Source organism: Flavobacterium psychroterrae (assembly GCF_018380615.1).
Lineage (GTDB): Bacteria > Bacteroidota > Bacteroidia > Flavobacteriales > Flavobacteriaceae > Flavobacterium > Flavobacterium psychroterrae.
The window spans coordinates 1-57,671 of the sequence record NZ_JAGYVZ010000024.1 but is presented as its reverse complement, the minus strand read 5'-3'; the positions used below and the strand labels follow the sequence as shown (position 1 = coordinate 57,671).

Below are 57,671 nucleotides of genomic sequence, written 5' to 3'. Positions count from 1 at the left end.
TAGTGTCTAACTTTTTGGGGGCAGTTCAGATTTTTAAATCTTTCGGGTTTTTTGTTTTTATTTTTTTGTTTCAGGTTTCATGTTTATTTTGTTTCAGGTTTTGGCTGAGCATAATTTTACCGCAAAGTTCGTGGAGTTTTTTTTATAAGTTTGCAGTTTTAAGTTCGCAAAGCTTTGTGTGTTTTGCGGTTAATTACACGTTCATTAACTTGAAACCTGAAACAAAAAAACTAAAACCTGAAACTAACTTTCTTATTCAGGAAAATTTGGTGTAAGCCTTTATTAATTTCTCATCGTATTTGTTTGCCTTGTATCCTGCACCATTATATCTCAAAGCAAAATCTGCCCATCTTTTATTTTTTAAATAACCAATCAGGTTATTTTTTTCTAAAAACAGACCGAAAGCTTTTAGATGTTCGCCTTCGTTCAAATACATTTTTTCTACAAACTCATCTATAGTTTCATAACCAATTGTGAGCGCGTTAAAACCCATTATTTGATATAAACCCCAGGACGCAGCACATTTTGCAGCATCGCTAATTTTTTTGTCAGCACTTAATGATATTGCTTTTTCTAATCGTGCATATTCTGCCGTTCCTCCTAAATAGTAGGATCTTGTGTATTTCTTAAATAAAATATCCTGACTATTATTGCTGTAATCGTTGGGATCGATATTTCGTTTTTCGAGTTCTCTCCAAAAAATATGACCTTCAAACAAAATTTTCGGCCTTCCGTCGACCAGAAAACCCTTTCCTCCGCTTTCCACTTCATTAACGGCTTTAATGACCGCCAATTCCAGATTGTGTTCATTTGCAAAGTCAATTAAATTTTGTTCAGAAAGTAATTTGCTGTTGGACGAAAATCCTCCTTTGCTTTTTTCCATCAATAGCGACCAGGTTTTTAAACCCACAATGCCATCCACAACTAAATTATTTGTGAGTTGAAAATTCTTTACGGCTTTATCTGTTTCAGCATCAAAATAATCAGAAACAATGACGCCGTATTTCAGTTCTTCCAGAAGTTCATTTAAGTAATAAACTTCAGTTGATTTTGTGCCTAATTTTATCGTTCTCATGACTTTTTATTTATGATTATTTTTGATGATGTCAGAAAGTTAAATACATCGTTTCTGGAACTTATCAAATTGTCATTTTTATCAAAATAATTGACCTTATAAGCTATCAGAGTATTGTTGTTAAGACTGTTTTTTATAATAAAATTGAACAGAATTGGTGTTGCAAATTCAGCTTTTAAACGTTCAATTGTAAATTTACTTCCCGTTTCCTGAACCGTCAGTTCAATCGTTATTTTGCTTGTTGCCGCGCTTTGGCTTTTAATTTCTACCTGAATATATCTGTTATAGCTTGTTGATTGCGAAACAACCTGATTAAATTCTGAACTAATATTTTCGATATTTTCGAAGTCAAAAAACACCTTTTTTAAAGCTTCGGAATTCGTTGGATTAACAGCCGTAAAGTCCAGAAATTTAGAATCATTGCTAATTAATTCCGGATAGTTTTTAAAGAAAGTACTATTTAAATAAGTGGCATTTTGATTGTAAACCAATAAAATAGAATTGAGTTTGCAATTTGAAATCGACTGATTGTTGATTTTTATTTTCTTGGCTTCATTATCAATTATAGCTTCGACAATTTCGCCAATTGTGTTTTCGATATTGAGTTCGATAACACTTGTGTCTTTTATTTCCTTATGCTTAAAATTGATGTTCGCATATTGTGTAATTGTATTATTTAATGCGTTTATCATAATACTTGCTTCAGATAAATCGTCGGTGGAAAGATTGAACAGAAAATGTTTGCCATCTGTAGCAATATCAGATTTCTGCAAAAAATAATTCCCGCTCACTTCATATTCTGCAGCAATATCATTAGGAAATAAAAATTGAACTTTATCAAAATAATCCATATTATCGCCATCAATAAAATTATTATTCAGCAATGCGATTTTTAATTTGGCAAGATCAAAATCAGAAAGATTGGGACCAATGGCAAACTGAAAACTAATTTTCGAAATTTCTTCAGATGTACTTGTTCCATCTTCATAGGCATGAAAAATGGTCGAAATACAGGGTTTCATAGTATTTAAATCTTTTGAAAGGTTATAAATCTTTGAAATCAATAGAAATGTATTGGGCTGAACCATAGATTTATAAATTGAAAGTTTATCAAAATTAAATCCCGAAACAAATATTTGCCTGAACTGTGAAAAGTCTTCGTTTAAATTGAAAGGATTGTTTATAAATCCGCCATCTATCGTTTTATACAAACTTGATACAGCATTTACAGAAAGCGGAAAATTTAAGGTTTTATTGATTTTTAGCAAAAAAGTACTTTTTACAAATTCTTCCTGATCTCCTGCTTTTATATTATTTTCTTTCTGAATATCAGCGATAACTCGTCCTGGCGTCGCAGTATTTATTGTTGCTGATTTCACCATTAACGGACGATTTATGAGTGTTAGTTTAGGTTCTAACAATGATCTGGTTGAAACTAAATCTTTTTTAGTGATGTTTTGACTTCTTAAAACCGTAAAATCTCTTGCAAACAAAAAGTTCCGTTTTACTTTTGAATATCCTTTAAAATCAAAGAATAAATCAACATTACATTTCATATCACTAATGTTTGAAACAAGATTCATAAAGGCAATTTTTACGGCTTCGTCAATCAAATCAAACTGAATTTCCTGTGTTGTTGCATTTACAATTCCGTTGATTTTAACGATATCATGATTCACTTTTAAATTTAAAATCGCTTCTCTCAGGTTTAGAACAATGCTTTTTTGGTTTGCTTGTAATGGTTTAGTTTTGATACTGTATTTTAAAGTCACTTTTCCCGCTAATCCGCTTTTATTCCCTGATTTATCAAGTACATTTTCATAATAAAATAGAGTTCCGTTATTGGGTTCTGCTTCTATTTGAGGAAAAAACAATGTGATTTCATTCTTAAAGTAATCCTTGAAGGAATCATTCTCTGTAATCGCATTATCTCCTTCAATTAAAGGAAAGTAACTTTCAAATATTGGAAATCCAATTATAACAGGAATTGGTTTTATATCTATTGAATGAATTATAGGATGTTCTATAACTGTAAATTGTGGTTCTCTTTTGATTGTTGCAGTCGTAAACGAACTGCTGGGTTTTGATGGTTCAAGATTGAACCTGTTGATGGGAACTAATTTAGTTCCTTCAAGCTTAAAAGTATTTAAATCTGGCATGATTGGTCGGTTTTAGGATTAATGATTAGAAAACAAAAGGGACAAAAAATGTCCCCTTTATCTATCAAAAAAATTATTCTGAAAATGCAGCTCGGATTTTTTCGATATCAGCATTTTGCGCTGCGGTTCCTGTTGGAATTTCAAATAAAACATCACCTTCTAAATAATCAATTTTTTGATAATCTGTAGAGATAGAAACCTTTTTAGCTTTTTTACCAATTTTACCGTTACAAGTATATTTTACTTTGTATTCTGTTGGTTTAATTGTATAATCTAATTCATACCAGGATCTGTACGGAATCGCATCTTCAAAATTATCAGCTGTAAATTTGAATTTTTTCGAAGACATTTTATCCACTTTTAGTGTGACTTCAAGCGTATCACATTCATAAAGTTCTTCGGTCGATAATGTATAATTGATCATATTCATCACCGGAAGCGGCACGAATATTTTTGTTCCTTCAAACTCAAATTCCCTAACGCTGTCTTTCAATTTGATACGTTTGTCTTTTTCATACATAACTTCCTGACGTACTTTTATTTTAGTTGAACCGTTATGTTTTACAAAATCAAAAACAAATGCGTTTTTCTCTCTCGATTTATCGTTCCAGGTTGCGGGGAAAATAGCATCAATTTCTTTTCCGGATTTGCTGGTATTTTTCACATACGGAGTTCCCTCGGGCGCAATCATTCTTCCGGAGCTTTTCCAAACGATTTTTCCTTTAGAATCAGGATAACCAACTTCTATAGAAACCTGACTTACAGGACTATCATTGACAATATCACTATCTTTATCCAGTTTGATTAATCCGCCGTTTAGAGATGCAATGACCTGAACTTTTTGAAAATCTTCGTCAAGCGGCACTTCTACAATATATTTCTTCAGGTCTTCTTTTGCTGCCGGACCTGTTTTTAATGTCAATGGAGTTAAGTTTCCGCTAATTTTTGAATCTAAAACTTCAATGGCTGAGAATTTTATTTCATCCGTAAATTGAACTTGTCTGATTTGTGTTCCGGATTTCAAGCTTACTCCCACGCTTCCAATTCCGAAAAGGATTCTAAAAAATCCTCCAGGTTTTTCAGGCGTTGCTGCCGGAGTAAATTGTTTTTCGGGTGCATCGAATATTTGCTTTTGAACCATTTGAAAAGCAAAATCTCTTTGTTTTGTCAAAAGAGCTTCTTCTACTTTTTTTCTTTCGTCATTAGTGAATTGATTATCCGTAATAACCTCACTTATGATTCCACCCGTTGTCAGAATCTTTTCATATTCATGTTCCCAGTTTACATCTACAAAAGACCAGCTTACGTTTGCTTTTGCCGAAAAATAAGTGTGTACTTTTTTTACATCAATAGTAGTTTTAATTGTTGTAGTAGGCATATAACCTTTATATTTCAGGTTATTTTCAATGACAAGATTGTTAGTTCCTGCTTCTAAAGCATTTTTTACTAACGAAGCACTATTACGCCCCATTAAGATCGAAAATGCATTATCACCAAGTCCAAAAGTACTTCCTGCACCTTCTCCCTGAATATTAAAAGTCCATGGGTTTGCTCCGCCAAAGGGATTATTAGGTGATTTTTCGCCTACAACGTGCATCGCAATCTTGTTTTCGGTCAACTGAATAGGTCTTACATTGGTTTCATTAAAATCTCTGTCAACACCTTTTAAAAAAGAGAATAATCCAAATAGTTTTGACTGTCTTTGATTATTATAGTTCGTATGAAGCGTCGTTTTTAATTTATCAATGGCTTTTTTTAATAAGGCTTCGGGCAAATCAATTGTGCTTGTTAATGTGGTGTAGGCTCCGGCTTCTTCTTCAAGTCCTTCGGCACCAATTACAGTTGATGAATCAGCTTCTCCTTTAAAAACCTGCATCGAAAATTTGAATCTTCCATCCGGATGTTTTGAAAGTCTTGGATATTTTGGATAATAATAAAATTGCATTGGCAAACCAGCATCTCTTAATAACATATTATTAGGATCTGGTGAAAAAAGTACTGCAAAATCTGCTCCGTCTTCTTTTTCTAAAAGAATTTCTACTGTTCCGGCTCCTGCATGAGGATAACCTAGTGGGGTTGGTTGTGACATAATTTAAAAAATTTTAGTTATTACTTATTAATGTTAGTGCTCATTTTTATCGCCATACAAATGCCTAAAATGAACGATGTAAAATTCATTTTTTATAAAATACTATGAAACAGCACTTTAACCCTATTTTTTGAATAAATTTACCCTGTGAAAAAAGGGTATATTTCCCCTTGTCAACTTTGTAGCTTTAAAATAATTTTGACCCTGAGTTTTATTAAAACTTTATAAGACAATAAATTAACCTTTAACCATTACATTTAAATTTTAAGATTATGAAAACAGAACCAGGAAGACCGACTCAGTTAATTACAAAAAAATTCGGTCAGGAATTACATTCGAACTTTATGAGGTACAGAGCCAGCATAATTGCGAGATATATTAAAAAAGAAGATTCAAATGCTGTTTGGTTTTCTATAGAAGAACTGGAAAATTATATCCATTACATCAAGACCAAAGGAGAAAAAACAGGTTATACTGTAAACGGAATCCGATTTTATTTTGGAGTTTATCCTGAAGACAGAAAATATGAAGATAAAGCAGGTTTAATGACTTTGTTTTTAACAGCAACAGGTAAAAGAAAAAGAATCAGTACAACAGGCATTCAGACTTTTGCACTTGTACGCGAAAAAGAAGATGCAGATATAACAACTATTGAACCAATGAATTACGGCAGTATTGGAAGACCGCCTTCATTAACATATTAAAAAATTATGTTTGAATTTTTACGATTTTATATTGTCTATTTAGCTTTATTTTCCGGAAGTATCGGATTGATTTCACTCCACAAACTTCCCGGTAAAAAGGCTAAATTGTTAGTTGCTTTAATATGGTTTTCGGCTTTGGTAGAAGTAATTGGCTATCATTTTACTGAATGGACGGGCGTGCTCAATTATTATGTATTCAATTTTTACATGTTATTTAGTTTCTGCGCCTACATTCTTCTTTTAAAGAGCCTTTTACTCAAAATCAATCATAAAACAATTGCATCTTTAAGTTTGATATTATTTATATTTTCATTTTTTCTGAATATCCTGTATTTCATTGATGATGTAAATCATTCCTTTATTTATAGTTTTGCTATTGGAGTTCTGATAGTTATGATATTATCTTGCTTATATTTGATAGAAATTTTTAACTCAGACAAAATATTAAATTTTAAAAAATCAGTATTTTTTTGGTACATCTTAGGCATCTTAGTCTTTCATGTGCCTTTTTTACCTTTTATGCTGGCTTTAAAATGGTTCCTGATCAAACATGATGAATCCATATTTAGTTTAGTATTGTTTATTTTGAATTTTCTAACGCATAGTTGTTTTATTATTGGATTTTTATGGAGCGAAAAGAGGTACAACTATTAGTCATTTCATTAGGTATTGTATTTTTTACTTTACTGGTTATTCTGCTTGTGATTTTCTTTTATTTCTTAAAGAAGAAGAATACTTATTTGGTCGAAAAAATGGAATCTGAACTCTATTTTCAATCAGAATTAGTTAAAACCCGAATTGAAATTAAGGATCAGACGTTAAGCGAAATCAGTAAGGAATTGCACGATAATATTGGCCAAATTGTGTCTGTAGGTATTATGCAGCTTAATATGTACATCAATAGCGGAGAGCCGGTTCATGAAACTGAATTGACTGACCTGAAACAAATCCTGTCTAAATCATTAGATGAAATCAGAATTTTATCCCGAATCATCAACAAAGACAACTTACTGGAAACTAATTTCATAGAAGCAATAAAACAAGATTTAGAGCGAATAAAAAAGCTTAAAAATATTCAATATAATTATAACTTTACAGGAGAAATTCCTCACATCAATCAAGAACATGATTTATTTATTTACAGGATTTTTCAGGAAACATTGCACAATAGCCTGAAACATTCTCACAGTGATTTATTTGAAGTAAACATCACCACAACAGAGAATGTTTTTTTATTAAAATTCAAAGATTTTGGAATTGGATATGATCCGCTTACTATAAATTCCGGAATTGGATTAAACAACATGAAGTTAAGAGCTAAATTAATTGGTGCCACATTAATTATGCAATCAGACCCGGCAGGAACAACTGTAACCTTAAAATATCCTTTAACAAAACCCAATGAAACCTAAAAACAAAATTATTATTGTAGATGATCATTTGCTTTTTTCGCAATCATTGCAGCTTTTGATCAATAGTTTTAAAGATTTTGAAGTAATTAATCGCTTTGAAAATGGAAAAGTATTTATTTCATACTTACAGGAAAATATCGACGCTGATGTTGATTTAATTTTACTTGATGTAAATATGCCTGTTTTAGATGGTGTAAGTACCATGAAATGGATTAAGGAAAACAGACCGGAACTTAAAGTTATCGCACTATCTGTAAATGATGATGAAGAAATTATTATAAAAATGCTAACTAACGGTGCCAAAGGTTATTTATTGAAAGATACATCACCGGAAATATTTAAGGACGGAATGATTTCGGTTATTGAAAAAGGTTTTTATTTTACTGAATTAGTTTCAGGAATGCTCGTAAAAAAAGCCAATAACGAATCTACAAAAATTAATTTAAAGGATAAGGAAATCATTTTTATAAAACACGCCTGTACCGAAAAAACGTACAAGGAAATCGCCTCAGAAATGTGTCTAAGCCCAAAAACAATCGACGGTTACAGGGAATGTTTGTTTGATAAATTAGAAATCAAAACCAGAATAGGTTTGGTTTTATATGCTATTAAAAACAAAATTGTCTTAGTTTAAATTCACTAAGACAATTTTGACTGTTTTACTTTAAATTACAGGCTTAATGAAATTTAATCAATAAGTGATTGCTGCAAATATTGGATGCTCATTAATTTTTTGTCTTCCGTTAAGAAAAGTCAATTCCATTAAAAAATTGCATTGTACAATTTCTCCACCTAATTTCTCTACTAATTCACAAACTGCTTTAGCGGTTCCTCCGGTCGCTAAAACATCATCGTGGATCAAAACCCTGTCCCCTTTTTTTATTGCATCTGTGTGCATCTCTAAAGTATCTGTACCATATTCTAACTCATACGAAGCCGAAATAATTTCATAAGGAAGCTTTTTTGGTTTTCTTACCGGAACAAATCCCGCATTTAATTCCTGTGCCAATAATATCCCGAAGAAAAAACCGCGGCTTTCCGCTCCTACCACCTTATCTATTTTTTGTCCTTTTAATGAATCTACTAAAATTGACAGACATTTTTTTGTTGCAATTGGATCATTTAATAGCGGAGTGATATCTTTAAACAAAATTCCTTCTTTAGGAAAACCCTGAATATCACGTACATAATTTTCAATCTTCATTTTTTTTTAATTTTATGTTATTTTATGCTTGTATATCTCACATTTCTTTCTATCTTTGCACCCGCAATAAGCGCTCAACAAAGCTACGAAAAATTAGCTGAATTGAAAACAAAAGGCCTCGTGGCGCAACTGAATAGCGCACTTGATTACGGCTCAAGAGGTTACTGGTTTGAATCCAGTCGAGGTCACTACTCGGGACAAAAGAAAAATATCATCTTTTGTCCCGTTTTTTTTTGCCCGTAATCTGTTGTTTACCAGATAGATACAGTTAACCATTTCATTGACTCGGGCGGTGCGGATTTTCTGTTCTTGAAATGTGAAATTTTCGGGAAAAATTAAACCAATTAATTCTCTTGAATCAGCTAAAGTCCCGCCATCAAAGGCTTCACCTAGCTTTAAAAGGTTTTCCAATCCAGTCGTCGTTAAATGCTCTATACTAGCCTTGTCGTCCTCTACATTTCCAATGCCTTTTTCCAACTTACTGATAATTGCATTGTATTCAATTTTCATAAGATTGTAATCTTCAGCATCGATTTTCTCGGTAGCTAATAAATTTCTGGCCACAGATAATTTCTTTTCATAAACTGCAATCTGCTCAAGGGACTTCTTTTTTTCTCCTGCTATTACTCCAGTATGCTCTCTATAACCTTCAAGCAGAACCGCGGTATATAGCTTCTTAACTTCCTCTAAAGGTTTAAATTTATTTAAATGTTCTTTAAAAATCTTGTTAGCTATTTCAGAATTCACTCTCCATTTACATACTTTATCACAGTGATAATAGTAGTAATATTTATTCCTTCCTTTACATTTACTTCCTGTTAACTTCTGACCGCACTTTGGACAAAGAAAAAAACCTCGCAAAGGAAAATTCTCAATAGTTTTAATTTTTGGCCGATAGGTTCTTGCTTTACTATCAAGAACGTCTTGAACCCGATAAAATAATCCTTCACTGATAATTGGCTCATGCTGTCCATTGACCCGGGCTAATTGGACATTCATTCGGAGGCTATGAGGCTGCCTTTATAATTACACAGACAAATTTATTTAAAACCGCCATCGCTGGTAGCAGCATAACGGATCTGACAAGTTTTTTTCTGACTGTCAACCAAAACACCGGAAAACCCTATATGTGGCGGTTTCAAAACCAACAGTGGTGGATGGGAAAAACTCCATTTGAAGCACCTGAATTTTTCCATAATAATTCTCCGGTACACAATGCACAAACAGTAAATACACCTTTGCTGTTATGGTCCGGAAAAGCAGATAAGCAGATTGATGTGCGTCAGAGCCTGGAGTATTATTTGGCACTGCGACGATTGGGAAAGAAAAATATCCTGTTGCTCTATCCAAACGAAGGACATGTTTTTACTGATAAGGAGAATCAGATTGATCTGTCGCTTCGGCTAAAGCAATGGTTTAATTACTATCTAAAGAAAGACACCTCTGCGCAGTGGATTAGTGCGGGTCTACAATAATAGGCTCAAATTAAAAAATACAATGCAGTTCGGTTGGAACTGCATTGTACCTTTGTTGCATTCATTTGTTGAATACATCAATTTTGTTTGTACAGCGTAACATTACAATTGCCCTGAGCGTTTACATCAAAGGCTTGCTGCCCAGAAGCACTATGGAGACAAATAGTACCACTAGTGTCATTACAAGGAACTTCTACCGGCTCGCATTCATCATCCTCATTTAGAATATAGGCAGGTCTGAATGAACTGCTGTTGGAGACACTCTGCATTGAAGTTGTTACAAAAGCTCCCGAGATTCCCAAGGCAATAACTGCAGCGGGAACCATGTTTTTCAAAAATGAATTTTTCATAATAATAAATATTAAATTAAAAATCTGACCTACTTTTTTTTACAGGTATTCAGTCTATTTTCCTGATATCGGCCGATATATTTTCTGCTGTCATAAGTTGTTATCTATAACACCGTTTATTTCTCTTTTATAATATCGCGCAACTTATAAACAACAAGTTCATTCTCCATTAATGCATACAGGTGCTCATCGGTGACAAAGAGTGACAAAAGCTTTTTATTCTCAATTTTATCAACCGAAAAACTCATTAAATAAGCATTTTTATTTAAGTCGTACACATCAATAATAAATGCGCGTTTCCATAGCTTTTCATCTTCAAACTGGCCTTGTGTTTTGGAATTAACAAAAAGGAGATTTCCTGATATCGCTGCATGTGCGTTCACAATTAGTGGTGGTGCTGACATCTTTCTTATTGTGCTGTTTTTAAGATAAGCTACCTTTATCTTTGCCCTTGTAATAGTATCAATAGTATGTCCGCGGTAATCTAGAGCGACATTGGTCCCAGCCACAATAAACTCATTGCGGTAATAATAAACATAGACCATTTTTTTCAGCTTATTACTGAATAGCAACATTCCGTCTGTATCAAATATACCGTCTATCTGTACCTGCAGGAGTTTTGAATTATATCGGGTGGCAGTGGATTTGTTTGCCCTATAAACACCAAGTGTATGCGAACCATCTTTGCCGTTACCAGCCCGGATCATCACAGTGGTGCTGTCAATGGGTTCCGCTAAAGTAAAGTAAGGAAGTTCCTTAAGTTCTTTGCTAATTTTCCAATCCATAGTTTTCCCGCTGAATATAGCTGGAACAGTACCGTCCATTAAATAAAAATCAGGGGCGCTTATCTTAATTTTGACCATCGTAAAACGAAGCTTCTTTGAATCAAAAACTATCTTTATGATCTTTCTGTCCTGCAATCTGGAATCCATAGATAAAATTTTAAGCGGGGTGGTATAATTACCAAGGTAAATTCTGTTGTTGCTGAAGCCCGCAAAATAGTAGGAATTAAATTTTAAATCCATACTCCTTTCAAACATAACCGGATGCTGGGGAAACCTTCTTATGAAAGGGTTTTTATTATGCATACTGTCTTCAGAGATAAGAAATAATACGATAATAACTACAGTGCTTAACAAAACATCTAGCAGCATAGCTTTACCTGTAAGTGCCGGGGTCAAATTTACTGCGGAAATCGTACCTGTGTGGCTTCTTAGTATAACGGCAATACAGGCAAGCATAATAAATATTAGATTAAATGCAAGGTGCACATTCCAGCTCATTTTCTCTAAAACACCCCCGCATGAACAGGGAACAAAATCACTAAAATGCAGTATTATAAAAATATAAACACTAAACATCGTCATCAGACTTAAGGCTGTAAAAAGACCCAGAGTGCGCAGTTTTGGCAGTACAAGAAATACAGCGGTCAGCAGTTCTGTAAAAGGCACCAGCCAGGAAACCCAAACAGCAAAAACACTCAAAAGGGGAGACTGCCCTAGCTGAACTTGAAAATTTTCAAAATCCAACAGCTTGCTCACAGCGGCATAAACAAAAAGAAGTATATAGAGAAGACAGATAACCTCTACTAAGTATTTTTTAAATCCCTTATTTGTATTGAGTATCATAACTAGTCGATTTGAATTCAACAATGTAAAATTGTGAATTTCAAACTTATAACACTTGTACTATTGGGAGCAAAAATTAATTATGAAGGATTAAAGTGATTGAATGGCAAAAAACCACCAGCTTTACCTCTGCCGAGTTCTTTAGGAGAAAATCCAAACTGCTTCTTGAATGATTTAGAAAAATTAGGATAGCTGTTAAAACCGTTCATAAACGAAATATTTTTCAAAGGAATATCGGTCTGCTCTATCATAAGGTAGGCCCTTTTAAGTCGCTGTTCGGTATAAAACTTGTAGACACTTGTATGGAAAAAATACCTGAATCCGTCTTTGAGTTTAAAATCATTTGTCCCAAAAAGTCTAGCAATTTCCTTTATTGAAGGCAAAGGCTCCGCCAAATTCGCTAGTACGTAATCGTAAACTCGCTGCATCAGGCGCGCATCGGTTTTCTTAAAATTATGCTGCTTTTGTTCTTTTGTTTCGTATGATTCCGGAACAGCGTCATCAAGCTGGAGAAAGGGAGCTATGAAACTAAGTACTGTAAACTTACCTTCAGACAATCTTGATACCGAGCATTCGGCACTGACTATCAGCTTTTTATATGTTATGAAATTTAGCGTAATGATTTCACCTGACAAAAGAAGCTCCTCCAGCGCTTTTTTCTCCAGATCAGACATTTCCGTGAAGTCGTCCAGCAGAAATTCCTGTATTGGCTTGCTGAGCATCTCTATTGAATCATAACCCAAAATTTTCAAAGCCCCTTGATTCACATCCTTTATAGAATGATTTTCATCTAAGATAAAAGTTGCAGGTGTCACCATCCTGTGAGTAATATATGGATTGACAAAACCTGAATGAAAAGCGGACTCTTTAAGTTCTTCCGCTACCATGTTGACAAGGACGACCAATGTTTCAATTTCGTCGTCATAACTACTTAAAGGGATCTGGTTATTGAAATTGCCCCGTGCCATTTCAAATAACATCTTGTGCATCGATACCATCCGCTGGCGGTTGTGAGGGCTTTTCATTTGTGTTAATATTTAATACTTGTATCTATCTGTCTAAGAGTGGTCCTAAACGAAATCCGTTAGATAATCCAATGCCTCTTGCTCCACGGTAAAAATTCGCGTAGGCACAGACGGCTTGCTAATTTCAAGATAGAAAGTGCTCATAGTCATGGAAACATTTTCACTACCAATGAGAGCGACTGCTTTTGCAAGCAGTGATCCAGATTTTGCGAGATAGTCTCGGGCTGCTTTGTCAATTGAGGCAATTCCCCTGGTATCACAAAAAACAGGAAGATTTCTTTCATTTTGAAATGCAATCCTGTCTGCAACCACGCGCATAGCGACTTGCAAATCTATTGCAGTATTCGGTTTATATTCGAAAAAGAGGATTCCCTTTTCAATCCAAAACCTTGCATTTTGATTCTCAAAAGATTCATGTGAGGCAATCATAACCTGTTTGTTTTTAAACTTGAAATTTAACAAAATTATAAAGATTTAGAAACATTGTCATTGTCAAATATGGATTATTTCTTGCAAAACACTGTAATTTGTTGTCAAATCGGGAATTACCCTTGCCAAATTGGGAATAAAATATCTGCAAGTAAAAGCGCTTTCGATTTTTATAATGAATTTTAGGTATCTAATTCTCAAACAATTACAAAAACACAGATCTAAACCTAAAAATTTAATAAAAGATGGCAAAAATTAAACACAATAATTTTATCGATACAGTAGACACTGTTTTTTCTAGCGCAAAGGATCAGGGAATGTTACACCTATACACTGAAGGTGACTATCTTAATGGCCGGACCATAAAAATTAACGGAAACGAAATGCTCCATTTCGGAACTACGGGATATTTAGGACTCGAACAGGATGAAAGGTTAAAAGAGTCTGCAATAAATGCTATAAGAAATTATGGGACACAGTTCCCTCTTTCGAAAACGTATCTTTCGCATCCTTTATATGCTGAATTGGAAAGCAAGATCGAACAGATGTACGGTATACCGCCAATTATCACTAAGAACAGTACTCTTGGACATATGGCCATCATTCCAACCCTGATAAGAGATGAAGATGCATTAATTCTAGACCATCAGGCGCATTGGAGTGTGCAGAATGCTTGTCAGGTTTTGAAGCTTAGGGGAATACCTGTCGAGATGATACGCCATAATAATCTCGAGATGCTTGAAGACAAAATTCGGATGCTCAGCGGTAAATTGGGTAAAATATGGTACATGGCGGACGGTGTTTATTCTATGTACGGCGATTATGCACCAGTAAAGGATCTTTTAAACCTTGCCCGAAAATATCCGCAGCTTCACCTCTATTTTGATGATGTACATGGAATGAGCTGGAGAGGAAAAAATGGAACTGGGTTCATCTTTGATGCTATTGAAACACTGGAAGAAAACATTGTCGTTGTCAGCACGCTGAGCAAAACTTTTGGTGCCAGCGGAGCCACCTTTTTCTGCAGTGATCATAAATTACGCGAAAAGATTAAAACTTTTGGCGGCCCCCTTACCTTCTCGGCTCAACTTGAACCTGCATCAGTTGCCGCTGCAATTGCATCCTGTGACATACATCTTTCTGAAGAAATATATGAGCACCAGGCTCAACTTGCCAAAAAAACAGCACATTTCAGCATGCTGCTTTCAAACAGCAACCTACCCCTAGTCGCTGAGAACGATTCTCCAGTTTTCTTTCTTGGAATGGGCACACCTGCTACTGCTTATAATTTTACCAAGCGCCTCTTCTCAGAGGGCTTTTATCTCAACCTGGGCATATATCCCGCAGTACCTATAAAAAACACCGGAATCCGTATTACGATATCTGCGCATAATAAAATTGAAGATATTTCAGATCTTGCCCGTGCAATGGACCACCACTTCCAGAAAGCAGTGGAAGAAACCGGAAGCAGTGATGAAAAGATACGGCAGGCTTTTAGAATGGATATTAAAACAAAGCTACATGCTCAAAAACAGCGAACAGAGCTGCTGCATATTGAAGAGCAAATAACAATAGAGAATATAGACAAGCACGAATGGAACAAGTATCTGGGCACTCACAATATCCTTGATTGGGACGGAATGCAGTATTTGGAGCATACTTTCTCAAGTAGCCAAGATTCGGCCAATAAATGGGATTTCTTCTATTATATCATCCGTGATCAGAACATGCAGGTGGTTTTAATGACATTCTTTACAGTGGGACTTTGGAAAGATGATATGCTGGCTACAGAATCTGTATCAAGACACCTTGAAGAAATTAGAAAAACAGACCCCATGAATATGACCTCCAAAGTACTAAGTACCGGCTCGTTGTTTACTGAGGGAATGCACTGTTATATTGACCAGAGTCATCCTCTGGCCGAGCAATCATTTCGAATGATATTGAACAAGATGGAAGAAACATACAATTCTTTAGGGGCTGATATGGTCGTACTGCGTGATTTTGAAAATGGATTCAAGTGGGATGAAATGGTTAGAAACCAAGGGTATTTCCGGATTGATATGCCAGAATCCTGTGTTATTGAAAATAAAAACTGGCCCACAATTGAGAATTATAGTTCCCTGCTTTCAACCCGTTCACGCCAGCATTACAACAGGGAAATACTGCCATACGAAAAATTCTACGATGTAGAAATAAAAGATTACCTCCATCAAGAAGAAATAAACAGGGCTTACGAGCTATACTGCAATGTAAAGGATCGCAACCTAGCCATAAATACCTTCACATACAACAGGCAAGTATTTGAAAATATGAATAGCTCTCCAAACTGGGAGTTCATAATTCTTACACTCAAAGATGCCCCTGAAAACAATTTTGTTGGGATAATGTTCTGTTATAAAAATTCAGGAAAGGTATATGTACCTGAACTTATTGGCATGGACTACATTGCAGCAGAAGGTTTCAATCTGTACAGACAACTTTTATACCAAACGATCAAAAGAGCGCGAGAGCTTGAAATTGAGCGAATTGATTTCGGCATATCGGCAAGCTTTGAGAAGAAAAAACTTGGCGCTTCTATAATACCGAAGGTCGCTTACGTACAAGCCAGGGATAACTACGCTATGGAACTGATGCAGACACTGCAGAATGAAACCAATACCGCGCGCTGATATAATACATTTAAATTCTCCAACGAAAAGTAAAGTCATACCGTATCTGGGCAGAACTGCCCCCACTTTTCCTTGTACAAATAAATCTAAATTCTGTTGCCATGATAAGATCTACATGTGAGAACGTACTTCAGGTTATTCGAAAAGCAGAACAGGAATTCAGCTTAGACCCTGAACATATAATTGAAAAATCCTACCACATGACTACCGTTCTTCGAAGCTTGCTTTGTACGGTTAAAAAAAATGTTTTAGAAAAAGGATTCTCCGATGAAAATGAAGAGATTAATTTTTTTAAAAGTATCAAACCCCAAATACTAGGAAAACTTATTTTCTACAATAAAGTTTTCCGAATTGAAGCATCCTGCCCGGTTGTAACGGGAAAAATGCATCATAAATATTTTTCCAATGAGCTCAATCTTCTCAAGCAAGAATATAAAGAGCACTTTTATAACACTGATTTTTATCGCTACTATCGCACCGGAAGAACCGAATGGGACCACCATTTTTTTTGTAGGGGAAAAATAGACCTTCATGAAGGAGTTAATAGTTTTGTTTTTGAAATTGACACTCAATTCTCCACCTACTATGATTATAAGGTAGCTCGAATAATTGCTAACGAACTGCTTTACAGTTACCTTGTTTCCAAAATTGAACCTGACATCCAGCAGACCAGCATTTTTTCAGACGGAAATGTAGCTAATAGAGATTTTTTCTGGACAGATTCAAAGAATGCTCTGATCGAATTAATTTACGCACTTCATGCATCGGGCAGTATTTCTCATGGAAAAGCCGGCATTCGTAAAATAAGCATGGTTTTCCAACTACTTTTCAGGATCCAGCTCGGCGATGTCCATCACGCCTACCATAGGATGAAAGACAGGGCTGATAGCAAAAGCATTTTTCTGGATCAGCTGAAATTATCGCTTAAACAGCACATGGAAAAAGAGGTCTAATTTTTTTAAAAATTGCAATTTTCTTGCCAATGAGGTGCAATTGGCATCAAATGGCTACTGGCATATAATTACTTCTATATGCTCAATTATCCCAGTAAATCAGCAACTCATCTTAATATTTTATTCAGTTAAAATTTTCATAAAACAGCATTTTACATTGGCTGATATTGGCAATGAAAAACTTTTGCTGGTGGCAATTTTGCATCACTAATGTAAAACACACAGCCATGAATATAGACAGAATGGAATTCATTTCCTGGATGGAACGAATCATAGAACGTTTCGATCTTTTGAGCGCGCATATCAGTGAACTTGAAAAAAAACGCGGAAGTGTTGACGGCGAAGAGCTATTGGATAATCAGGATATATTACAGATGCTTAAAATAAGTGGGAGATCACTCCAGCGCTACCGATCAATCGGCAAGCTCCCCTACTATACCATCAGTGGAAAAATATATTATAAGCTATCAGATGTACACCAGTTCATCAGAGAAAGTATCAATGTCCGAACGCCAAAAAACTATGCCAGAGAGTGAAAAATAACGCCAATAGATTCCAGCTTTTAATTAGCACCTTTTCACCTTTTAATTTCGCAAATGAATTTAAAATTTAAAATTATGAGCGAAAATATTAAAGATGCATTTAACACTCCCGAAGAATTATCGGATATACTGCTGGTATTCGATAAAGAGAAAAAGAAAATTCTGGCGGTAAAAGGTATTGACCAAAATGGCAATCTGGAAACTGTTGACCCTACGCGCAAGAATCAGAATCAGTTCATGCGGGTAGACAAGCAGGGAGATGTCTTTTCGAATTTCTTTTCAAATTTTTTCAGCCAGCTGAAGAACCCAACTAATTTTTCGTTCTTCAAAATCCCTGCTCTGCTGGCTGTTGATACTTCAAAAGAGATGCAGAAACATTTAGATCATCCTACACCTGAAGGTGAGCAATTAATGAAACAGCACGAAGTAAAAGATTATAAACAAAAAAATGAAGTTAATATGGAAACAGCACAAACAAATCCGGAAACAAGTGAATACAAATACAAACCGGAACAAATCGATTGGGAAACATTAAACCATTTGGGTTTAAGTAAAGAAAAACTTAAAAAAATGAACCTGCTTGATCCCCTGCTCAAAGGATACAAAACAAATGAGCTTGTACCGGTAAGTCTTAATCTCGGTACTGCAGTTACAAGAATGGATGCCCGTTTGTCGCTTAAACAAAACGACGAAGGACAGGTTGTTTTGGCTATTCATGGCATCCGAAAAGAGCCTAATCTGAATTATCCTTTTTTCGGTCACGAGTTCAGCAAGGAAGATAAAGACAATCTTATGCAAACGGGCAATATGGGACGCGTAGTGGATCTCACCAATCCGAAAAACAATGAGATCATGCCTTCCATTATCAGTATAGACAGGCTGACCAATGAGGTGATCGCACTGCGCACGGATTTCATTAAAATTCCCGATGAAATTAAAGGTGTAAAACTAAGCGAAGAGCAAAAACAAACTTTATTTGAAGGTAAACCGCTTGCATTAGAAGGTATGGTTTCCAAGAAAGGAACAGCCTTTGATGCATCTGTGCAATTCAATGCAGATAAACGTTTTGTTGAATTTCTCTTTGACCGAAATGATTCTAATAAACAGACACAAGGCAATCAGCAGAACCAAACTCAGGGAGCACCTAAAAACTTTAGAGATAAGGAACTCAATAATGAGCAATACCAAAAGCTTAAAGATGGTCAAACTGTTTATATCAGCGGCTTAGTGGATAAAAAAGGGAAAGAATACAATGGATATATCACCTACAACAAGGAAACCAATAAAACAGATTTTTCATTCCAAAATCCAGATAAAATCAAAGAACAAATAAAACCTTCTGAAGCGCACAAAACGCAGACCGCTGTCAATTCCGAAGGCAAAACTAACGAAGCTACCAAGAACATACAGGAGCCATTAAAATCAGGACAAACAAATCCCGATAACAAGAAACAACAGCAGCAACAAGAAGAATCTAATACACCTTCTAAATCAAAAGGGCCTAAAATGTAATAAGATATGATAACAATTATTACAGAGAAGCCCAGTGTAGCAAGGGAAATAGCCGTTATAATCAGAGCCACCGAAAAAAAAGATGGCTACCTGACAGGTAACGGCTATTTTGTTACATGGGCACTGGGCCATCTTGTAGGATTAGGAATGCCCGAAGATTACGGCATCACAGGATTTGACAAAGCATCACTGCCGATACTTCCAAACCCTTTTTTACTGACTGTCAGAAAGGTCAGTAAAAATCAAGGGGATTCTGTAGATACAGGAGCGCTAAAACAACTGAGAATCATTAGAGAGCTCTTTGACAACAGCGATAATATTATTGTCGCCACCGATGCAGGACGTGAGGGCGAACTCATTTTTAGGTACATATACGAATACTTGAAGTGCAATAAACCCTTTAAGCGACTTTGGATAAGCTCCCTTACCGAAAAAGCCATTAAACTAGGTTTTGATAATCTCAAAGACGCAAAAGAATTTGACGGATTATATCAGGCAGCACAAGCCAGGAGCCGTGCCGACTGGCTAGTGGGTATCAATGCCACACAAGCGCTCTCCATTGCATTAGCAAACGGGGTTTATTCACTCGGAAGAGTGCAGACACCTACATTAGCTTTAATATGCAAACGCTATCTGGAAAACAGGAGTTTCAAAGTAAAAAATTACTGGCAGATACAGTTGTCCCATAACAAAGAAATGATAGATTTTAAAAGTATCTCAAAAATCAAATGGGAAGACAAAAAACTAGCCGCTGATGTGTTGAAAGCCATTGCGCGAAACCAAACGGCAATAATTACATCCCAAGTGACCAAAAGCGTTACAGAGCAACCGCCCTTATTGTTCGACCTTACCGGCCTGCAAAAGGAAGCCAATAAAAAATTAAACCTTTCGGCCGAAGAAACCCTCAACATTTCCCAGAGCCTTTACGAACAGAAATTTATCACATACCCACGTACCGCAAGCAAATACATTCCTGAAGATATGTGGGCAGAGATTCCCAACCTTGTAAGAGCTTTACAAAGGAGGGAAAATATTAAACAAAACCTATCTCAAATGAAATGGCGCCGTTTTAATAAACATATCGTGAACGATTTGCGTGTCACTGACCATCATGGATTATTAACTACTGATAAAATGCCATCAGCCCTAAATCCAAAGGAAAATGCGATTTATAATATGGTTGCCTTTCGATTACTCGAAGCCGTTTCACAACCCTGCATCAAAGAGATAACTGATGTCGACTTACAGGTACTGCATTATGATTTTACATCAAAAGGCTATAAGATTATAGAATCCGGGTGGCGTTCCATTAGTGGCAGTTTCCTCGATGATGATACAGAACATGTAATGGATTTGCCTGAGCTGAAAAAGGACGATGAACTTAAAATAAAAGAAGCTTCCGTTCTGGAAAAGAAAACTAAACCGCCTGTGCTTTACACTGAAGCAGGCCTTTTGTGAGCTATGGAAAGTGCCGGAAATGATATCGAAAATCAAGGTGAGCGCTTTTTTAGTAATTTCAGCATCATTTTCAAACATAGAATTTACCCATTTTTCAATTATTGGACCTATGATTAATATGCACGGAATGACTATTAAGCAAGACATAAACCAGGATTTAGTCCATATTTTTAAAAATTTAATTCCTGCCAATTCTGTATTTAGCGTTATTAAGGTAAAAGATATCAATCCAGTGGTAAAAATGCCCATAATAAGCGCAAAAACAATCTTTTTTTTCATTCTATTTATGATATTAGAGAAGAAAAATCCATGCTTTTCACATAGATTTTTCTCTTGATAAATTTTTGATTGGTGTGCTTCAACAGAAAGATCATTATAATTTTCCTTCATAAACTTCCTTTACCTATGGTAATGCTGTGTTACCAAAGAAAATGAGGGAAGGTGGATTTTCATTATCCGCATTTAAACCCCGAATTGTTTTAAATGATAATCAATATGTTTCGTCAAAAGTTTACTCCATTGCTTGTCTGTCAAATGCCCGAAAAGAACGTGTGGTGTCCAGTTTTCGGTACTTTGTGTGTTGCAGGCCTTGGTTAAAATTTCAAGTAGCAAACTCTTTTCTTTCTCCAAATCAAAATGCTCTTCTAGTGGTATTGCAAAACCTACAGGTTTTTTAATCCTTTCGGCATAGTTGGTTTCCAACTTACCAAAAACCATTTACCCATAGTCCTGGTCATAAAAGAACTTTCGTCGGGCAAATTAAAATAACCCATCGAACTTCCGCAAGCCAGATTCAGATGATGCAACATTTGGTCTGGCGACATTGTACCCCAAACTCTTTGCGATTCGGGTGTGATTTTATTGATTCTCTCCGTAAATAGGGCAAGCGTTTCTTGGGGAAAGAATTTTTTTGGGTTTATTTTTGTTTCCTTTTCCATTTTATGAATTGTCTTTGAGCTTCGGCTTAAAACATTTGCATTATCTTTTTTTGCAAACACGGAAGCCGTGAATACTAATGTAAGCAGGACTGCTAAATTTATTTTATTGTACATTTTTTTTGAGTTTAAAATTAAAAACTAGCCTAGAAAAAAGTTGATCAGCCTGTCTGTCAGCTTTCCAAAAGGCGCGTGAAGTATATCCATACCATTCCAACGGCCCTGCTCGTAGATGCCTTTTGCGTGGCTGAGCGTGCGGAAGCCTTCTATTCCATGATAAGCGCCCATCCCGCTTTCGCCAACACCGCCAAAGGGAAGGTCATCTTGGGCTATGTGTGAAAATGTGCCATTTACAGTTACGTTTCCGGATGTTGTACGGCTTAGCACTTTTCTTTTCTCCTGGCTATCATTTCCAAAATAGTAGAGTGCCAACGGTCTTGGGCGTTCGTTCACGTAAGCAATTGCATCATCAATAGTACCATAGGGGATTATAGGCAATATAGGCCCGAAGATTTCTTCTTTTGCAATCTTCATCTCCTCTGTTACCCCAAGCACAATTGTGGGTGCCAAGGTATGCGGACGGCTGGAAGCCTGTTCTGGCCGGTAGCCAACTTCAATAATCTTTGCGCCATGAGCGCTGGCATCATCAAGAAGGTCTTTCAATATTTTATATTGCTGATCGTTAATTATCGAAGTATAATCCTCGCTGGTCGGGCCATCCGGATATGCTGTCTTGACACTTTTATCATAAGCGGCAATAAAAGCATCAATTTCAGTTTTATGCACCAGCATGTAATCAGGTGCAATGCAAGTCTGTCCGGCACTCAGCAATTTTCCATACACAATTCGGGATGTTGCTTTTTCAAGAGAATATCCTTTAGATAAAATAACGGGAGATTTTCCGCCCAGCTCCAATGTAACAGGAACAAGGTTTTCACCTGCGGCTTTCATAACAGAACGCCCTACCGAAGTGCTTCCCGTGAAAACTAAATGGTCAAAAGGCAATTTAGAAAATGCCGCACCATCGCTATTTACCAAGATCACTTGCTCTTCAGGAAAAATTGCCTTAAATATTTCTTCAATCACAGCATTGGTGGCAGGCGTATATTTTGAGGGTTTGAGCATCACGCGATTTCCGGCAGCAATTGCAGTAACAACAGGCATCAATGATAAATTGATCGGATAGTTCCAGGGCGAAATAACACCCACTACGCCAAGCGGCTGGTATTCTACACGAGCAGAGCCAAGCTGCGTGTGCAGTGCTACATAACGGCTTCTAGGCCGCATAAATTTACGCAGGTTGCTGCTCAAATAATTGATGCCCTGAATGATACCTATGATTTCTACTATATCCGTTTCGTGTTTCGATCGATGTCCGAAATCAGCATTTATAGCATCTTGAATTTGTTTTCTGTTGCTTATAAGTGCATTCTTGAAGTTTTTCAAGTCGGCTCTGCGCCGTTCGAGTGTAGGAATGCCATCTCGTAAGAAAGCATTGCGCTGGGCAGAGAGAATAGTATTGAGCTGGTCTGTTGATGGTGGTATATTTGTCATGATTTTTTTAATTTAATTGGAAAGAAGCTGCATGAACTTTATCACGAGACTTTAGTTCAATGTAATTCTAGTATTTAAACGCCAAACTGTCTTAAATGATAGTCAATGTGTTTGGTCAGCAGTTTGCTCCATTGCTTTTTGCTTAAGTGACCAAAAGCTACGTGTGGCGTCCAGCTATCAGTACTTTTACTATTGGAAGCTTTGTTTATTATCTCTAATAGTAGAGCCCTTTCTTTTTCAAAATCAAAATGTTCTTTTGAGGGTATTGCAAAACCGACAGGCATTTTCAAACCTTTTGGCATATTTGGTAATAAATCCACCAAAAGCCATTTGCCTACAGTCCTTGTCGAAAAAGTACTTTCATCCGGTAAATTAAAATAGCCTAATGAACTTCCACAGGCCAGATTCAAATGGTGCAGCATCTGATCGGGTGACATCGTGCCCCAGGCTCTTTTAGAATTTGGAGATAGGTTGTTAATTCTTTTCGTAAATAGGGCTACTGTTTTTGCCGTAAAAAAATCTTTACTGTCAATTTTCTCTGGTTCTGATGTATGAGTCATTTTATCGTTATTAGGGTTATACAAATTTATAACAGTCAAACAGCTTCCTTGTAACACAAAAGTTGGAATGTCTGACACAAAAAGACAGTTAATAAAAAACACTATGAATTCATCAAACAGAACTCCTTGATTTGATACAATTGAAACCTCCTGCTCCTAATATCTATCTTGAATTGCTATTATTGACACATATAATTTGCCCAGCACAAAAATCAGGCGCTTCCAAGGGGATTAAATGTCCATAATTTGGGTTGATTACAATTTCTCCTTTCACAATTTCTTTCAGGTTCGAGCGTACTTTTTCATTCAGGAAGAAAGAGGGCTTGCCAAGGATAATTTTACAAGGAACTTTTAGTGCTTTTAAATAGTTATCAATGTTTACAGGCAAGGCATAATTTGCTACTTCCCAATCGATGGGAAAAATGAATTCGTAGCTTCCGTCTTCTTTCTGTCTTAAACTTTCTGTGGAAAACAGTTTCAAATTTTCTTCCTTCATCCGTTTGAAACCTTTGCTTTTTTGCAGAAATTCAAAATATTCATAAGGGCTTCCCCAAGTGGATTTCTTTTTTAGTGCGGATTTAAAAGGTTCTGCTTTTTTCTTGATGAAATAAGGAATCAGGCTGATGTATTTTTCATCAAATTTTGTCACAGAAACGGGTTCAATCAAATAAAGTTCCTTGAACAAATCGGGACGTTTTACCGCTGCAATGAGGCTTGCTGTTGCTCCTTGCGAATGTCCGATTCCTACAATAGGCTTGTCGTATTTCTCATCTAAGAAAGCAATGAGATCATCTGCATAAACTTCCCAATTGACGGGTTTGACCTGTGGTTTTGCATTTTCCCAGGTCGCTCGAAAAGCCAAAGTTGTCAGTGAATATTTTGCAGATAATGAATGCAATAATGGCAAGTAAACCCCAGCAGGAAAACCATTGCCGGGATAAAAATGAGCCTCTTCTCCATCAGTTGCAATGGAGCAGTAATGTGCCGCTTGGCCCTCAATAGTGATGTTTTCCTTTTTCATTAGTAGTTCTATTTTCCATTTCCTGTGCTCGAAAGCCGCCCTTTCAATTGCCTGCTCAATGTCTTTATAAACTTTTCCCTGTCTTTTTTAGCCTCCTTCAAAAAGACTTTTATTTCTGGCAGGACAGTAAGATGCTTGTCTGCCCAAAATTGAATTTCTAAAAGGACAGGCAATAAGTCAATTCCCTTTTCGGTAAGCATGTACAACACTTTTGCCTTACTGCCTGGATGTTCCAGTTTCTGAATCACCCCACTCTCTTCAAGTGTCAAAAGTCTAGCTGCTAAAATATTAGTAGCTATTTTTTCATCTGATTTTAAAAAATCTCCGTAAGTATTTTTATCAGAAAACACCATGTCCCTGATGATTAATAATGACCACTTATCCCCAAATATATCCAGCATACTGCTAATAGGACAGCCTGACCTGTTTACTTTATTTTTCATTTTTTTTAATTCTTTTTAAAAACCACTTGCAAATTAAAAGTAATTATTTACATTTGCACTTGCAATTCGCAAGCAAATTTAATCATAAAATTTTAAAATATAATGAATTCTGATACACTTTTTGAAAATTACGACTTGAACGGATTACAATTGAATAACAGAATGGTAATGGCACCAATGACCAGAAGCCGGGCTGATAATCCTGAACATGCAGCAACTGAACTGATAGCGGAATATTATGCACAAAGGGCCACAGCCGGCTTAATCATTACCGAAGGAACTTACGTGAGCAAAGATGCCGTTGGTGTAATTAACGTGCCAGCCATTTATTCAAAAGCACAAATTGAGGGCTGGAAAATATTTACCGAAGCCGTACACAAAGCAAACGGGAAAATATTCGCCCAACTTTGGCACACCGGCAGAAATTCACACCCGGATTTACACGATGGAAAATTACCATTGGCACCTTCGGCCATCAATCCCAATACACAGGCGTTTACAGCAGAAGGTTTTAAAGATACCGTAACTCCTAAAGAAATGACTTTGGAAGACATCAAACAAACAATCGCAGATTTTAAGCAAGGCGCAATCAATGCTTTTGAAGCTAATTTTGATGGAATTGAACTGCACGCTGCGAATGGCTATTTGTTTCAACAATTTTTCTCTAAAAATTCAAATATCCGCACTGACAAGTATGGAGGCTCTGTAGAAAATCGTTCCCGGTTTCTTTTTGAAGTTTTAGATGAATTGAAAAAAGTAGTTGATCTTTCCCGCGTAGGAATCCGTTTCAATACTTCTCTGGACGGAATGATGGGCATCAATACTGATGACGAAACCATTGAATTATATGACACTATCATCAAGAGATTAAACGATTACAATCTGGCATACGTTCATTTAATGCGACCATTCACCGATGTTTCGCAAAATAAAAATGCGATTGTAAATGTAGCCAGACATTTTCGCAAAATCTACAACGGAACCATTATCATCAACAATGGTTTCAACAAGGAAAGTGCTGCAAAAATAATCAGCGAGGGCGATGCCGACCTGGTTTCTTTCGGAACTCCTTTTATTGCCAATCCCGATCTGGTAGCCCGATTTAAAACCGATGCCCCGCTAAATCAGCCCGACCAAGATACTTTCTATACACCGGGAGAAAAAGGATATACAGATTATCCAGTATTGTAATATTTCGGGCGACCAAGCATATGAAAGATTATCGAATTAAATAAAAAATACTAAAAAATAAACAAATGAAAACATCAGGAAATACCATTTTTATCTCTGGCGGAAGTGCCGGAATTGGCTTGGCAATGGCTAAAAAACTAAGTGCCGCAGGCAACAAGATCATCATCAACGGAAGGAACGAAGAGCGCCTTCAAAAGGCATTGGGCGAATTAGAAAATACGGTTGCTATTCAGGGTGACTTGTCTGAAAAAAGAGATCGTATCCGCATTGCGAAAGAATTGATTGAAAACCATCCGGAAGTGAACATCATCATCAACAATGCGGGTATTGCGTTTTTAAACGATTTGAATAATCCGGAAGTCAAGTCTGCGGAACTAGCTGCCCTGGAAATGAACACCAATTATTTAAGTGTTATTGATTTTACAGAATTAATGTTGCCACAATTACTCGGTCAGGAAAATGCTGCCATAGTAAATATCACTTCTATTGCCGCATTTAGAGGAAACCCGTACGGGCCTACTTACGCTGCAAGCAAAGCTGCATTACACAATTATACAGAAGGCTTAAGAGATAAGCTGGCAGAAAATGAAAACGTAAATGTTTTTGAAGTGTTTCCACCATTAGTAAATACAGAATTTTCGGCTGCAATTGGCGGGGCGAACGGAATTCCGCCTGCAGAAGTTGCCGACGAATTGGTCCTTGCTTTAGCAAAAGACCAATTTGAAGTACCTGTTGGAGAAAGTAAAAAAATCCATTCGGCAATTCAAGAAGCAATCACAAAAATTAATAATTAAAAAAATGAAAGCAATACGATTTTACGAAACAGGGAGCCCAGAGGTCCTTAAATATGAAGAAGTGCCTACACCCCAACCAAGTGCCTTTGAAGTGCTTATTAAAGTGGAAGCCGTAGGTGTAAACTTCGCTGATATCATGCGCAGGAACGGGAAGTATTACCCAGAACAGACTGCCGGGCCTTACACTATTGGTGCCGAAGTTTCAGGTACCATCATCGAAATTGGTTCGGATGTTGCAAACCTAAAAGTAGGCGATTTTGTTGTGGCAACTCCTTCCACTGGCGGATATGCTCAATACGTAAGCGTGCCGGAAGGATTGGTAATTCCATTGCCTCTAGGGATTACAGCTTCACAAGCTACTACTTTGATGGCACAAGGATTAACAGCAGCTTTATCAATCAAGCATGCGGGCAGGATGCAGGCTGGAGAAAGCATTTTGATAGAAGGTGCTGCCGGCGGAGTAGGCTCTTTTGCAGTACAGTTGGCTAAATTATACGGAGCCGGCAAGGTAATCGCTGCGGCAAGTTCCCCAGAAAAAAGAAAAATTGCGGAAGAACTTGGTGCCGATGCTTCTGTAGATTATACGCAAGAAGGTTGGAGCGAGAAAGTAAAGGAATTAACCGATGGAAAAGGGGTTGATGTAGTAATCGAATTGGCTGGTGGAGAAACGACCGGGCAAGCCTTAAACGCAATGGCACAATTTGGAAGAATGGTTTATTTGGGGCAATCCAGCGGAGAAGTTCCAAACATAAATCCTTGGGATTTGACAGTTCCCAGTCATTCTGTAACAGGGTTTAGTGTTTTTGCGTATCTTGGATTGCCTGAATTACTGCAAAGCACTTTAAAAGAAATCATAGGTTTTGTACTAGCAGGACAATTAGACCTTCAAATTGGTGCCGTTTTGCCTTTGTCACAAGCAGCTGAAGCACACCGATTGGTAGAAGGAAGAAAATCTACCGGCAAGGTAGTTTTGACTCCTTGGGAATAACAGACAAAAAAGATAATCGGTAGAACTTAAAAACAAAAAAATGGAATTAAAAGGCAAAACAATATTGATAACTGGCGGAACTGCCGGAATTGGACTGGAAGCAACAAAGCAATTTTTAGAAGCAGGATGCAAGGTTATTGTAACTGGAAGAAATCAGGCCAAGCTAGACGAAGCAAAGACAAAATACCCATCGATAACTGCCATTCAAAGTGATGCGGCAGTTGAAGCCGATGCACATTCATTATTCGAGCAGGTAAAAAATTTAGGGGGAATCGACATTCTCTATAACAATGCCGGTATTATGGGGGGAGCTGATAATTTCGGCTTTCCAAAAGACAAACATTTTGAAAAGGCCGAAGCTGAAATCAATATCAACTATTTGGGCGTAATCCGACTGAATAATATTTTCATGGAGATGCTGAAATCCCGAAAAGAAGCTGCAATTATCAATACCTCTTCTTTTCTGAGCTACGCACCGATGATTACCTCTCCAACGTATTGTGCCTCAAAGGCTGCAGTTCGTTTTTACACGGTTTCCTTGCGGGAGCATTTGCAGCTGATCAATAGCAATGTAAAAGTTTTTGAATTGCTGCCTCCAGTCGTAGCTACTGAAATGACCGAAGAATATGATGTAAAGAGAATGCCTCCCGAAGAGTTAATTAAAGGGTTGATCTCTGGAATCAGAAAAAACAAATACACCATCCGACTGGGTCTCACCAAAGCAGTTTATTACATGCACCGTTTTTTCCCTTCTTTGGCACAAAAGATATTAAATCCTGCAAAGGGTAATGCAAAACTGTTAAAAGCATAACTTTATAATTTTATACCGCAGTCCTTAACCATAGGCTATTAGAATGATTACGTTCTGATAGCTTATTTTTTTAAATTAAAATATCTATTTTCCAAACTCTTTTATCCGTTGATCAGATATATTCTCCAACTCTGGTTTACTTGGAGTGCAAATTCTGGCAAAAGTGAGCAATGTAATCTTTGCTCATGGTTCCCGTTTTGGAGGCCACAGTTTATTTATCAAAGATCATAAATTGTATTATGTTTATAATTTCCTTGGCATTACCGAACAGCAATTGGTTTCTGCTGAGCCTTTAAAACCTGGTAAATATACTTTTGGAATGGAATTTACCAAAGAGAAAGCCGGTGAACACCATGAATCAATTGGAACTGCAAAATTGTATATCAACGACAAACAGGTTTCAACAGGTTCAATGAAAGCTCAGGTAGGTAAATTTACTCTTGTAGGTGATGGTCTTTGTGTAGGTTATGATAGTGGCGATCCGGTAAGCAAACAGTATATGGAGATAATACCTTTTTTGCCACAAGAAGTTAAGGCTATTTATTTTTACTTTAAATAAATTATTCAATAAAATTTTCCTGAAATCATTTGTGAAATCAAATAATTTTTCCATCACTCCCCAACGGGACATCCAAACCAAAATACTGAAGACATCTAAAGACAGCCTCTACTTCCAGTAAGCCAATCTCTTCAAATCTTCCAAAAATTTTATAGAAATTTGTCCTGTTCCTTTCACTACAAAGCCAAATGGCGTCAATTGAAGACAATTGACGCCATTTTTTATTTAAAAACTAATTAAATAATAGATTAGCTTATTTTTTTGAATCAGGATCAAAACCTGGAGATTAAGCAAAAGATTAAATAATCTGAAGAGAAAAAAAATCTATTTTCTCACGCCTCCAAACTGCCTTCTAAATGCTTTTATTTTTACATCCAGAAATTTTTACGTAAGACATCGCTTTAATTTTGGAATTGTTCTGAAAAAATGGCTTCGGCCATGATGCTAAAATTCAGCTGGAAGTAATTATAGATTAATTTAGCACCCAGATCTACGAAGAAATTACCTGAGCGGAATTTCATTTCAAATTGAGTACGATCAATAACCAGTTTACCAGAAAGCGATATACTATTTTCACTTTTCTCTACCTTAACCTCAAATCCGACAATATTAGAAATGCCTTTTATGGTAAGATTTCCTTCAAGATAGTAAGTGTTAGGCGACAATTCTTTTACATTAAAAATATCAAAAAATGAATTGGGAAATTTTTCAATTGAGAAAAAATCATCAGAGGCAAGCTCACTTGCCAATTGTAGGTTTAAGACTGGGTCTGCTACATCCAGAATTTTAATTGAAGAATTGTCAATAATAATAAATCCTTCTCTTATTTTTCCACCTATTAATGTGAATATACCATCTTTGATGTCAATTGTACCATGATGAGAGCCGGTTACTTTTCTACCGGTCCATTCTACATTGCTACTTGAGTTCACGATTTTAAAATTTGTTGTTTCCATTTTTATTGTATTTAAAAGTACAATACAAAGGAACGGCTACTATTAAAATTTGTTACGTGATGTAGATCACTATCTGATGGTTAAAAAATGGAATTATATTATCTTACTTCGTTAGGTTTAAAAATAATTAAGCAAATTAGCGTGGATTTTTTTCAAAGTTAATTTGAAAAGTTAATTATACGAAAAAACAGATTGCTTTGAAATTTTAAAAAACCATAATCTTACTAAATAAGAAGAAATGTGTGATAATTCAAGTCTGTCTTACAGATATTTATACAATGTTCACTCCTCCTCAGTTTCGATTGAAACCCCAAAAGAAATAGAAATATTGTGGCACTTTAATTCATCATATACACAACGTTGATTAGATAAAACAGTACTTTTACAATAGGTAATGAATAAAAGCATGAAAAAAAAGAATGAGGATATTCTAAAATTAGATCACGTTGCACCTGCCGCAGTATATAAGGAACAATTTCACATTGTTCATCACCCCGCCAAATATCCTGTTACCGATGTTCCGCATCGCCATAATTTTTATGAAATATTATGGTTTCCAAAAGCAGACGGCATGCATTTTATAGATGATGCAACCTTTAAAATGACCGGAAATGATTTATTTTTGATTTCGGAAGGACAAATGCATTACTATCAAAACGTGGGCGAAATCCAGGGTTACATGCTTGTCATTAAAGATGTGTTTTGGGAAGATGCACAAAGCATTAATAATTTCAAAACATCACTTTTCAATCATTTGCTTATTAACGTTCATTTGAAATTATCGGATGAACGAGCAGCTGATATTACTGATTTGTTAAATAATATTTTAAAAGAATACAAACGCCCTGATTATATGGGAAAAGCAGAATTGATGACTTCGTACCTTAAAATATTACTAATTCGGATTAGTAATTTTCAGCAGGATATTGCTATGCCATCTTCGCATGCCAACAATAATGATTACATTTTATTTCAGCGTTTTATTGACCTTTTAGAACAGAAATTTACAAGCCATCATGAAGTTGCTTTTTATGCCAATGAACTTAACATCAGTACCCGAAAATTAGCAGACATTTGCAGATTGTACAATAGCCGAAACCCTAAAGAGCTTATTGACAACCGTATTCTGATCGCTGCCAAGCGCCAGCTTCAGTTTGATTCAACATTAATAAAAGAGATTTCAGCATCGCTTAATTTCTCAGATCAATATCAGTTTAGTAAATTTTTTAAAAAGCTTGCAGGTATTTCTCCTGTCGAATATCGAGTCCAATTTGCAAAAATTGACATCTAAAACTCCTATTTTACCATTTCTTAACCTTCAAATTGTCCTCAACTTTGCTTTGTAAAAAGAGCTAAAGATGAAAACAATACATTGTCACGTTACGTTAGCTCTTTCCTTAAAATCTAAATAGAGAAATTATGGAAATTCATGCTAAAAGTAATTCCGAAACTGCATTTGCCAGTATTGCAAAAGACAAACACAAAATTCTAATTCATTCCCACGGACATAGTTTTTTTAGTGATGAATCTGAAGAATCAGGTGGACATTCATTGGGAATGAATCCGCTTTCGCTTTTACTTTCCTCGTTGGCTGCCTGTACAGTTGCCACAATAAAAAGATACGCCGACAATCGTAGTTGGCATCTTGACGGAGCAGAAGTTAAAATTACTTTCAAAAAAGTCATTCAGAATGAGAGTGTCAGCATTTCAAAAGAAATAACATTACATGGGAAATTATCCCACGAACAAAAAATAAAACTTCAGGAAATAGGATCGCATTCTGCAGTACATCAAATATTAACTAATAATGTTTTTATTGATACAGAACTGTCAGAATAAAATCCATTTCATCTGATTTCACTTAAAATTCAATTTTCTAATACTTATTATTATGAACAATCAAATATACCTGTCTGCTGGTAATGCAGATTATATGAATGATTTATATGAACAATATAAAGAAGAACCATCCAATGTTGAATCCGGATGGCAACACTATTTTCAGGGTCTTGATCTTGGATTATCCATCAGGGCAAAAAATAATCCTTCGGCTTTTTCAGAAGAAGAAATTTCTACTACGCTTGCAACCGAAATGAAGGTTATGAACCTAATCGATGCCTATCGCAGACGTGGTCACTTATTTGCTAAAACAAATCCGGTACGCGAACGCAGACAACATTTTCCTGACATCAATCTAAAGGATTTTGGACTTGACGATCAAAATTTGGATGAATTATTTATTTCAGGAAGTGAAGTTGGACTTCCAAATGGCAGTTTAAGAGCTATTATAGATTTATTACAGCAAACATATTCTCAGTCTATTGGTGCAGAATATAAATACATTCGCGATCCGGAGAAATTAGCCTGGTTGCAAACCAAAATGGAAAGCACCAGAAACAGAACTGAATTTAATATTGAAGAAAAAAAACGAATTCTTGGTAAATTGAATCAGGCAGTTGTTTTTGAAAATTTTCTTCATACCAAATTCGTAGGTCAAAAACGTTTTTCGCTTGAAGGCACAGAAAGCCTTATTCCTGCTTTGGATGTAATGATTCAAAAAAGCACTGAACTTGGTGTAGAAGAAATTATAGTTGGCATGGGACATCGAGGCCGACTCAATGTTTTGTCTAATATAATCGGGAAAGATTATAAAAAAATATTCAACGAATTTCTAGGGAAAACGATCCCGATGGCCGTTTTTCAGGTGATGTTAAGTATCATCTTGGTTATAGCAACACAATTGAATTTTCGAATGGAAAGAAAATAGAACTCAATCTTGCTCCTAACCCTTCTCATCTTGAAGCTGTAGATGCAGTGGTTCAGGAACAGGTTCGTGCCAAAATTGACACTAAATACAAAGGCGACAGTAAAAAGATTATCCCAATAACTATTCATGGCGATGCCGCACTTGCAGGTCAGGGCGTTGTGTATGAATTACAGCAAATGTCTTTGCTTGAAGGTTATAAAGTTGGTGGAACTATTCATTTGGTAGTCAACAATCAGGTTGGTTTTACTACCGATTATAAAGATGCCCGTTCCAGTACGTATTGTACAGATTTGGCGAAAATTGTTTTGGCACCCGTATTTCATGTAAATGGAGATGATGCCGAAGCTGTATCACATGCTTTTAACATGGCTCTGGAATACAGACAAGCTTTCAGCGAAGATGTTTTTATTGATATCCTTTCGTATCGTAAATACGGTCATAATGAAGGTGATGAACCTAAATTTACCCAACCAGAATTATACAAAGCTATCGATACGCATCCGAATCCAAGAGAAGTATATATTTCTAAGTTATTAGCCGAAAAAAGCATTACTGAAAGTTATCCTGCTGAAATTGAAAATGTTTTTAAAGAAGAATTACAAATCCTTCTGGAAGAAGCTAAAACACAAGAAGGCCTCTCATTACCAAAATCAGCATTTACAGATGCTTGGGAAGGATTCGGATTTGCTGATGACAACACAATTGATTCTCCAACGCCGACAGCGATATCAGAAGAAGAATTATTAGAGATTGCTTCTAAAATTACAGCGTTGCCTACGCACGGAAAATTTCTCAAAAAAACAGAACGATTATTTGAAGCCAGAAAAAAAACAATAGAAACCAAAACATTTGACTGGGCCATGGGAGAATTACTCGCCTACGGATCATTACAAAAGGAAAATTTCGATGTTCGAATTAGTGGTGAAGATGTAGAACGCGGAACTTTTTCACACCGACATGCCGTATTGACTATGGAAGAATCAGGTGAAGAATACATACCCCTAAAGTCTTTAGGATCAGGTGGAAAATTTGAAATCTATAATTCTTTATTATCAGAGTATGCTGTACTTGGTTTTGAATACGGATATGCTATGGCAACGCCACAATCTTTGGTTGTTTCGGAAGCCCAATTTGGAGATTTCGTCAATACAGCACAAGTCATAATCGATCAATATATTGCGAGTGCCGAAACAAAATGGCAAATCCCTAATGGTTTGGTTTTACTATTACCACACGGTCTTGAAGGTCAGGGTCCGGAACATTCTTCGGCCCGAATTGAACGCTTTTTAGAGCTTTGTGCTGACGATAACATTCAGGTGGTAAATTGTACCACTCCGGCCAATCTTTTTCACGTGTTGCGCCGTCAACAGCATCGCAATTTTAGAAAACCACTCGTGATATTTACTCCAAAAAGCCTTTTACGTCATCCAAAATGTGTTTCGGCAATTGAAGCTTTTACAAAAGGACATTTTATGAAAATGATTGACGATGACTTTGTTGCGCCGGAAAAAGTGAAAAGAGTTTTATTTTCCAGTGGAAAAATTTATTACGATTTATTAGAAAAACAACAGGAAGATTCCAGAAACGATGTGGCAATTGTTCGTATAGAACAGCTTTATCCTGCTCCTCTAGCGCAAATGGAAAATCTGATGGCAAAATACCCAAATAGCGAAGAATTTGTATGGGTTCAGGAAGAAGCCGAAAATATGGGCGCATGGCCTTATTTATATAGAAAACTGTGTAAAAGCAATTTAAAACTGGAATTGATTTCACGTAAAGAAAGCAGCAGTACCGCTACAGGATATGCCAAAATGCACGAAAAACAACAGTTAGCAATCGTTGAAGCTGCGTTTTCTGACAAAAAAATAGCATAATAAAAATAAATCTAAAGAAACAATGTTAACCGATCTCATTAATAAAGACCTTAAAGTTCTGTTTTGTGGAATTAATCCCGGCTTAAAATCTGCCTGGGATGGACACCATTTTTCCGGACGAAGCAATCGTTTCTGGAAGGTTTTTCATCAATCTGGTTTTACGCCTTATCAAATTGAACCATCAAACGATGCCACTATTCTGGAATTCGGATATGGATTGACTACCGCCGTCGAAAGAGCAACGGCTCGTGCAGACCAGCTTTCAAAAGAAGAATTTGCCGATTCTGTAGAAATGTTTAAAATCAAAATGGCAGAATATCATCCGAAATATATCGCTTTTTTAGGAAAAGCAGCTTACATGGCTTTTTCAGGGAAAAAGAAACTTTTATGGGGATTACAAACGGAAGATTTCTGCGGAGCAAAGGTTTGGATTCTTCCAAATCCCAGCGGTTTAAACAGAGGATTTCCACTTGATCAACTCGTTACTTCTTATTCAGAATTATATCAATTTATTTCACAAACTAATAAAAACTAAAATGACAACCAATAAACAAATAAATAGTAAAATTGTTATACCGATAATGGCTATTGCATGCGGAATTATGATTGCAAATTTATATTACAATCAGCCTATCTTAAAAGATATGGCATTAGCAGCTCATGTAAGTGATGCGAAAATCGGAAAAATATCAATGCTCGCGCAGCTTGGATACGGATTAGGAATGTTTTTCATTATTCCTTTAGGAGATAAGCTTCGCAGAAAAAGTCTGATTCTGGGCATTTCTGCTCTGGCTTGTCTTGCTTTAATTCTAATATCTTTAAGCAGTTCATATGTCGTGCTTTGTATATTGAGTTTCTTAATCGGTATTTTTTCGACACCTGTGCAAATTATTCTGCCCATGTCAGCAACTTTGAGTACAGAAAACAGAGGTAAAACCGTCGGGAAAGTTTTTGCCGGAATTTTAGTCGGAATGTTGGCAGCAAGGGTATTTAGCGGCCTAATCGCTGACGCTTTTGGATGGCGCTATGTTTTTGGATTATCAGCCGTTCTTGTTTTTGTCTCAATGATTTTACTAAAGGCTTTTCTTCCGGATATTCCTTCTGCATTCAAAGGAAATTATTTAAGCTTAATAAAGTCAACGCTATCGATGATTCCAAAATATCCATTATTACGTCAAACCGCTTTATTGGGAGGTTTTACTTTCGGAATATTCTGTTCGTTTTGGACCACACTTACCTTTTTCCTGAGTGGCGAACCTTTTCACTATAGTCCCGGAACAATAGGCCTTTTTGGATTAGTTGCTATCGTGGGCGCTCTTATAGCACCTTACTTCGGGAAATTAGCAGATAATGGAGGTGCTTTTAAATCATTAGTACTAACCATTTCAATGATTATCGTCAGTATTATTTTACTGAAAATTTTTCCTTATTCAACAATGGTTTTGGCTTTGAGCATATTGATGCTCGATATAGGCGTACAAGCTACCCAAATAACCAATTTTACCAAAATATACAGTCTGCCTCAGCAGGAACACAACAGAATCAATACAGTTTATATGACTACCTATTTTGTTGGCGGAGCGATTGGAACCTTTTTCGGATTGTTGTGCTGGAGACTTGGCGGATGGGAATTAGCAACTTCACAGCTGTTGTTGTGGGGAATAATAGCAATAAGTATCGTATTAATATCAGAAAAAAGAAATAATAAAAAGAGTAAAGCAGAAAATGCAATAAAACCAATAATATAATCTGTTAGCATTCGCTGACAAAAAAATAAAGTCATGTCAAAAGCAGCAAAATTTATAGTGATCATTAATGAAACTATAACTTCAATGGAAAACAATTCGATCCTTTTTTATTCGAATTTATTTGGAAAATCTAACTCATTAGGAGAAAAATATGCTAACGAAAATCTTTCGGGGCAAAATTTCTCAAAAATACAAAATGATTTCTTGGTTGAAATATTAGCCATAGGCGAAGAGAAAAAACCATTATCTTTTTTAAAGATCGATTCAAGAAGACTTATTAATCAGAATCTTGAAGCAAACAAAGCAATTCGTGTGAGTGATATTGTTTATTTTAGTTTAGAAGACTTAATTTTACTTTTGAAACGTGCTGAAGAAGTTGCCGTTCAGAGAAGACACGATTTAATCTGGATCGAAGCTTTTGAAGTAGATAGTATTTTAATTAACACAGCACAATCTCTTGGATATGAAAGATTCGACTTTGAAGAGAGTTCTTATGACAAGGATTATCCAAAACGAATCTATTTCAAAAAACAAATTCATCAATCAATTTGATTGGTGAATTTGTTTTTTGAAAATTTAAACTTCTAAAAGCATATTTGTATTTATTAAAAGCATTAAATTAATTGATTTGAAACTACAATCATCCTATTATCTTAATCAAGAAGTACTTTTCCTGGCCAAAGATCTGCTGGGAAAAGTACTTTTTACTCAAAAAGAAGGACAAATTACGGCCGGTGTAATTGTAGAAACGGAAGCCTATTTTGGTGAAATAGACAAAGCCTCTCACGCTTACGGCGGAAGACGCACGAACAGAACTGAAATAATGTACAGTGAAGGTGGCGTTTCTTATGTGTATTTATGTTATGGCATTCATCATTTGTTCAATGTGGTGACTTCTGTTAAAGGCGAACCACATGCTGTATTAATACGAGCTATTGAACCGATGATTGGTACAGAAATTATGGAATTGCGACGTAACATGTCTATTAGTAAAAGTGCCATTTCATCTGGTCCGGGTTCGGCGGCGAAAGCTTTGGGAATTGATAATTCATTTAATCATAAAGATTTAGGCGGAGAAGAAATCTGGCTGGAAGATTATGGCATTAGATATCCGGAAGATGATATTATAGCGTCGCCGAGAGTTGGTGTTGCGTATGCACAGGAAGATGCCTTTTTACCTTGGAGGTTCTTCATTAAAGGCAATAAATATGTCAGTAAGCCGAATAAGATTTAAACTGATTTTTTACCGCAAATAGCGCTAAGATTTACGCCAGGTTCGCAAAGCTTTTTAATATTAAGCTTTGCGAACCTGGCGTCTTTTCTTTTTATACTTTGCGTTTAAATTAAGCTGCTTTTTCAAGAGAAAAATTTAAAATTAGGCGTACCCTTTCTTTCTTTTTTCTATTACGAGTGTAAAATTTGAATAGTAAAGGAATAATAGCAATTAACAAAGCAAGTGCGAGTAATACAAGAGCAAACAAAGTAAAAATAGCTCTATTAGTTAACAACTGACTTTGTAAATTAACTGCCTGTGATAAAGCAGAATTTGCCAAAGCAGCAGCTTGATCTGCTGAAAATCCTTTGGAAGCATAAATTCCTTTATTTGAATTTAGCCATTCTGTTGTATTTGGATTTTCTGATGTAACATAACCCAAAAATCCTTCTTTAAAATATTGATTATAATATATTTGCAAATTATAAAATCCGGCAAATGAATTTAGAGTTGCCGTAAAACGAGTATAAGCTGCAATGATCAAACCGCTGCTTCCTGTATGTCCAGGAGCTGATGAAAGAACAAAGATCATTATCGGAACAAACAAAAGTCCTGAAGCGGCTCCCTGCACAAACACAGGAACGAGTAAATCTGTGAAAGATAAGTTTGGCGTTAACAAAAAGGACATCCACAAATTGAACAATCCCAATAATGCAAATCCTGGCGCAAAAAAAGCATGAACCGATACTTTTTTAGTAACAATGAAACGAATCGAAAGTACCAGAAAAAGCACCATTCCGGTCATATTGCAAGCTGCCAATATAATGATTTGAAGCGTACTCCATTTCAATACACCACCTGCATAATTGTAAATAAGGTTTATACTGTCTTTTCCACCATAATAAATCGCCAATATACAAAGCCCGACAATAAAATTGCGGGATTTAAAAACGCTTAAATGAACAACTGGCCTTTTTGCAATATGCTGTCTATAAGAGAATAAAGCAATACCTATTATAGCAATGAAACTACTTACACATATTCTTGAATCAGTAAACCAGTAATATTTTGATCCATAAAGAATAGTATAAGCTCCGGCAAGAGCTGTACAGCCAAACACAATCATTCCGGCGAAATCAATCTGATATAAAGGATAACGTCTAAACCCCGATTTACGTTTTAGAAATAATAAAACTACTACTAACATGAGTATCTGAAAAAATATCAAACAATAATACGTCCATTTCCAATCTGATGATTCGACTAAAACTCCTGAAACCATTGCAATCAAAACCGTATTACTGAGCATTGTTCCGTAAAATACTGCAGATCCTACGGGTCTGGCACGTTCCGGATGCAGTCTCGAAAAAATTAATGTTAACGTACAAACAATAATATTCCCGGCAAAAACACCTTGAACGAAACGGATACATAAAAACAAGAAAATATCCTGACAGTGGATACAAAGTACATTCAGTATTATGGCCGTCATAATATTAAACAGCAAATAACTTCGCGTTTCAAAATAACGTAAAAAGCGAAATTGCACCGGCAAAATAGTTATAATACCGGCGTAAGTAGCCATTACTGCAAACCAAATATCTTCGGGTTGTGCACCAAGATAAGAAACCATATAGTTTTGAGTCAGCACGAACATTCCCAATTGAACAAGTGCAGACAAAAGCAACAGGAACAATCCAATACGCGATACCCACTCCCAGCCTGCTACCCAATCCTTAAAATAGACAGATTTCATGATTATGATCTTTTTTTAACCGCAACAGTTACATTCATTCCTCCCATAATCCTTTCCTCCTGTTTATCTAAAAACTCGATTTTTACCGGTACTCTCTGAATAATCTTAACAAAATTTCCTGTAGAATTATCTGCAGGCAAAAGCGAAAAGCGTGATCCCGTAGAACCTGCAATAGCAACAATTTTCCCTTTAAAAACCTTATTTTCTATTGCATCTATATGTATTTCTGCAGGTTGTCCCACGTACATATTTTCTACCTGCGTTTCTTTGTAGTTGGCGATAATCCATTTTTCTTTTTCGTTAATAATACTAACTAATGGCTGTCCCAATTGAATCTGTTGGCCTTCTAAAATATTTTTACGTCCGAGTCTTCCCGAATAAGGTGCTCTGATAATCGTATACGATAAATTAAGTTTTGCCAGTTTCAATCCAGCTTCTTTTCTTTTAATATCAGCCTGCAGCAATGCAAAATGAGTTTTTAATTCTGTTATTCGCACCTCGCTTGTTTTCAATATATTTTGTGAAGCACTATAATCACTTTCTGCCACATCATAATGTGCTTTAACCTGCTCGAATTCTGCACCGGTTACAGCCTCTTCTTTTACAAGATTTGCATAACGTTTTATGTCCTGTTGCTGCTGAATATATCTGGCATGAGCCGATTTAATCTGATCGCGGTTGACGCTTGTTCCTGTTTCAGCAGATTGTATACTTGCCTGAAGAACCGTTAATTGTGCACGTGCATCTTCTGCAGCGGCTTCTGCAACTTCTAGTTGGGCCATATATTCCCTGTCATCCAATATAACAAGTGTGTCACCCTGTTCTACCAATTGATGCTCGTTAAACCGAACGCTTTTAATATATCCACCAGCTCTGGCTGAAACCGGATTTATGTAAGATTCAACCTGAGCGTCATTCGTTTCTTCATATTTTGAGCTGTAGTTCCAGTAATGGAAGAAATATCCGGAACCCAATACAATAATTAGCAACGCTATTACTTTGATGGCGATATTTCCAGGGTGCAGCTTATGATTCTTTGTTTTCATTTTTTGAGTGTTTTACAAATTTCCGCTTGTGTATAAAATATGATAGTAAATAGCCAGAGCATCTGTTTGGGCTTTCACCACATTCAGTCTTGATTCCTGATAAAGATTATCAGCATCAAGTAAATCGGTTAATAAGGAAAGCTGATTGAGATATTTTGTATTTACAATACCAAAGTTGACTCTGGCTTGTTCTACAGATCTTTCATTTACTGAAATTCTTCGAAGTGCTTCGATATATTTGATATAATACGATTTAACCTCTATACGAACATGATCAGTATGTGCCTCATGCTGCATTTCTAATTCGTTTACCCTTAGTTTAGTTGCTGTGACCTTACTTTTATTCTGATAAAGTGAAGAAATACTGTACTGCATTTTTAGTCCCACAAAACCAAGAGAATAGGCTTGGTTAACCGGAGGAAAAAATAAATAATTAGGATAATTCACTCCATAGTTGCTATAAAAGGTCAGACTTGGCTTGTTATTACTTTTGACGCCGCTTAGTCTTGCACGTTGGGTCTCAATATTTTCAGCTGATTTTTGTACATCAAAAGAAGAAACTTCGGCATTTTCAATAAAAGGTTTCAACGACATTATATCCGGTTTAGACATTCCAGCCGAATCCGTTGGAAGAATAACTACAGAATCCGGAACATTCATTAAATTGACCAATTTTTGGTTGGCGATTAGAATATCATTTTCGTTTTGCTGCAAGGAAAGTCCAACATTCGACAATGCCACTTCTGCACGAAGCACATCACTTTTGGTTACTTTTTGATTTCTGTAAAGCGAATAAATGTTGTTAACCCTGGTCTCTGCCCGTTTAAGCTGATCGAGAATAAATTTATGAAGTTCATTAAGTCTAACTAAATCAAGATACTGTGTTGCAGTCTGCAAAGCAATATTTCCTGAAATTTCGCTGGTATTTAATCTGGCGAGTTTAAGGCGTGAAGTTTGCTCTTTTTGTACCGCCTGTTGTTTTCCACCATTGTAGATGTTAAACAAAACATCAATTCCTAAAGCGGCACTATTAGGTGTTGGTTTTCTTGGCCCAGATGTGGAGTGGCTCAATCCGTCGGTGTAGAGTGTCAAATCGGAAAAACGCTGATAGGAACTTCCAACATTTATAACAGGCAATGCAGCTGCATAAGTATCTTTTTGATCTTCATTTGCTGCCTTCTGCTCAATATATGCTGCATGAACCCATTTGTTTTGGGCTTTTGCAAATTCAACTGTTTCTGCTAATGAAAGTTTATACTTTTCCTGCGGAACATCCTGAGCCTTAATGCTATTAGAAAGGATTAAAAAGATAAACAACCATATGGAAGTGAGGAATAAAAATCTGTTATTTTGGTTAAAAACATGCACTCTTAAATCAAGTGATACAATATAATTTTTTGAATTTTTCATAACGAAAACCTTTAAAGTTTTAATTAGACAAAATTCCGTTAATTAGAAGGCATAAAGTCGCCAATTTCACCTCATTGTTCGTCGAAATGGCGTAATTTTAAGAAAATTATAATTCTCAATTTAATTGAATCTTTTTCTATATTCAATTGGCGACAACTTTGCATTAGCTTTAAAAAATTTTCCAAATACAGACTGGTCTGAAAAATTCAACATCTCGCTAATTTGTGAGACGGTAAGTATTTTATTCTGAAGTAAAACTTTTGCTTCCAAAATTATGGCATCATCAATCCATTTTCCTGCAGATCTGCCTGTTATCTTTTTAATAGCAGCTGATAATGACTTAGGAGTTAAATAAAGATGTGCGGCATAAAAATCAAGTTTATGTTCTTGCATATAATTTGCATTTAATAATTGCCTGAATTTGGCAAATAAAGGATGGTCCTTTAAAGTTGAAGAGGCTTCTGAACTAAGTGCTCTGTAATACGAATCAATTTCATAAACTAATGAAAAAATGTAATTGCGAATTAATTCATCTTCATAGAAATTTCCAGCAAGTTTTGTCAATTGAATGAGTTCGAAGACTTTGTTAATTTTAGTGTAATAAGATTCTTTTAGTGGTAAAACATGAAGTCCATTATTTCCAAAAAAATCATATTTAAAAAGGAAAAAGAGATCGGAATATCGTTCCAACAGAAAGGTATCTTTAAAAAAAATCACTTCCATTTTTAAAAGATCACTGCTTTTGGTAAAGTACCGTATAACATTTGGTCCCAATGTAACTATTGACGGGCCTTCAATATCCCATGAGAATAATCCTGCAGTAAGTTTTACACCGCCTTCTTTTATATAGGCAATAGCATAACTTTCAGCACGATAAGGTTCTTCATGATAAGGAAGATTTCCTGATCCCACAAAAAGATAGTCTTTTCTACTTTCGGGTACTGAAAAAAGCTGACTGTGTCTTGAAAGTGAAAAAGTTTTCATATGTTTTTCAATTAATATACTTCGTTTAACATAAGCGAGAAAGTTGTTATTCTATACTAAATATATGACAATACTTATTACCTGATAGTGTATATGCCAATGATATAATTCAATTATAATATACTACAAATCGCTAAGTTAAGAATTGGCTTTTTAAATCACACGTTCGCTTATTCGAATGTGATCTAAGTCACGTAATAATTTTTAGCATCAGCTGTTCCTTTGTGTTGTCGCCTTTAATAATTTAAAGTTGCCATTTATATAAAAAATAAGCCCAATGGATATTATAGAAATTAATAAAGTTTTGTCAAATCAAGTACGGATAAACATTCTTAAATGGCTAAAATTTCCTAAAGAAAATTTTCCGTCGCCACTACCGTTTCCTGATTTTGGTGTTTCTGTGGGTCTGATACATAAAAAGGCTGGACTGTCCCAATCAACCATATCAGAATATTTGAATATGTTACATAGATGCAACCTTTTAATTTGCACCAGAAATGGAAAATCAACCTATTATAAAAGAAATGAAAGTGAAATTTTAAAATATTTAGTAACATTGTCAAATGAACTTTGATCTATTGGAAAAGTTTTTAATTTATTATTAAGATGGCATAAAAGAAACTAAACTCACACGAATTTTAATTAATCCCCAACAAGACATCCAAACCAAATTACTGAAGCCATGCAAAGACATGCCCTACCAGTAGTAAGCCAATCTCTTTAAATCTTCAATAAAATTTATAGAAATTTGTCCCGTCCCTGTCACTTAACAGCCAAATGGCGCCAATTGAAGACAACTGAGCCTTTTTTTTTATTGTAACCTGACTAATTTATTATGCTAAGGAGCCGTAATATGCCATCTTTTATTACATCAATATAAAAAGGTGCGTATTTAATAAAGCTGAAAGTCCACTACATCAATTGGGTTTCAATGTGCAGTTTTCTAAAACAAAAAGGCCTCTCCAGTGGCCCTAGCCCCGATAGCAGTGGAAATCCTTTTGTGCCGGGGTTCGGCACAAAAGATGGAACGAATAGCGGGAAAAAGCTCCAAAAAAACAACATTAAAACCAAAACAATTTAACCTACCTCCCTGATTACCTAATAGCTATTTTATAAATGCAGCCCATTATTCTGTAAAAAAAATCACAACTATCGCTTTACATTTGATAAAGGACAACCCGCAAAGGACAGAGAAGTGAAAAATGGCGGCAGGCACGGCAGTACCGGCCAACCTGCCCGAGGCACCCCCTTTAAAAAACGAGAGTAAAAACTTAATTTAAAAAATAAAATCATGAATTCAGATACAAAGGAAAGTAAAGGTCAGGATGACCAGAATTTTCATTATTTCCTCAACATCACCGTAACTAAGTGTAAATCTTAATTTAAAATACACTGCCTGAAGAATGATATATTTTGGATAACAATGACCTTTAGTATTCATTTTTTGATGGGTTTAAAATTATAAAGATAAAGTTATTCCTAAATGCGACAGAACCAAAATAGCACTTAGTTGCAATACTATGAAACAATCAAAATTATCATTACATTAACACTTTATTTTTTTAAAAGGCTTCTTTAGCCCTAACTTTGCATTTCTACAATATCATTCAATAAAATGTTCGCAAAACAATTTTCAAAAGCAAAACAAATCCTAATACTGGGGCAGGAAAAATTAACCCGAAAACAGTTTATATTTCTATCAAGTGTATTAATTGGAATTTTATCGGCCTTTGCCGTAATTTTTTTAAAAAGCTTCGCTCACTCGGTATATTCATTTGCAACGTACATTAACAGCACACTAAAATTAAGTTTTATTAACAGCATTCTGCCTATTATTGGTATTCTTTTGACTGTTTTTGTTGTTAAAAGAGTATTGGGAGGAACCTTAGAGAAAGGAACTTCTCAAATTTTATATATAGTGGCACGAAAAGCCAGCATTATTCCCAAAAAACAGATGTATGCACAGATTATTACCAGCTCCCTTACCGTGGGACTTGGAGGATCTGCAGGTCTTGAAAGCCCAATTGTGATCACCGGCGCGGCTTTTGGCTCCAACTACGCCCAGCAGTTCAAATTAAGCTATCAGGAACGCACGCTTTTAATAGGTTGCGGGGTGGCAGCCGGTATAGCCGCTGCGTTTAATGCCCCTATAGCCGGAGTGCTTTTTGCCATTGAGGTATTACTGGTAGACGTTACTATTTCGGCCTTTACCCCCATCATGATTGCAGCTGCTACCGGAACACTGGTTTCCACCATAGTTCTTAATGAGAATATATTATTGACTTTTAGAGAAAAACAAACTTTCGACTACCATAATATTCCCTTTTATGTTTTAATGGGGCTGTTTACCGGATTTATTGCTGTTTTTTACGCCCGTAAATTTTTAAAAACCGAGCACTATTTTGCCCATTTACAATTTGGCATCTATAAAAAAGCATTAATCGGAGCCTGCATTTTAGGGCTGATGATCTTTATATTTCCTACGCTTTTTGGAGAGGGATACGAAAGTATCAAAACCCTGGCTGATAAAAATCCTGGGAAACTTCTTGAAAATACGCTCTTTGAAGATTACGCCGACAATAACTGGGTCCTGCTGGCTTTTGTAGGTTTGTCCATGACACTTAAGGCTTTTGCTTCGGGGATTACCCTGGGAAGCGGCGGTAATGGAGGTAATTTTGCTCCTTCGCTTTTTCTTGGCTCTTATGCAGGCTATTTTTTTTCGAAATTTTTAAATCTTACAGGCCTTACCGATCTGCCGGTGAGTAATTTTACACTTGTGGGTATGGCAGGGATTCTAAGCGGGCTTTTTCATGCACCTCTTACTGCTATTTTCCTTATTGCAGAAATAACCGGAGGTTATGATTTAATGATTCCTCTGATGATTGTAGCCTCTGTGAGTTTTGCTGTTTCAAAGCGTTTTGAAAAACATTCCCTGGATGTAAAGAATCTGGCAAAAAAAGGAAATGTTTTTACCAGCAACAAGGATACTAATATTCTATGCACGCTGGAAATCGAAGATCTTGTCAAAAAAGATTATCTCACTGTAGAAATGAATCAGGACCTTGAAAATGTTGCCGAGCTTTTAGCGCACTCCGACCAGGTTATTTTTGGTGTCGTAAATAAGGAAAATGATCTGCAAGGACTTGTTTATTTTAACGATATACGGGAAGTAATTTTCGATAACCTCAAAACTAAAAATATCATAGTGCGAGATATTATGGTCCAGCCTGTTGAAACTGTATATATCTTTGACAGCATGGAAACCGTTATGAATAAATTTGAAAAAAGCAATAAAGTATTCCTGCCTGTGCTTAAAAATGGAAAATATTATGGTTTTATAACCAAGTCAGACGTATTGGAGTCCTACAGAAACAGGCTGAAATCGATGATTTTTGAATAAAATCTTATCTTGCGAATAAGGTTAATTCCAATTCTAGCCCCATATTAATTAGCAGATTCTCCCAATAGTTACCCGAATTAATCTTAACTTAGCTACACTTGTCCCTAAAATAGGGTTTATAGATACTAATTTTAGAGATTATGAATAAAATCACAGATTTACTCAACCTTCGCGATGGAGAAGATGACAGGGCGAAAACATTAGAGGCTGTTAAGAAAAACATAACCTTCAAAGGAGCAAACCTTTGGATTTTGGCCTGTGCCATCATAGTTGCTTCGGTGGGATTAAATGTAAACTCAACGGCTGTTATCATTGGAGCAATGCTGATTTCCCCTCTTATGGGACCAATAGTAGGAGCCGGATTTGCCCTTGGTATTTACGATTTTTCATTACTTAAAAAGTCACTCAATAATCTGCTTATTGCAACTGTGGTAAGTCTGGTAGTTTCAACCTTATATTTTTACCTGAGTCCCTTCAAGGACGTCCAGTCCGAATTACTGGCCAGGACCTCCCCTAATATCTATGATATCCTTATCGCCTTTTTCGGGGGTGTTGTAGGGGTAATTGCCGTTACAAGATCTGAAAAAGGGAATCCAATTCCGGGAGTTGCTATCGCAACGGCGCTTATGCCGCCATTATGCACGGCCGGATACGGGCTGGCTACGGCGCAATGGACCTTTTTCCTTGGTGCGTTTTATCTCTATTGCATCAACTGCGTATTTATAGGAATCGCTACATTTTTAATTATTAAATCCCTTAATTATCCGGCAGTCAAACAGGTAGATGAAATACATCAAAAACGCGTAAAGTATACCATTGCTTTTTTAATAACAGTTATGCTGGTACCCAGCGGTTATCTTGCTTACTCCCTTTACAGGGAACAGCAGTTTAAAAAAAATGTCAATCTTTTCATTGAGAGTGAATTCACCGATAAAGGATATACTATAGTATATAAAAAAACCGATTTTAATTCTAAAAGCAAGAAGCTGGAACTCGCTTTCCTATCCAGACGTTTTTCTAAATTAGAGATCAAAGATCTCATCAACAGGCTAAACCATAACAAATACCTCACAGGTACCCAATTGCAGATTCGCCAGGACAGCACCGATCGTTTTAATACGCTAAAGGGTGATATCCTGAATCAGATTAAAAGCAGTGAAAATGAAATGAATGTTAAAGATGTCAAGATCATGCAGCTGGAAAAAGAACTGAACAAAAACAAATTTGACAACCGCCAGATTTTAAAAGAAACCAGGGTCTTATTTCCTGTTATAAGTTCACTCGCCATAACAAAAACTACATTAATCAATCAGAAGGACAGCACCAGTATCATAACCGCTGTTATCTATGATGCCGGTAAAGATCTTAATAAGGCTGAAAATCAAAAATTGCAAAAATGGCTTAATGAAAGACTATCAGTTAAAGATGTAGAGCTTTTCAGGAAGCCTTAACTATTCTGAAAAGTCTTTTTCTGCTTTTTATTGTACAGACTCAAAATACAGAATCCTAAAATACCGGCAATTGTGGAGGCAATTAGTATGGCGAATTTGGCCTCATTCTGATGCAGTATGTCCTGAAAGGATAGTAAGGCAATAAATATAGACATTGTGAATCCTATTCCACCCAATAGGCCAAGTCCCAGTACATGCATCCAGGTCGTAGATTCGGGAAGCGCTGCGATTTTTAATTTTACCGATAACCATGACATTATAAAAATACCAATAGGCTTCCCCAGAAATAATCCAAGAATAATACCAAGTCCGAGATTACTTGCAAGACCCCCTACCATGGCAGACTCAAAAGTGATATTGGTATTGACAAGGGCAAAAATGGGCATGATAATAAAATTAACAGGACGCGTGAGTGTATGTTCTAATTTTTCAAGCGGAGAATCAGTATCTTCCTCATTGGTTGGTATTGTCATCGCCACAAGTACTCCGGCTATGGTAGCATGTATTCCTGAGTGATGAATAAAATACCAGATAACCACTCCAGGTATCAGGTAAAAAAGCAGGTTTTTAATCCCCATCCGATTAAAGATTATCAATAAAACAAACAATGCCCCTGAATATCCCAGATAGACAAAATTCAATTCTGAGGAATAAAATATGGCTATGACTAAAATAGCAATAAGATCGTCTACAATAGCCAGCGCAGCCAGAAATATCTTAAGTCCCGAAGGTACCTTACTGCCCAAAAGGGATAAAATTCCCAGTGCAAAAGCAATATCAGTAGCCATAGGAATCCCCCAGCCTTTTGAAGTCAGCGAATCCCCGCTGTTAAAAAAGGCATAGATAAGAGCAGGAACCAGGACTCCGCCGACTGCGGCGAGAACCGGCAGAGAGGCCTGCGAAAACGAAGAAAGCTCCCCTTCTATTATTTCCCTTTTTATTTCCAGTCCCACAAGAAGAAAAAAGACAGCCATCAGTCCGTCATTTATCCATAGTAAAACCGGATAACGAAGGTGTACTGCACCTGTATTAAAACCAAGTTCTATATTAAGAATTTCTTTAAAACTATCCGACCAGCCTGAATTAGCAATCAAAAGCGATACAAGTACGCAGATCAGTAAAAAAATTCCGCCTGCAGAAGAGGAACGGAAGAAATGAGAAAATATCTTAAGGTTTATGAGTTTTGCCATAAATACAAATTTAGCTTTTCAAAATTGCCTCTGCAAATATTTAGATTGAGAAAAATTGTATTTTTTTAATATCCAACTGTTTCTTTCAAATAGCACCTTTTAGGCTTGCGTTATTTTATTATAATCATCTAATGATTTATTAGGATCTGCGGTGGCGTATTCATTTTCCGGTTCAGGAATGACATGAATTTTTGAATCACTTAACGATATTATTGCCGAACAAACATATATCCCAATCTTGCCCTCACTATATTTAAAATCCAATAAAGTCATCCCATATATTCGAGCATCATTACCCCTGAGAGGATTTCAGAAGACGGATTTACTTTATCGAGATCCTTATACTTAGGGGCTGTTCCATGCGTGGCTTCAAAAATAGAAACCCCTGTGGCGTAATTAATATTGGCACCGGGCGCTATGCCTATTCCTCCCACTATAGCGGCCAGAGCATCTGAGATGTAATCACCGTTAAGATTTAGTGTAGCAATCACATCATACTGATCGGGCCTTAAGGGGGAAGGACATAGAAAAGTACCTTATAGAGAATGATCCTTCAAAGGGGTCTCAAACGGATATGGATACCCAAAAAAGCGATGAGGCTCAAAATAATTCCTTCGAAACTATAGCGCCCGAAAAGGATAATCCAGTTGAGAGGGAATTCGAAATTGGGCAGCTTGGCCGTGAGGAGCTAAAAGAAGATGAACGCGCCAGGGATGAATCAACTCATGGTGCACCGCGCAATACTAAACCTTCTGGGCGAAAATTCTAATGTACTGAGATCAAGGAAATGTAATAGGATTAAATAAGCCAGTGAGAGTAGATAATGCCAATGAAATTACATAATAGCTAAAGGCATTCAAAAAAATCCCCGCCTGTAAATTATATAACACCATAAAGGCAATAATCCCCTACTTTTACCCGTTACAATCCAGCAGCAAAAACAGCGCATAAAAGCAATAGCATATCAGGGCCTGCCCCTGTAAAGGAGATTACAAGAAATGAAGAAGTTTGAAATAAAAAATGCAGATGGCAACCAATGGCTGGTATCCCACAACGAGTTCCCGAAATTCACCTGCTGCTTTGAGAATAAAAAATTCAATTACCAAAGAACCATAACAGGACTTTCCGACCCCATAGGCGATCCAGATGAAATCCAATTACTGCAGAAAATGGAAAAATGGCTCCGGGAGTACCATAAGGAGAAAATAAACGGATGAGCATAAAAAATTAAAGGCGCAGGTGATTCACCAGGTATCTTTTTGTAATCAGTCCATCTCATTTGGATCTGTTTATTCCCTAAAGACTCCTAAAATTATAAATTCAGGAAAGTACAGATGCGTATTATACAATTACCAGCATCAAAGCTATAAGAAGATCCCTTTATTAAAGGTCACCTTTGAATACGAAAATTATAAGTAAACATAAAATGGAAGATTATGTTTATGGACACCCCGCCATGTACATAACTGTATGTGGCGGGTTTTCCATTTCATTCTTTCATTATATCAAATACCCTACAACGTTTTTTTCGTAAATTGCATTAATTACATCAAAGTGTTACCATGCTGTCAGGGAAATTAAAAAAAATATGGAATTAACAGAATAAATTAAAGCTTCAGTAACATGCTGCTCCAATCGGTCAATTATAGCTATACAACCAAACTAAAAATGGCTGTACTTTTTTCTCCAGATAAAATACAACACCAGAATACAGCGCCAATAGTCAAAATACAATCTATTACTCATTGTGTCGGATATTGATTACTAAAAAACAAGCGCGATATTCTAAATTTATTTATAAAAAGTAATCCGGATGTTAAACAGATTGATTTGTTTATTTTTTCCAAAATAAAGTTAAACAAATTATTTGCTTTTTTATAACTTAGCAATACAGCGAGAGAAGATTCTATGGAGTGCAACAAAAAAACCTATGTTGTAATTGTACAAAACTTTTCCGATTTTCTATAATAGTAATCTCAAATAACACGCTAGCTTCGTAACCACCAAAAACAGATAGCCATGTACCGACATATGAGTCTCTTAAAAGATATCGTTGACAATACCCCTTTGCCAATTGCCGTATATTCAGGGGATGAGCTTAAAATAGAACTAGCCAATACCGCGATGATCAAAGCCTGGGGCAAAGGTGATCAGGTACTGGGAAAAAACTACCTTGAGGTACTTCCCGAGGTCAAAAAAGAAGATTTTTACCAGCAGGCCACAACAGCGCTTAAAACCGGCATACCCTTTCATGCCAAGGATAAAAAAGTAGACCTTGTGATCGACGGGGTGCTTAAAACACACTATTTCAACTACAGCTTTATTCCCCTTGTTGATCCCAACGGCCATATCTACGGAGTGATGAACACCGGGGCCGACGTGACCGATATACACCTGGCAAAACTGCAGTTGCAAAGCGCTCAGGAGAGGCTCCGCATTGCAATAGACTCCTCGGGCATGGGAACGTATGAAATTGATCTTGCCACCAGAAAAGTAAAGACCTGTGGGAATTTCAACAACATAGTCGGCATTGAGGGGGAAGTATCAAATGAGCAGCTAATTGCAAAACTACATCCAGCAGATTTACCCCTACGCGAACAAGCACATCAAGATGCCCTGAGTACAGGGATCGTATCTTATGAGAGCAGGATTATAAGCAAGGATAAGACCTCCCGCTGGATTAAAATTAACGGCAGGGTCATCAAAGATGACAATGGCAATGATACGGCCATTATCGGCATTATCCAGGATATCCATGAACATCGGGAATTTGAGGATGAACTCAAAAGACAGGTCGCCCAAAGTACCGAGGAGCTCAGAAGATCGAATGACGATCTGCTGCATTTTGCCAACGTAGTGAGCCATGATCTTCGGGAACCGGTCAGAAAAATTAAAATTTTCAATACCCTGCTTCGAAATGAAAAAGATACTAAATTTAATGAGAGCTGCAAAAAATACCTTACAAAGATTGACCAGTCAGCGCTAAGGATGAACAATATCATAGAGGGCATTTTAAGCTACTCAACAATCGATAAATCCCAGCAGTCTATTGGGGATATTGACCTGTCGGAAGTTATTGAAAACATAAAAACCGACCTGGAGCTCATCATCAAGGAGAAAGGCGCCATACTCAATGCAACAGTGCTCCCTGAAATTGAAGGTGCACCGATTCTCATTACACAGTTATTTTATAACCTGATACAAAATGCGCTTAAGTTCTCCAAAGCAGACCAGCCTCCGCGTGTTATTATTACCAGTGCCTTGGTCACTATTAACGGCGAGGATGCAGTGAAAATTACCATCAAGGACAATGGAATAGGTATGGATCCTGCATTTGCCGAAAGGATTTTCACAGCCTTTGAGAGATTAAATTCCAAAGACCAATATGAAGGAAATGGTCTGGGACTAGCACTTTGCAGAAAAATAGCTAAAAGGCACAACGGCACCATAACGGCCACGGGCGAGAAGGATAATGGCGCTGAATTTACAGTTACACTACCTCTGAAACAGACCAAAGCTAACATTTAAAATTTAAATATACAGGAGATTTGTACTAAAATGGATCCTTTGAAAAAAATCACATTCTTTTTTTTAATTTTCCTTTTACAGCGGGAAGAGTTCCTAAAAAATAAATCCTAATAATATACACCACATCCATAAAACAAAAAAAAGGCATCTGCGGGGTGCAGATGCCTTTTATAAGCTAACTGTTATAGTATATTATGCTATCACTACGTTTACTGCGTTTGGACCTCTGCGGCCTTCTTCAATGTCATATCGAACTTCATCGTCTTGACGAATGTTTTCTGATAGACCTGAAACATGAACAAAAACTTCGTTTCCTCCATTGCTAGGAGTTATGAATCCGAACCCTTTTTCTTCATTGAAAAATTTTACTGTACCCTCTTGCATTTTAATGTATTTAATTACCCATAGGTACCCTTTTAAAATTAGAACTGGCTGAAATTGAGATTTTTATTCTAAATATTATTTCTGCATCCCAAAAATATGGATAAAAGTGTATTATAATTACAATACGCAATGAGAAATACTATTATCTAGTCCTTATCGGAAATATTCTTTTCAGAAACAAAAAATATATTTTTAACCGGATTTATCAAAACTTTTGTCCAGTGCAGTAGGAATACTTTTTTCAGAATCAAAATAAAGCCGGTAAAAGAACTTGGTTTCTGCACATATAGGTTTGCCCCTTTGCTGAAAGTCTCTTCAATATCATTGGGGTGACTTGAAGTCGAAAGCATAACCGCTGGGATATCCTTTAGCTTTTGATCACTCTTTATTTCTGCCAGCGCCTCCTTGCCTCCTTTAACGGGCATATTGATATCTATAAAAACAATATCAGGATTTGGTTCATCCGGATCTCTCAGGGTGCTCAATAATTCCTCTCCGTTCTCTACCGTAGTTACTTCAGAAGGGATATTTGCTGCATCAAGAGCTTCCAAAAAAAATTCCTGATCATCCTTGTCATCCTCGGCCAATATAATTTTTACCGGCTCTTTTTCTTCCAAATCATTAGAAGTTAGGGCAGAATTTTTAGGACTTGTCATATTGAAGCGGTTTTACAATCACCAAAAGTAATATATAAATGCTTAATAAAAATTTCAACAAAGCAGTAATATTAAAATATAGGGATTTTTTGATTTAGCCTTCACAGAACATAACCGCTAGGGCATTAATTATATTGGAGTTGTACAATCATTATTCTTAAATTGTGTAACATAACTTGCCGGGCACCGCACTACCTTAGTATCAACCATAAAGCCAATAAATGTGCAGACCAATATAATTTTTCTACAAGATATACTACAACATACTCCAATACCCACTGCAGTTTATTGTGGTGATGATTTACTAATTTCTTTTGCAAATACCGCCATGCTTACTTTATGGAATCAAGGGGAGCATGTGATTGGCAAAAAGTTTACCGATATCATTGCGGATTTTTACAAAGATTCGATTAGCGAACAAATTCTTACGGTAATGAAAACGGGAATATCTTTTCAGTCCAATGACAAAAAACTTGATGTCCTTATAAATGAAGTATGGACACCACTTTTTTTTAACTATAATTTCACCCCACTTCGCAATGAAAAAGGAGTTGTTTACGGCGTGGTACATACCTGCACAGAAGTCACTAAATTACATGAAGCCACAAGTCAAATAGTGAATTCCGATGAAATGCTAAGCATGGCAATAGAAGCCTGTGGCATGGGAACCTATGAAATCGACATAATAACAAACAGGATCAAAACTTCTGATAATTTTAAAAAACTATGGTCGATCGACTCTGAAATTACTGTACAGTCACTGGCATCTAAACTGCACCCGGATGATCGCTGCCTTCAGGAAAAAGCCCATAAAGAGGCCCTTGAAAACGGAGTAGTCTGCTATGAGGCCAGAATTATACAAAAAGACAACTCGGTGAAATGGGTTAAGGTTTTTGGAAAAATCATAAAAGATGAAAAGGGTGATCCCTCAACAATCCTAGGAATTGTTCAGGATATACATAATCAAAAAGAAATTGAAGCAGAACTCAAAAGAAAGATTCAGGAAAGTACACTGGACCTCCGGCGATCTAATGATGACCTGCTGCATTTTGCCAATGTAGTGAGCCATGATCTTCAGGAGCCGGTGAGAAAAATTAAGATCTTCAATAACATGTTAAAAAATGAGATCGCAAAGCAGCTGCCGGACCGCTCTGTTACGCACTTAAATAAAATTACCCATTCTGCAAATCGTATGCAGTGCATTATCGAAGGGCTCCTTGCCTACTCTACAATAGACAAAAGCACCCAGCCTGTTGAAAAGATTTTCCTAAACGATTTATTGGAGAACATCAAAACAGATCTGGAGCTTATAATAAAAGAAAAAAATGCCATTTTAATAGTAAGTGATCTTCCTGAAATCCAGGGAGCCCCTATTCTTATTCATCAACTATTCTACAATCTTATCCAAAATGCGCTCAAATTCACAAAAGCCAACCAGTCTCCACGAGTTATTATTACATCAGCTATAAAGAATATCGATTCGGTTGAATCTGTTGAAATTTCCTTCAGAGACAATGGTATCGGGTTGGATCCTATGTATGCACAAAAAATATTTGCTGCTTTTGAAAGACTTCATTCCAAGAATGAATACGAGGGAAACGGGATTGGCCTGGCACTCTGCCAAAAGATAATTAACAGGCACAATGGAACTATAATGGCTAAGGGAGAAAAAGAAAATGGTGCCGAATTTATAGTTACCCTTCCTCTTAAACAGACTTCCGAAAGTATCTAGAAATAGCTATTGCTTCATAGAATATAATTACAATAAAATATTGTTGCGACCTAAACTATTGGCTTTATTTCCAGATATATCTGTTCTTGTTAAAAAATTACACTTCGATTTTTATTATTACAATTTTGAAGTATTTTTTTTAAACCTCATTATTACAAGCATGTGTATTTGACTTAAGCGTTAAATAAACAAATTGATACAATAAGGCAACAATCCCCAACGGGACATCCAAACCAAAATACAAAAGCCACCTAAAGACAGCCTCTACCTCCAGTAAGCCAATATCTTCAAATCTTCCAAAAATTTTATAGAAATTTGTCCAGTCGGGGTCACCACACTGCCAAAAGGCGCCAATTGAAGACAATTGGCGCCTTTTTTTTAAAAAAACTTTTAATCAATACATTACTTAATTTTTTGTTTTCGTTTCCTTTTTTTATAGGACATAAACGACAAAATATTTTACGACAAAATATTTTATTTTTTACACCTCCTGTAAATTAGAAATACAATAATTAGGTTCAATTTTACCTTCTCCAAAGACAAAATTTGCCCCGCGACAACCCTAGCCCCGATAGCAGTGGAAATCCTTTTGTGCCGGGGTCCGGCACAAAAGATTGCAACGCATAGAGGGAAAAAGCTCCTGAAAAATAATCCTAAACCCAATAAAAATATTAAATACAATTGGCGATGCTAATCATCCCCGATTAGATTCCCCTAACAATTCCTGATACCCGATTAAACCTATCTGACTGATTACCTGATAGCTATTTTATAAATCACGATCATAGCTTAATGTAAAACTAAACTTAAAATATACAGACTGCATATAATAGACTTCGGACAGCACTGCCCTTTGGTATCCATAAGTTTAAGAATTTAAAAAAGGTAAAGATAAAACTTAGCTAAAGAAGTGAGAGAACCCGCTACTCCATTTTCATGCTGTTTGCGTTTGCGTTTTTTTAAAATCATGACCATTTCTTTTGAAAAATTTTATTGACGGAATATAGAACTTATATTAGAGATTCTAACTGTTTGAAAATGCTTTCAATTTTATTTCGTCCTTAAGACCTGAAAAATCCTTGGAAAAGTACATCTCAAGAAAGTGTCGACACTCATCCCAATTAACAAATTTTGTTTGTATCTTTTTATCTTGATTTTCTCCGTAAATAAGGAACAAATCTAAATCTTTATGGATCTTAAGAACATATTCCTTGTCATTATATCCCACCCAGAAAGTAGCGTGTTCTTTGCCAATTTTAATTATTTCTTCAATTGCAATATTAGTATCTTCAATTGTTGCATTATCTACTGATTCCCCCCAACCTTTCTCTATCCAAAATTTTGTAGCCATATTATCATTTTAAAATCTTGCCTAATTTATTTAAAAATACGACTACATATGCTAAAGTTTATCATAAATCTTTTTGCTGTATTAGCTGTATTTGTTTACTTAATTTTTTTAAAAGTATATATTAGGAACAAAAAAAAGGTATTTCTGCAAAATCAAATGAACTTGTATCATGGTCAAAATATATCCACATTAGCCTAATATCCAATAATCAATTTAATTTAATGTTTACCTTTTAAAAGTCCCAGATTGCCACTTTCCTGTAATCTGCAATATGAATGGTTGTCAAACAACCATCTATCTTGCCCATGCATTAATTACTTGTCAATGCATTCTAAACGCTTATTACATTTAAACTTTTAACAATTACGTGCACAAGGGCATATGTAACTAAAAATCATTAAGGCCGTAAATTATTAATCCTGAAATTGATATAAAAAGTATCCAAAAAATAAGCTGGCTTAAGATTGACAATAAAAAAGTTTTAGTTTTGGACAATTTATTAAAGAATTGAATGTTTGTCCAAAATGCAAAAACAACATCAATAAAATATATTAAAATTCATTGTTGTCCGATAAAAAAAGAAGCCAAAAAGATGGCTTCTTTAAATGAATCGTAAATTTGTGTTTCGACATACAAAATACGATGAGTAAAAGTAATTATTTTTCTAGTAAATCTGTTTTCG

At 36.1% G+C, this 57,671-nt stretch carries 53 protein-coding genes, 1 tRNA gene and 2 pseudogenes; 29 read left to right on the top strand and 27 right to left on the bottom strand.

Annotation, left to right across the window (positions count from 1 at the left end; all coding sequences use genetic code 11):
* Positions 1 to 256: 256 nt before the first annotated feature.
* From KHA90_RS20545 to KHA90_RS20535, 3 genes are all read right to left on the bottom strand, one after another.
* The gene (locus KHA90_RS20545; protein WP_213305774.1) at positions 257 to 1,075 is read right to left on the bottom strand and encodes an N-acetylmuramidase domain-containing protein; all 819 of its coding nucleotides are present in this window, start codon (positions 1,073 to 1,075) and stop codon (positions 257 to 259) included.
* The gene (locus KHA90_RS20540; protein ID WP_213305771.1) at positions 1,072 to 3,234 is read right to left on the bottom strand and encodes a hypothetical protein; all 2,163 of its coding nucleotides are present in this window, start codon (positions 3,232 to 3,234) and stop codon (positions 1,072 to 1,074) included. The genes KHA90_RS20545 and KHA90_RS20540 overlap by 4 nt, the downstream gene beginning before the upstream one ends.
* 73 nt (positions 3,235 to 3,307) lie before the next feature.
* Positions 3,308 to 5,323, bottom strand: a complete 2,016-nt coding sequence (locus KHA90_RS20535; protein WP_213305768.1) for a hypothetical protein — start codon at positions 5,321 to 5,323, stop codon at positions 3,308 to 3,310.
* Between the two features lie 272 nt (positions 5,324 to 5,595).
* Between KHA90_RS20535 and KHA90_RS20530 the strand changes: the two genes are divergently transcribed.
* From KHA90_RS20530 to KHA90_RS20520, 3 genes are all read left to right on the top strand, one after another.
* Positions 5,596 to 6,027 carry a hypothetical protein gene (locus KHA90_RS20530; RefSeq protein WP_213305765.1) on the top strand — a complete coding sequence of 144 codons (432 nt, stop codon included), beginning with the start codon at positions 5,596 to 5,598 and terminating at the stop codon, positions 6,025 to 6,027.
* A gap of 626 nt (positions 6,028 to 6,653) precedes the next feature.
* Positions 6,654 to 7,439: a sensor histidine kinase gene (locus tag KHA90_RS20525; protein WP_213305762.1), complete on the top strand. Its 786-nt coding sequence runs from the start codon at positions 6,654 to 6,656 to the stop codon at positions 7,437 to 7,439.
* On the top strand, positions 7,429 to 8,073 hold the full coding sequence (locus KHA90_RS20520) for a response regulator transcription factor (RefSeq protein WP_213305759.1): 645 nt from the start codon (positions 7,429 to 7,431) through the stop codon (positions 8,071 to 8,073). Before KHA90_RS20525 ends, KHA90_RS20520 begins: the two co-directional genes overlap by 11 nt.
* Before the next feature lie 57 nt (positions 8,074 to 8,130).
* On the opposite strand, the gene KHA90_RS20515 is transcribed toward KHA90_RS20520, so the two are convergent.
* Positions 8,131 to 8,643 (bottom strand): adenine phosphoribosyltransferase, encoded by a 513-nt coding sequence (locus KHA90_RS20515; RefSeq protein ID WP_213305756.1) that lies wholly within the window; start codon positions 8,641 to 8,643, stop codon positions 8,131 to 8,133.
* 114 nt (positions 8,644 to 8,757) lie between these two features.
* Between KHA90_RS20515 and KHA90_RS20510 the strand changes: the two genes are divergently transcribed.
* A tRNA-Arg gene (locus KHA90_RS20510) sits at positions 8,758 to 8,831 on the top strand.
* Here KHA90_RS20510 and KHA90_RS25925 read toward each other — a convergent pair.
* On the bottom strand, positions 8,797 to 9,642 hold the full coding sequence (locus KHA90_RS25925; RefSeq protein ID WP_244860474.1) for a zinc ribbon domain-containing protein: 846 nt from the start codon (positions 9,640 to 9,642) through the stop codon (positions 8,797 to 8,799). The genes KHA90_RS20510 and KHA90_RS25925 overlap by 35 nt on opposite strands.
* Here KHA90_RS25925 and KHA90_RS20500 point away from each other — a divergent pair.
* Positions 9,630 to 10,118, top strand: coding sequence for an alpha/beta hydrolase family protein (locus KHA90_RS20500; protein ID WP_213305777.1), 489 nt, complete (start codon positions 9,630 to 9,632; stop codon positions 10,116 to 10,118). The two genes, KHA90_RS25925 and KHA90_RS20500, sit on opposite strands and share 13 nt — an antisense overlap.
* Before the next feature lie 77 nt (positions 10,119 to 10,195).
* Here KHA90_RS20500 and KHA90_RS20495 read toward each other — a convergent pair whose 3' ends face one another.
* The 4 genes from KHA90_RS20495 to KHA90_RS20480 form a co-directional block, all read right to left on the bottom strand.
* Positions 10,196 to 10,468, bottom strand: a complete 273-nt coding sequence (locus KHA90_RS20495) for a DUF6520 family protein (RefSeq protein WP_262899372.1) — start codon at positions 10,466 to 10,468, stop codon at positions 10,196 to 10,198.
* A 116-nt stretch (positions 10,469 to 10,584) separates the two neighbouring features.
* A complete protein-coding gene (locus tag KHA90_RS20490; RefSeq protein ID WP_213305751.1) occupies positions 10,585 to 12,096 on the bottom strand; it encodes a MauE/DoxX family redox-associated membrane protein in 1,512 nt (503 codons plus the stop codon).
* Between the two features lie 80 nt (positions 12,097 to 12,176).
* A complete protein-coding gene (locus tag KHA90_RS20485; protein WP_213305748.1) occupies positions 12,177 to 13,121 on the bottom strand; it encodes a helix-turn-helix domain-containing protein in 945 nt (314 codons plus the stop codon).
* A 45-nt stretch (positions 13,122 to 13,166) separates the two neighbouring features.
* Positions 13,167 to 13,550, bottom strand: a complete 384-nt coding sequence (locus KHA90_RS20480; protein WP_071637861.1) for a DUF7793 family protein — start codon at positions 13,548 to 13,550, stop codon at positions 13,167 to 13,169.
* A 245-nt stretch (positions 13,551 to 13,795) separates the two neighbouring features.
* Between KHA90_RS20480 and KHA90_RS20475 the strand changes: the two genes are divergently transcribed.
* The 5 genes and pseudogenes from KHA90_RS20475 to KHA90_RS20455 form a co-directional block, all read left to right on the top strand.
* Positions 13,796 to 16,222 carry a bifunctional aminotransferase class I/II-fold pyridoxal phosphate-dependent enzyme/GNAT family N-acetyltransferase gene (locus tag KHA90_RS20475; protein ID WP_213305745.1) on the top strand — a complete coding sequence of 809 codons (2,427 nt, stop codon included), beginning with the start codon at positions 13,796 to 13,798 and terminating at the stop codon, positions 16,220 to 16,222.
* A gap of 101 nt (positions 16,223 to 16,323) precedes the next feature.
* Positions 16,324 to 17,175 carry an RteC domain-containing protein gene (locus KHA90_RS20470; RefSeq protein WP_213305728.1) on the top strand — a complete coding sequence of 284 codons (852 nt, stop codon included), beginning with the start codon at positions 16,324 to 16,326 and terminating at the stop codon, positions 17,173 to 17,175.
* A 227-nt stretch (positions 17,176 to 17,402) separates the two neighbouring features.
* On the top strand, positions 17,403 to 17,711 hold the full coding sequence (locus KHA90_RS20465; protein WP_074661090.1) for a helix-turn-helix domain-containing protein: 309 nt from the start codon (positions 17,403 to 17,405) through the stop codon (positions 17,709 to 17,711).
* 81 nt (positions 17,712 to 17,792) lie between these two features.
* A complete protein-coding gene (locus KHA90_RS20460) occupies positions 17,793 to 19,229 on the top strand; it encodes a DUF3945 domain-containing protein (protein WP_213305725.1) in 1,437 nt (478 codons plus the stop codon).
* A gap of 6 nt (positions 19,230 to 19,235) precedes the next feature.
* Positions 19,236 to 20,684 (top strand): annotated as a pseudogene (locus KHA90_RS20455) (DNA topoisomerase); the annotation flags it as partial.
* A 93-nt stretch (positions 20,685 to 20,777) separates the two neighbouring features.
* On the opposite strand, the pseudogene KHA90_RS25490 reads toward KHA90_RS20455, so the two are convergent.
* The 7 genes and pseudogenes from KHA90_RS25490 to KHA90_RS20425 form a co-directional block, all read right to left on the bottom strand.
* Positions 20,778 to 20,936 (bottom strand): annotated as a pseudogene (locus KHA90_RS25490) (DUF2798 domain-containing protein); the annotation flags it as partial.
* A gap of 213 nt (positions 20,937 to 21,149) precedes the next feature.
* On the bottom strand, positions 21,150 to 21,404 hold the full coding sequence (locus KHA90_RS25855; protein WP_379784896.1) for a DUF1569 domain-containing protein: 255 nt from the start codon (positions 21,402 to 21,404) through the stop codon (positions 21,150 to 21,152).
* On the bottom strand, positions 21,350 to 21,739 hold the full coding sequence (locus tag KHA90_RS20445; protein WP_213305722.1) for a hypothetical protein: 390 nt from the start codon (positions 21,737 to 21,739) through the stop codon (positions 21,350 to 21,352). The genes KHA90_RS25855 and KHA90_RS20445 overlap by 55 nt, the downstream gene beginning before the upstream one ends.
* A gap of 24 nt (positions 21,740 to 21,763) precedes the next feature.
* A complete protein-coding gene (locus tag KHA90_RS20440; RefSeq protein ID WP_213305719.1) occupies positions 21,764 to 23,176 on the bottom strand; it encodes a coniferyl aldehyde dehydrogenase in 1,413 nt (470 codons plus the stop codon).
* Between the two features lie 74 nt (positions 23,177 to 23,250).
* Complete coding sequence (locus KHA90_RS20435; RefSeq protein WP_213305716.1) at positions 23,251 to 23,736, bottom strand: DUF1569 domain-containing protein; 486 nt, start codon at positions 23,734 to 23,736, stop codon at positions 23,251 to 23,253.
* Between the two features lie 163 nt (positions 23,737 to 23,899).
* Entirely contained in the window at positions 23,900 to 24,757 is an 858-nt protein-coding gene (locus tag KHA90_RS20430) for an alpha/beta hydrolase (protein WP_213305713.1), read from the bottom strand.
* Between the two features lie 8 nt (positions 24,758 to 24,765).
* Positions 24,766 to 25,200: a winged helix-turn-helix transcriptional regulator gene (locus KHA90_RS20425; protein WP_213305710.1), complete on the bottom strand. Its 435-nt coding sequence runs from the start codon at positions 25,198 to 25,200 to the stop codon at positions 24,766 to 24,768.
* A gap of 102 nt (positions 25,201 to 25,302) precedes the next feature.
* Between KHA90_RS20425 and KHA90_RS20420 the strand changes: the two genes are divergently transcribed.
* The 5 genes from KHA90_RS20420 to KHA90_RS20400 all read left to right on the top strand — a co-directional run bounded on the left by KHA90_RS20420 (position 25,303) and on the right by KHA90_RS20400 (position 29,543).
* Positions 25,303 to 26,391: an alkene reductase gene (locus KHA90_RS20420; RefSeq protein ID WP_213305708.1), complete on the top strand. Its 1,089-nt coding sequence runs from the start codon at positions 25,303 to 25,305 to the stop codon at positions 26,389 to 26,391.
* A 65-nt stretch (positions 26,392 to 26,456) separates the two neighbouring features.
* On the top strand, positions 26,457 to 27,185 hold the full coding sequence (locus KHA90_RS20415) for an SDR family oxidoreductase (RefSeq protein WP_213305705.1): 729 nt from the start codon (positions 26,457 to 26,459) through the stop codon (positions 27,183 to 27,185).
* 4 nt (positions 27,186 to 27,189) lie between these two features.
* Complete coding sequence (locus KHA90_RS20410) at positions 27,190 to 28,173, top strand: quinone oxidoreductase family protein (RefSeq protein ID WP_213305702.1); 984 nt, start codon at positions 27,190 to 27,192, stop codon at positions 28,171 to 28,173.
* Positions 28,174 to 28,213: 40 nt separating this feature from the next.
* The gene (locus KHA90_RS20405) at positions 28,214 to 28,984 is read left to right on the top strand and encodes an SDR family oxidoreductase (RefSeq protein ID WP_213305699.1); all 771 of its coding nucleotides are present in this window, start codon (positions 28,214 to 28,216) and stop codon (positions 28,982 to 28,984) included.
* A 163-nt stretch (positions 28,985 to 29,147) separates the two neighbouring features.
* Positions 29,148 to 29,543: a hypothetical protein gene (locus tag KHA90_RS20400; RefSeq protein ID WP_213305696.1), complete on the top strand. Its 396-nt coding sequence runs from the start codon at positions 29,148 to 29,150 to the stop codon at positions 29,541 to 29,543.
* A 401-nt stretch (positions 29,544 to 29,944) separates the two neighbouring features.
* Here the strand turns inward: KHA90_RS20400 and KHA90_RS20395 are convergent, their stop codons facing one another.
* Positions 29,945 to 30,499 (bottom strand): YceI family protein, encoded by a 555-nt coding sequence (locus KHA90_RS20395; protein WP_213305693.1) that lies wholly within the window; start codon positions 30,497 to 30,499, stop codon positions 29,945 to 29,947.
* Between the two features lie 406 nt (positions 30,500 to 30,905).
* Between KHA90_RS20395 and KHA90_RS20390 the strand changes: the two genes are divergently transcribed.
* The 8 genes from KHA90_RS20390 to KHA90_RS20360 all read left to right on the top strand — a co-directional run bounded on the left by KHA90_RS20390 (position 30,906) and on the right by KHA90_RS20360 (position 38,122).
* Complete coding sequence (locus KHA90_RS20390) at positions 30,906 to 31,790, top strand: AraC family transcriptional regulator (protein WP_213305690.1); 885 nt, start codon at positions 30,906 to 30,908, stop codon at positions 31,788 to 31,790.
* Positions 31,791 to 31,918: 128 nt separating this feature from the next.
* On the top strand, positions 31,919 to 32,338 hold the full coding sequence (locus KHA90_RS20385) for an OsmC family protein (RefSeq protein WP_213305687.1): 420 nt from the start codon (positions 31,919 to 31,921) through the stop codon (positions 32,336 to 32,338).
* Between the two features lie 52 nt (positions 32,339 to 32,390).
* Positions 32,391 to 33,266, top strand: coding sequence for a 2-oxoglutarate dehydrogenase E1 subunit family protein (locus KHA90_RS25485; protein WP_317197406.1), 876 nt, complete (start codon positions 32,391 to 32,393; stop codon positions 33,264 to 33,266).
* Entirely contained in the window at positions 33,158 to 35,140 is a 1,983-nt protein-coding gene (locus KHA90_RS20380; protein ID WP_317197407.1) for a 2-oxoglutarate dehydrogenase E1 component, read from the top strand. The genes KHA90_RS25485 and KHA90_RS20380 overlap by 109 nt, the downstream gene beginning before the upstream one ends.
* 22 nt (positions 35,141 to 35,162) lie before the next feature.
* Positions 35,163 to 35,675, top strand: coding sequence for a G/U mismatch-specific DNA glycosylase (gene mug / locus KHA90_RS20375; RefSeq protein WP_213305684.1), 513 nt, complete (start codon positions 35,163 to 35,165; stop codon positions 35,673 to 35,675).
* 1 nt (position 35,676) lies between these two features.
* Complete coding sequence (locus KHA90_RS20370; protein WP_213305681.1) at positions 35,677 to 36,888, top strand: MFS transporter; 1,212 nt, start codon at positions 35,677 to 35,679, stop codon at positions 36,886 to 36,888.
* A gap of 33 nt (positions 36,889 to 36,921) precedes the next feature.
* The gene (locus KHA90_RS20365; RefSeq protein ID WP_213305679.1) at positions 36,922 to 37,440 is read left to right on the top strand and encodes a hypothetical protein; all 519 of its coding nucleotides are present in this window, start codon (positions 36,922 to 36,924) and stop codon (positions 37,438 to 37,440) included.
* A gap of 76 nt (positions 37,441 to 37,516) precedes the next feature.
* Entirely contained in the window at positions 37,517 to 38,122 is a 606-nt protein-coding gene (locus KHA90_RS20360; protein ID WP_213305676.1) for a DNA-3-methyladenine glycosylase, read from the top strand.
* A gap of 109 nt (positions 38,123 to 38,231) precedes the next feature.
* Here KHA90_RS20360 and KHA90_RS20355 read toward each other — a convergent pair whose 3' ends face one another.
* The 5 genes from KHA90_RS20355 to KHA90_RS25740 all read right to left on the bottom strand — a co-directional run bounded on the left by KHA90_RS20355 (position 38,232) and on the right by KHA90_RS25740 (position 43,741).
* Positions 38,232 to 39,857, bottom strand: coding sequence for an MFS transporter (locus tag KHA90_RS20355; protein WP_213305673.1), 1,626 nt, complete (start codon positions 39,855 to 39,857; stop codon positions 38,232 to 38,234).
* 2 nt (positions 39,858 to 39,859) lie between these two features.
* Positions 39,860 to 40,903 carry an HlyD family secretion protein gene (locus tag KHA90_RS20350; RefSeq protein WP_213305670.1) on the bottom strand — a complete coding sequence of 348 codons (1,044 nt, stop codon included), beginning with the start codon at positions 40,901 to 40,903 and terminating at the stop codon, positions 39,860 to 39,862.
* 12 nt (positions 40,904 to 40,915) lie between these two features.
* Complete coding sequence (locus KHA90_RS20345) at positions 40,916 to 42,313, bottom strand: TolC family protein (RefSeq protein WP_213305667.1); 1,398 nt, start codon at positions 42,311 to 42,313, stop codon at positions 40,916 to 40,918.
* 120 nt (positions 42,314 to 42,433) lie between these two features.
* Positions 42,434 to 43,297 (bottom strand): helix-turn-helix domain-containing protein, encoded by an 864-nt coding sequence (locus KHA90_RS20340; protein ID WP_213305664.1) that lies wholly within the window; start codon positions 43,295 to 43,297, stop codon positions 42,434 to 42,436.
* A gap of 312 nt (positions 43,298 to 43,609) precedes the next feature.
* A complete protein-coding gene (locus KHA90_RS25740) occupies positions 43,610 to 43,741 on the bottom strand; it encodes a hypothetical protein (protein ID WP_317197405.1) in 132 nt (43 codons plus the stop codon).
* 1,171 nt (positions 43,742 to 44,912) lie between these two features.
* Here KHA90_RS25740 and KHA90_RS20335 point away from each other — a divergent pair.
* Both KHA90_RS20335 and KHA90_RS20330 read left to right on the top strand, forming a co-directional pair.
* A complete protein-coding gene (locus KHA90_RS20335) occupies positions 44,913 to 46,697 on the top strand; it encodes a chloride channel protein (RefSeq protein WP_213305661.1) in 1,785 nt (594 codons plus the stop codon).
* Between the two features lie 140 nt (positions 46,698 to 46,837).
* Positions 46,838 to 48,148, top strand: a complete 1,311-nt coding sequence (locus tag KHA90_RS20330) for a DUF389 domain-containing protein (protein WP_213305658.1) — start codon at positions 46,838 to 46,840, stop codon at positions 48,146 to 48,148.
* Here KHA90_RS20330 and nhaA read toward each other — a convergent pair.
* Both nhaA and KHA90_RS20320 read right to left on the bottom strand, forming a co-directional pair.
* On the bottom strand, positions 48,145 to 49,338 hold the full coding sequence (nhaA, locus tag KHA90_RS20325) for a Na+/H+ antiporter NhaA (protein ID WP_213305655.1): 1,194 nt from the start codon (positions 49,336 to 49,338) through the stop codon (positions 48,145 to 48,147). The genes KHA90_RS20330 and nhaA overlap by 4 nt on opposite strands.
* 269 nt (positions 49,339 to 49,607) lie before the next feature.
* Positions 49,608 to 49,829 carry an isocitrate/isopropylmalate family dehydrogenase gene (locus tag KHA90_RS20320; protein ID WP_449536187.1) on the bottom strand — a complete coding sequence of 74 codons (222 nt, stop codon included), beginning with the start codon at positions 49,827 to 49,829 and terminating at the stop codon, positions 49,608 to 49,610.
* A gap of 83 nt (positions 49,830 to 49,912) precedes the next feature.
* Between KHA90_RS20320 and KHA90_RS20315 the strand changes: the two genes are divergently transcribed.
* The 3 genes from KHA90_RS20315 to KHA90_RS20305 all read left to right on the top strand — a co-directional run bounded on the left by KHA90_RS20315 (position 49,913) and on the right by KHA90_RS20305 (position 52,866).
* Complete coding sequence (locus KHA90_RS20315; RefSeq protein ID WP_213305652.1) at positions 49,913 to 50,107, top strand: hypothetical protein; 195 nt, start codon at positions 49,913 to 49,915, stop codon at positions 50,105 to 50,107.
* Between the two features lie 229 nt (positions 50,108 to 50,336).
* Complete coding sequence (locus KHA90_RS20310) at positions 50,337 to 50,555, top strand: hypothetical protein (protein ID WP_213305649.1); 219 nt, start codon at positions 50,337 to 50,339, stop codon at positions 50,553 to 50,555.
* Positions 50,556 to 51,357: 802 nt separating this feature from the next.
* Entirely contained in the window at positions 51,358 to 52,866 is a 1,509-nt protein-coding gene (locus KHA90_RS20305; protein WP_213305646.1) for a PAS domain-containing sensor histidine kinase, read from the top strand.
* 192 nt (positions 52,867 to 53,058) lie between these two features.
* On the opposite strand, the gene KHA90_RS20300 is transcribed toward KHA90_RS20305, so the two are convergent.
* Together KHA90_RS20300 and KHA90_RS20295 are read right to left on the bottom strand one after the other, a co-directional pair.
* Complete coding sequence (locus KHA90_RS20300) at positions 53,059 to 53,250, bottom strand: cold-shock protein (protein WP_053471281.1); 192 nt, start codon at positions 53,248 to 53,250, stop codon at positions 53,059 to 53,061.
* A gap of 146 nt (positions 53,251 to 53,396) precedes the next feature.
* Positions 53,397 to 53,906, bottom strand: coding sequence for a response regulator (locus KHA90_RS20295; RefSeq protein WP_213305643.1), 510 nt, complete (start codon positions 53,904 to 53,906; stop codon positions 53,397 to 53,399).
* Between the two features lie 223 nt (positions 53,907 to 54,129).
* Between KHA90_RS20295 and KHA90_RS20290 the strand changes: the two genes are divergently transcribed.
* Positions 54,130 to 55,638: a PAS domain-containing sensor histidine kinase gene (locus tag KHA90_RS20290; RefSeq protein ID WP_317197404.1), complete on the top strand. Its 1,509-nt coding sequence runs from the start codon at positions 54,130 to 54,132 to the stop codon at positions 55,636 to 55,638.
* Between the two features lie 1,024 nt (positions 55,639 to 56,662).
* Here KHA90_RS20290 and KHA90_RS20285 read toward each other — a convergent pair.
* Positions 56,663 to 56,989 carry a hypothetical protein gene (locus KHA90_RS20285; protein ID WP_213305640.1) on the bottom strand — a complete coding sequence of 109 codons (327 nt, stop codon included), beginning with the start codon at positions 56,987 to 56,989 and terminating at the stop codon, positions 56,663 to 56,665.
* Between the last annotated feature and the right edge of the window lie 682 nt (positions 56,990 to 57,671).

Excerpts from the sequence above, each read along its gene's own strand:
- KHA90_RS20545 (WP_213305774.1), bottom strand. The coding sequence starts at position 1,075 with ATGAGAACGATAAAATTAGGCACAAAATCAACTGAAGTTTATTACTTA.
- KHA90_RS20540 (WP_213305771.1), bottom strand. The coding sequence starts at position 3,234 with ATGCCAGATTTAAATACTTTTAAGCTTGAAGGAACTAAATTAGTTCCC.
- KHA90_RS20535 (WP_213305768.1), bottom strand. The coding sequence starts at position 5,323 with ATGTCACAACCAACCCCACTAGGTTATCCTCATGCAGGAGCCGGAACA.
- KHA90_RS20530 (WP_213305765.1), top strand. The coding sequence starts at position 5,596 with ATGAAAACAGAACCAGGAAGACCGACTCAGTTAATTACAAAAAAATTC.
- KHA90_RS20525 (WP_213305762.1), top strand. The coding sequence starts at position 6,654 with ATGGAGCGAAAAGAGGTACAACTATTAGTCATTTCATTAGGTATTGTA.
- KHA90_RS20520 (WP_213305759.1), top strand. The coding sequence starts at position 7,429 with ATGAAACCTAAAAACAAAATTATTATTGTAGATGATCATTTGCTTTTT.
- KHA90_RS20515 (WP_213305756.1), bottom strand. The coding sequence starts at position 8,643 with ATGAAGATTGAAAATTATGTACGTGATATTCAGGGTTTTCCTAAAGAA.
- KHA90_RS25925 (WP_244860474.1), bottom strand. The coding sequence starts at position 9,642 with ATGAATGTCCAATTAGCCCGGGTCAATGGACAGCATGAGCCAATTATC.
- KHA90_RS20495 (WP_262899372.1), bottom strand. The coding sequence starts at position 10,468 with ATGAAAAATTCATTTTTGAAAAACATGGTTCCCGCTGCAGTTATTGCC.
- KHA90_RS20490 (WP_213305751.1), bottom strand. The coding sequence starts at position 12,096 with ATGATACTCAATACAAATAAGGGATTTAAAAAATACTTAGTAGAGGTT.
- KHA90_RS20485 (WP_213305748.1), bottom strand. The coding sequence starts at position 13,121 with ATGAAAAGCCCTCACAACCGCCAGCGGATGGTATCGATGCACAAGATG.
- KHA90_RS20480 (WP_071637861.1), bottom strand. The coding sequence starts at position 13,550 with ATGATTGCCTCACATGAATCTTTTGAGAATCAAAATGCAAGGTTTTGG.
- KHA90_RS20475 (WP_213305745.1), top strand. The coding sequence starts at position 13,796 with ATGGCAAAAATTAAACACAATAATTTTATCGATACAGTAGACACTGTT.
- KHA90_RS20470 (WP_213305728.1), top strand. The coding sequence starts at position 16,324 with ATGATAAGATCTACATGTGAGAACGTACTTCAGGTTATTCGAAAAGCA.
- KHA90_RS20465 (WP_074661090.1), top strand. The coding sequence starts at position 17,403 with ATGAATATAGACAGAATGGAATTCATTTCCTGGATGGAACGAATCATA.
- KHA90_RS20460 (WP_213305725.1), top strand. The coding sequence starts at position 17,793 with ATGAGCGAAAATATTAAAGATGCATTTAACACTCCCGAAGAATTATCG.
- KHA90_RS25855 (WP_379784896.1), bottom strand. The coding sequence starts at position 21,404 with ATGGTTTTTGGTAAGTTGGAAACCAACTATGCCGAAAGGATTAAAAAA.
- KHA90_RS20445 (WP_213305722.1), bottom strand. The coding sequence starts at position 21,739 with ATGTACAATAAAATAAATTTAGCAGTCCTGCTTACATTAGTATTCACG.
- KHA90_RS20440 (WP_213305719.1), bottom strand. The coding sequence starts at position 23,176 with ATGACAAATATACCACCATCAACAGACCAGCTCAATACTATTCTCTCT.
- KHA90_RS20435 (WP_213305716.1), bottom strand. The coding sequence starts at position 23,736 with ATGACTCATACATCAGAACCAGAGAAAATTGACAGTAAAGATTTTTTT.
- KHA90_RS20430 (WP_213305713.1), bottom strand. The coding sequence starts at position 24,757 with ATGAAAAAGGAAAACATCACTATTGAGGGCCAAGCGGCACATTACTGC.
- KHA90_RS20425 (WP_213305710.1), bottom strand. The coding sequence starts at position 25,200 with ATGAAAAATAAAGTAAACAGGTCAGGCTGTCCTATTAGCAGTATGCTG.
- KHA90_RS20420 (WP_213305708.1), top strand. The coding sequence starts at position 25,303 with ATGAATTCTGATACACTTTTTGAAAATTACGACTTGAACGGATTACAA.
- KHA90_RS20415 (WP_213305705.1), top strand. The coding sequence starts at position 26,457 with ATGAAAACATCAGGAAATACCATTTTTATCTCTGGCGGAAGTGCCGGA.
- KHA90_RS20410 (WP_213305702.1), top strand. The coding sequence starts at position 27,190 with ATGAAAGCAATACGATTTTACGAAACAGGGAGCCCAGAGGTCCTTAAA.
- KHA90_RS20405 (WP_213305699.1), top strand. The coding sequence starts at position 28,214 with ATGGAATTAAAAGGCAAAACAATATTGATAACTGGCGGAACTGCCGGA.
- KHA90_RS20395 (WP_213305693.1), bottom strand. The coding sequence starts at position 30,499 with ATGGAAACAACAAATTTTAAAATCGTGAACTCAAGTAGCAATGTAGAA.
- KHA90_RS20390 (WP_213305690.1), top strand. The coding sequence starts at position 30,906 with ATGAAAAAAAAGAATGAGGATATTCTAAAATTAGATCACGTTGCACCT.
- KHA90_RS20385 (WP_213305687.1), top strand. The coding sequence starts at position 31,919 with ATGGAAATTCATGCTAAAAGTAATTCCGAAACTGCATTTGCCAGTATT.
- KHA90_RS25485 (WP_317197406.1), top strand. The coding sequence starts at position 32,391 with ATGAACAATCAAATATACCTGTCTGCTGGTAATGCAGATTATATGAAT.
- mug (WP_213305684.1), top strand. The coding sequence starts at position 35,163 with ATGTTAACCGATCTCATTAATAAAGACCTTAAAGTTCTGTTTTGTGGA.
- KHA90_RS20370 (WP_213305681.1), top strand. The coding sequence starts at position 35,677 with ATGACAACCAATAAACAAATAAATAGTAAAATTGTTATACCGATAATG.
- KHA90_RS20365 (WP_213305679.1), top strand. The coding sequence starts at position 36,922 with ATGTCAAAAGCAGCAAAATTTATAGTGATCATTAATGAAACTATAACT.
- KHA90_RS20355 (WP_213305673.1), bottom strand. The coding sequence starts at position 39,857 with ATGAAATCTGTCTATTTTAAGGATTGGGTAGCAGGCTGGGAGTGGGTA.
- KHA90_RS20350 (WP_213305670.1), bottom strand. The coding sequence starts at position 40,903 with ATGAAAACAAAGAATCATAAGCTGCACCCTGGAAATATCGCCATCAAA.
- KHA90_RS20345 (WP_213305667.1), bottom strand. The coding sequence starts at position 42,313 with ATGAAAAATTCAAAAAATTATATTGTATCACTTGATTTAAGAGTGCAT.
- KHA90_RS20340 (WP_213305664.1), bottom strand. The coding sequence starts at position 43,297 with ATGAAAACTTTTTCACTTTCAAGACACAGTCAGCTTTTTTCAGTACCC.
- KHA90_RS25740 (WP_317197405.1), bottom strand. The coding sequence starts at position 43,741 with ATGGTTGATTGGGACAGTCCAGCCTTTTTATGTATCAGACCCACAGAA.
- KHA90_RS20335 (WP_213305661.1), top strand. The coding sequence starts at position 44,913 with ATGTTCGCAAAACAATTTTCAAAAGCAAAACAAATCCTAATACTGGGG.
- KHA90_RS20330 (WP_213305658.1), top strand. The coding sequence starts at position 46,838 with ATGAATAAAATCACAGATTTACTCAACCTTCGCGATGGAGAAGATGAC.
- nhaA (WP_213305655.1), bottom strand. The coding sequence starts at position 49,338 with ATGGCAAAACTCATAAACCTTAAGATATTTTCTCATTTCTTCCGTTCC.
- KHA90_RS20315 (WP_213305652.1), top strand. The coding sequence starts at position 49,913 with ATGGATACCCAAAAAAGCGATGAGGCTCAAAATAATTCCTTCGAAACT.
- KHA90_RS20310 (WP_213305649.1), top strand. The coding sequence starts at position 50,337 with ATGAAGAAGTTTGAAATAAAAAATGCAGATGGCAACCAATGGCTGGTA.
- KHA90_RS20305 (WP_213305646.1), top strand. The coding sequence starts at position 51,358 with ATGTACCGACATATGAGTCTCTTAAAAGATATCGTTGACAATACCCCT.
- KHA90_RS20300 (WP_053471281.1), bottom strand. The coding sequence starts at position 53,250 with ATGCAAGAGGGTACAGTAAAATTTTTCAATGAAGAAAAAGGGTTCGGA.
- KHA90_RS20295 (WP_213305643.1), bottom strand. The coding sequence starts at position 53,906 with ATGACAAGTCCTAAAAATTCTGCCCTAACTTCTAATGATTTGGAAGAA.
- KHA90_RS20285 (WP_213305640.1), bottom strand. The coding sequence starts at position 56,989 with ATGGCTACAAAATTTTGGATAGAGAAAGGTTGGGGGGAATCAGTAGAT.